Annotated in this window: 41 protein-coding genes and 13 pseudogenes; 27 read left to right on the top strand and 27 right to left on the bottom strand. The window is 64.1% G+C overall.

Going from position 1 to position 44,815, the window contains the following annotated elements:
• Window positions 1-219 precede the first annotated feature (219 nt).
• The 6 genes and pseudogenes from FA702_RS21570 to mobQ form a co-directional block, all read right to left on the bottom strand.
• Window positions 220-488: pseudogene (locus FA702_RS21570) on the bottom strand (DUF1971 domain-containing protein).
• Window positions 485-1,237: a DUF6118 family protein gene (locus FA702_RS21565; protein WP_255504929.1), complete on the bottom strand. Its 753-nt coding sequence runs from the start codon at window positions 1,235-1,237 to the stop codon at window positions 485-487. The pseudogene FA702_RS21570 and the gene FA702_RS21565 overlap by 4 nt, the downstream one beginning before the upstream one ends.
• A 195-nt stretch (window positions 1,238-1,432) precedes the next feature.
• Window positions 1,433-2,500 (bottom strand): hypothetical protein, encoded by a 1,068-nt coding sequence (locus FA702_RS23615; RefSeq protein WP_370385546.1) that lies wholly within the window; start codon window positions 2,498-2,500, stop codon window positions 1,433-1,435.
• 102 nt (window positions 2,501-2,602) lie between these two features.
• Entirely contained in the window at window positions 2,603-2,839 is a 237-nt protein-coding gene (locus tag FA702_RS23610) for a hypothetical protein (protein WP_370385547.1), read from the bottom strand.
• Window positions 2,778-3,050: pseudogene (locus FA702_RS23605) on the bottom strand (AAA family ATPase); the annotation flags it as partial. The pseudogene FA702_RS23605 and the gene FA702_RS23610, both read right to left, overlap by 62 nt.
• The gene (gene mobQ / locus FA702_RS23600) at window positions 3,019-4,317 is read right to left on the bottom strand and encodes a MobQ family relaxase (RefSeq protein ID WP_370385545.1); all 1,299 of its coding nucleotides are present in this window, start codon (window positions 4,315-4,317) and stop codon (window positions 3,019-3,021) included. The gene mobQ and the pseudogene FA702_RS23605, both read right to left, overlap by 32 nt.
• Before the next feature lie 224 nt (window positions 4,318-4,541).
• Between mobQ and FA702_RS21555 the strand changes: the two genes are divergently transcribed.
• From FA702_RS21555 to FA702_RS21525, 7 genes are all read left to right on the top strand, one after another.
• Complete coding sequence (locus FA702_RS21555; RefSeq protein WP_255504928.1) at window positions 4,542-4,922, top strand: GFA family protein; 381 nt, start codon at window positions 4,542-4,544, stop codon at window positions 4,920-4,922.
• The gene (locus FA702_RS21550; protein WP_136958130.1) at window positions 4,915-5,220 is read left to right on the top strand and encodes a conjugal transfer protein TraD; all 306 of its coding nucleotides are present in this window, start codon (window positions 4,915-4,917) and stop codon (window positions 5,218-5,220) included. The genes FA702_RS21555 and FA702_RS21550 overlap by 8 nt, the downstream gene beginning before the upstream one ends.
• A 37-nt stretch (window positions 5,221-5,257) precedes the next feature.
• Window positions 5,258-5,491, top strand: coding sequence for a conjugal transfer protein TraD (locus tag FA702_RS21545; RefSeq protein ID WP_136958151.1), 234 nt, complete (start codon window positions 5,258-5,260; stop codon window positions 5,489-5,491).
• Window positions 5,488-6,213, top strand: coding sequence for an SIMPL domain-containing protein (locus tag FA702_RS21540; protein ID WP_136958129.1), 726 nt, complete (start codon window positions 5,488-5,490; stop codon window positions 6,211-6,213). The genes FA702_RS21545 and FA702_RS21540 overlap by 4 nt, the downstream gene beginning before the upstream one ends.
• Window positions 6,214-6,227: 14 nt before the next feature.
• Complete coding sequence (locus tag FA702_RS21535) at window positions 6,228-6,533, top strand: hypothetical protein (RefSeq protein ID WP_136958128.1); 306 nt, start codon at window positions 6,228-6,230, stop codon at window positions 6,531-6,533.
• A 1-nt stretch (window position 6,534) separates the two neighbouring features.
• On the top strand, window positions 6,535-8,193 hold the full coding sequence (locus FA702_RS21530) for a type IV secretory system conjugative DNA transfer family protein (RefSeq protein WP_136958150.1): 1,659 nt from the start codon (window positions 6,535-6,537) through the stop codon (window positions 8,191-8,193).
• Between the two features lie 829 nt (window positions 8,194-9,022).
• Window positions 9,023-10,132 (top strand): replication initiator protein A, encoded by a 1,110-nt coding sequence (locus FA702_RS21525; RefSeq protein ID WP_136958149.1) that lies wholly within the window; start codon window positions 9,023-9,025, stop codon window positions 10,130-10,132.
• 59 nt (window positions 10,133-10,191) lie between these two features.
• Here the strand turns inward: FA702_RS21525 and FA702_RS21520 are convergent, their stop codons facing one another.
• From FA702_RS21520 to FA702_RS21510, 3 genes and pseudogenes are all read right to left on the bottom strand, one after another.
• A complete protein-coding gene (locus tag FA702_RS21520; protein WP_136958127.1) occupies window positions 10,192-10,509 on the bottom strand; it encodes a ribbon-helix-helix domain-containing protein in 318 nt (105 codons plus the stop codon).
• On the bottom strand, window positions 10,506-11,159 hold the full coding sequence (gene parA, locus FA702_RS21515) for a ParA family partition ATPase (RefSeq protein ID WP_136958148.1): 654 nt from the start codon (window positions 11,157-11,159) through the stop codon (window positions 10,506-10,508). The genes FA702_RS21520 and parA (FA702_RS21515) overlap by 4 nt, the downstream gene beginning before the upstream one ends.
• Before the next feature lie 126 nt (window positions 11,160-11,285).
• A pseudogene (locus FA702_RS21510) lies at window positions 11,286-11,926 on the bottom strand (transcription elongation protein SprT).
• A gap of 417 nt (window positions 11,927-12,343) precedes the next feature.
• Between FA702_RS21510 and FA702_RS21500 the strand changes: the two are divergent.
• The 5 genes and pseudogenes from FA702_RS21500 (at window position 12,344) to istB (FA702_RS21480) (ending at window position 15,736) form a co-directional block, all read left to right on the top strand.
• Window positions 12,344-12,625 carry a type II toxin-antitoxin system RelB/DinJ family antitoxin gene (locus FA702_RS21500; RefSeq protein WP_136958147.1) on the top strand — a complete coding sequence of 94 codons (282 nt, stop codon included), beginning with the start codon at window positions 12,344-12,346 and terminating at the stop codon, window positions 12,623-12,625.
• Entirely contained in the window at window positions 12,594-12,914 is a 321-nt protein-coding gene (locus tag FA702_RS21495; protein WP_044663647.1) for a type II toxin-antitoxin system YafQ family toxin, read from the top strand. The genes FA702_RS21500 and FA702_RS21495 overlap by 32 nt, the downstream gene beginning before the upstream one ends.
• 2 nt (window positions 12,915-12,916) lie before the next feature.
• Window positions 12,917-13,336, top strand: a pseudogene (locus FA702_RS21490) (histidine phosphatase family protein); the annotation flags it as partial.
• Between the two features lie 110 nt (window positions 13,337-13,446).
• Window positions 13,447-14,967, top strand: a complete 1,521-nt coding sequence (gene istA / locus FA702_RS21485) for an IS21-like element ISRsp3 family transposase (RefSeq protein WP_032490240.1) — start codon at window positions 13,447-13,449, stop codon at window positions 14,965-14,967.
• Window positions 14,957-15,736 (top strand): IS21-like element ISRsp3 family helper ATPase IstB, encoded by a 780-nt coding sequence (gene istB, locus FA702_RS21480; protein WP_006955904.1) that lies wholly within the window; start codon window positions 14,957-14,959, stop codon window positions 15,734-15,736. The genes istA (FA702_RS21485) and istB (FA702_RS21480) overlap by 11 nt, the downstream gene beginning before the upstream one ends.
• A gap of 346 nt (window positions 15,737-16,082) precedes the next feature.
• Here istB (FA702_RS21480) and FA702_RS21475 read toward each other — a convergent pair.
• The 3 genes from FA702_RS21475 to FA702_RS21465 all read right to left on the bottom strand — a co-directional run bounded on the left by FA702_RS21475 (window position 16,083) and on the right by FA702_RS21465 (window position 18,520).
• Window positions 16,083-16,834, bottom strand: a protein-coding gene (locus FA702_RS21475) for an IS5 family transposase (protein ID WP_136958146.1) whose coding sequence is annotated in 2 segments (ribosomal slippage) — window positions 16,083-16,504 and window positions 16,504-16,834 — 753 coding nt in all. Because the reading frame shifts where the segments join, the coding sequence is not laid out codon by codon here.
• A 505-nt stretch (window positions 16,835-17,339) separates the two neighbouring features.
• The gene (locus FA702_RS21470; RefSeq protein WP_136958145.1) at window positions 17,340-17,957 is read right to left on the bottom strand and encodes a hypothetical protein; all 618 of its coding nucleotides are present in this window, start codon (window positions 17,955-17,957) and stop codon (window positions 17,340-17,342) included.
• A complete protein-coding gene (locus FA702_RS21465; protein ID WP_255504927.1) occupies window positions 17,954-18,520 on the bottom strand; it encodes a recombinase family protein in 567 nt (188 codons plus the stop codon). The genes FA702_RS21470 and FA702_RS21465 overlap by 4 nt, the downstream gene beginning before the upstream one ends.
• Window positions 18,521-18,735: 215 nt before the next feature.
• On the opposite strand from FA702_RS21465, the gene FA702_RS21460 reads away from it, so the two are divergent.
• Together FA702_RS21460 and FA702_RS21455 are read left to right on the top strand one after the other, a co-directional pair.
• The gene (locus tag FA702_RS21460) at window positions 18,736-19,107 is read left to right on the top strand and encodes a PRC-barrel domain-containing protein (RefSeq protein ID WP_136958144.1); all 372 of its coding nucleotides are present in this window, start codon (window positions 18,736-18,738) and stop codon (window positions 19,105-19,107) included.
• A 78-nt stretch (window positions 19,108-19,185) separates the two neighbouring features.
• Entirely contained in the window at window positions 19,186-19,509 is a 324-nt protein-coding gene (locus FA702_RS21455; protein WP_136958143.1) for a hypothetical protein, read from the top strand.
• Between the two features lie 80 nt (window positions 19,510-19,589).
• Here the strand turns inward: FA702_RS21455 and FA702_RS21450 are convergent, their stop codons facing one another.
• The gene (locus tag FA702_RS21450; RefSeq protein ID WP_044663640.1) at window positions 19,590-20,036 is read right to left on the bottom strand and encodes a globin domain-containing protein; all 447 of its coding nucleotides are present in this window, start codon (window positions 20,034-20,036) and stop codon (window positions 19,590-19,592) included.
• Window positions 20,037-20,183: 147 nt separating this feature from the next.
• Window positions 20,184-20,786 carry a sensor histidine kinase gene (locus tag FA702_RS21445; RefSeq protein WP_136958142.1) on the bottom strand — a complete coding sequence of 201 codons (603 nt, stop codon included), beginning with the start codon at window positions 20,784-20,786 and terminating at the stop codon, window positions 20,184-20,186.
• Between the two features lie 141 nt (window positions 20,787-20,927).
• On the opposite strand from FA702_RS21445, the gene FA702_RS21440 reads away from it, so the two are divergent.
• Window positions 20,928-21,296, top strand: coding sequence for a response regulator (locus FA702_RS21440; RefSeq protein ID WP_136958141.1), 369 nt, complete (start codon window positions 20,928-20,930; stop codon window positions 21,294-21,296).
• Window positions 21,297-21,417: 121 nt separating this feature from the next.
• Here FA702_RS21440 and FA702_RS21435 read toward each other — a convergent pair whose 3' ends face one another.
• From FA702_RS21435 to traA, 9 genes are all read right to left on the bottom strand, one after another.
• The gene (locus tag FA702_RS21435; RefSeq protein WP_136958140.1) at window positions 21,418-21,618 is read right to left on the bottom strand and encodes a hypothetical protein; all 201 of its coding nucleotides are present in this window, start codon (window positions 21,616-21,618) and stop codon (window positions 21,418-21,420) included.
• 89 nt (window positions 21,619-21,707) lie between these two features.
• Entirely contained in the window at window positions 21,708-22,424 is a 717-nt protein-coding gene (locus FA702_RS21430) for a GGDEF domain-containing protein (RefSeq protein ID WP_255504931.1), read from the bottom strand.
• A gap of 507 nt (window positions 22,425-22,931) precedes the next feature.
• Complete coding sequence (locus FA702_RS21425) at window positions 22,932-23,564, bottom strand: RNA polymerase sigma factor (protein ID WP_136958139.1); 633 nt, start codon at window positions 23,562-23,564, stop codon at window positions 22,932-22,934.
• A 723-nt stretch (window positions 23,565-24,287) separates the two neighbouring features.
• Window positions 24,288-24,662, bottom strand: a complete 375-nt coding sequence (locus FA702_RS21415) for a VOC family protein (protein WP_136958137.1) — start codon at window positions 24,660-24,662, stop codon at window positions 24,288-24,290.
• Between the two features lie 137 nt (window positions 24,663-24,799).
• Window positions 24,800-25,084, bottom strand: a complete 285-nt coding sequence (locus tag FA702_RS21410) for a WGR domain-containing protein (protein ID WP_136958136.1) — start codon at window positions 25,082-25,084, stop codon at window positions 24,800-24,802.
• Window positions 25,085-25,761: 677 nt separating this feature from the next.
• Window positions 25,762-26,898: a serpin family protein gene (locus tag FA702_RS21405; RefSeq protein WP_136958135.1), complete on the bottom strand. Its 1,137-nt coding sequence runs from the start codon at window positions 26,896-26,898 to the stop codon at window positions 25,762-25,764.
• A 167-nt stretch (window positions 26,899-27,065) separates the two neighbouring features.
• Complete coding sequence (locus tag FA702_RS21400) at window positions 27,066-27,338, bottom strand: DUF1971 domain-containing protein (RefSeq protein ID WP_136958134.1); 273 nt, start codon at window positions 27,336-27,338, stop codon at window positions 27,066-27,068.
• A 130-nt stretch (window positions 27,339-27,468) separates the two neighbouring features.
• Window positions 27,469-28,233, bottom strand: coding sequence for a DUF6118 family protein (locus FA702_RS21395; protein ID WP_136958133.1), 765 nt, complete (start codon window positions 28,231-28,233; stop codon window positions 27,469-27,471).
• 9 nt (window positions 28,234-28,242) lie between these two features.
• The gene (gene traA, locus FA702_RS21390) at window positions 28,243-31,176 is read right to left on the bottom strand and encodes a Ti-type conjugative transfer relaxase TraA (RefSeq protein ID WP_136958132.1); all 2,934 of its coding nucleotides are present in this window, start codon (window positions 31,174-31,176) and stop codon (window positions 28,243-28,245) included.
• Between the two features lie 224 nt (window positions 31,177-31,400).
• Here traA and FA702_RS21385 point away from each other — a divergent pair, with 224 nt between their 5' ends.
• From FA702_RS21385 to FA702_RS21355, 7 genes and pseudogenes are all read left to right on the top strand, one after another.
• A complete protein-coding gene (locus FA702_RS21385) occupies window positions 31,401-31,781 on the top strand; it encodes a GFA family protein (RefSeq protein ID WP_255504928.1) in 381 nt (126 codons plus the stop codon).
• Window positions 31,774-32,079 (top strand): conjugal transfer protein TraD, encoded by a 306-nt coding sequence (locus FA702_RS21380; RefSeq protein ID WP_136958130.1) that lies wholly within the window; start codon window positions 31,774-31,776, stop codon window positions 32,077-32,079. Before FA702_RS21385 ends, FA702_RS21380 begins: the two co-directional genes overlap by 8 nt.
• Before the next feature lie 37 nt (window positions 32,080-32,116).
• Window positions 32,117-32,350 (top strand): conjugal transfer protein TraD, encoded by a 234-nt coding sequence (locus FA702_RS21375; protein ID WP_136958151.1) that lies wholly within the window; start codon window positions 32,117-32,119, stop codon window positions 32,348-32,350.
• Window positions 32,347-33,072, top strand: a complete 726-nt coding sequence (locus tag FA702_RS21370; RefSeq protein ID WP_136958129.1) for an SIMPL domain-containing protein — start codon at window positions 32,347-32,349, stop codon at window positions 33,070-33,072. Before FA702_RS21375 ends, FA702_RS21370 begins: the two co-directional genes overlap by 4 nt.
• A gap of 14 nt (window positions 33,073-33,086) precedes the next feature.
• On the top strand, window positions 33,087-33,392 hold the full coding sequence (locus tag FA702_RS21365) for a hypothetical protein (RefSeq protein WP_136958128.1): 306 nt from the start codon (window positions 33,087-33,089) through the stop codon (window positions 33,390-33,392).
• Window position 33,393: 1 nt separating this feature from the next.
• Window positions 33,394-35,051 (top strand): annotated as a pseudogene (locus FA702_RS21360) (type IV secretory system conjugative DNA transfer family protein).
• Between the two features lie 983 nt (window positions 35,052-36,034).
• Window positions 36,035-36,987 (top strand): annotated as a pseudogene (locus tag FA702_RS21355) (replication initiator protein A).
• A gap of 58 nt (window positions 36,988-37,045) precedes the next feature.
• Here the strand turns inward: FA702_RS21355 and FA702_RS21350 are convergent.
• The 3 genes and pseudogenes from FA702_RS21350 to FA702_RS21340 form a co-directional block, all read right to left on the bottom strand.
• Window positions 37,046-37,363, bottom strand: a complete 318-nt coding sequence (locus tag FA702_RS21350; protein ID WP_136958127.1) for a ribbon-helix-helix domain-containing protein — start codon at window positions 37,361-37,363, stop codon at window positions 37,046-37,048.
• Window positions 37,360-38,012, bottom strand: a pseudogene (parA, locus tag FA702_RS21345) (ParA family partition ATPase). The gene FA702_RS21350 and the pseudogene parA (FA702_RS21345) overlap by 4 nt, the downstream one beginning before the upstream one ends.
• 124 nt (window positions 38,013-38,136) lie before the next feature.
• Window positions 38,137-38,778, bottom strand: a pseudogene (locus tag FA702_RS21340) (transcription elongation protein SprT).
• A gap of 415 nt (window positions 38,779-39,193) precedes the next feature.
• On the opposite strand from FA702_RS21340, the pseudogene FA702_RS21330 reads away from it, so the two are divergent.
• The 5 genes and pseudogenes from FA702_RS21330 (at window position 39,194) to istB (FA702_RS21310) (ending at window position 42,576) form a co-directional block, all read left to right on the top strand.
• Window positions 39,194-39,473: pseudogene (locus FA702_RS21330) on the top strand (type II toxin-antitoxin system RelB/DinJ family antitoxin).
• Window positions 39,451-39,759, top strand: a pseudogene (locus tag FA702_RS21325) (type II toxin-antitoxin system YafQ family toxin); the annotation flags it as partial. The pseudogenes FA702_RS21330 and FA702_RS21325, both read left to right, overlap by 23 nt.
• 3 nt (window positions 39,760-39,762) lie before the next feature.
• Window positions 39,763-40,182, top strand: a pseudogene (locus FA702_RS21320) (histidine phosphatase family protein); the annotation flags it as partial.
• Window positions 40,183-40,292: 110 nt separating this feature from the next.
• A pseudogene (gene istA / locus FA702_RS21315) lies at window positions 40,293-41,810 on the top strand (IS21-like element ISRsp3 family transposase).
• Entirely contained in the window at window positions 41,800-42,576 is a 777-nt protein-coding gene (gene istB, locus FA702_RS21310; protein ID WP_255504930.1) for an IS21-like element helper ATPase IstB, read from the top strand. Before istA (FA702_RS21315) ends, istB (FA702_RS21310) begins: the two are co-directional and overlap by 11 nt.
• Before the next feature lie 344 nt (window positions 42,577-42,920).
• On the opposite strand, the pseudogene FA702_RS21305 reads toward istB (FA702_RS21310), so the two are convergent.
• Window positions 42,921-43,669, bottom strand: a pseudogene (locus tag FA702_RS21305) (IS5 family transposase).
• Window positions 43,670-44,815: the final 1,146 nt, after the last annotated feature.

Here is a 44,815-nt window from a genome sequence, read left to right as displayed (position 1 = left end):
TTGGCGTTTGCATCGGCCGCCGCTGCCAGGTGCGGGTAGACCTTGGAGGTCATTAACGCCGCGCCATAAGTCAGCCCCCAAGGCGTGACCTCGCCGCTTCGCTCCGACTGCCCGGAGGGAGGCGGCCGAAATTGGATGCCGGTTCGCGCGTCGCACAGCCACCAAGCGCGAGGATGGCAAGAAGCGGGAATGACAAGGCTGTTTTAGGCATGGCTCTCCCTAGAGGCTTGGCCGCTGATCGTAGAAATCGACCTGCATCCTCATGACTCCGAGCGGTTCGACGAAATGCGGTTGTTCGGGCAGGATCAGCGCTGGCCGATCGGGCGTGACAATCATTTCTGAAGCGGGTCGAGATAGGTCAGCCTCAAGCTCCCTTCGATCACCCGGATCACGCCCCACACGCCGGCCTTGGTGCGATGCTCGCTTCGCAGCGCGGCGGAAGCGTCGTTTCATCGAACACCGGTCGAGCGATAGGGAAGCGCGTTCATCTCATCCTCCATGCCGCGACCGCCACCACAATCGCCAGGGCCACGATCAACAGCCACGGCCAGACTGGACGCGAGGGCGGTCCATCGCACCGGCGTTCCAATCGCCATAGAGCCTTTTCACCTGCCCTGGTCATTGATCCTGCTTCTTCCCGCCTCAACGCTGCCCGACGCGCGCCGATCCTGATCGTGCATCGCACCGGCTCTCCTGCCCGGTTCGCGGCCTTCTGGCACCTTTCGATCGTTTCGCTGTTGGCGCTCATGATCCGGCTGCTCGACACCAGCCCGTTCCAGCTCGCCGGGAAATCCGTCGCCATCAAATGCGAGCCGCCTCCCACATCGGCATGTCGAGCATCCCCGCCGCCATGCGCTCGGGCCAGCGCCAGCTCGCCGGCGCGATCTCGCGCGCGACCATACCGGGCAGGAACGTCCACAGGAGCACGCCGATGAGGAACCCACCCAATCCGAAACCATAGCTCCCGGTCGCGCTGCTTCTCGGCCGCCCGCGCCGATCGCACGACGCCATGCAGCTCGCGTGCCTGCTGCTTCATCTCGTTCGTCGCGGTCGCGAGCGCGGCATGGTCGGCGCTGCGAACCTCTGTCGCCGCCCGCCCGATCTGCGCCGATATCTGCGCCGGCGTCATCGCCAGCGCCGGCGACTTCACGATCGCCCCCACAATCTGGTCGATCCGTCCGTTGATGCCGTCCAGCCCCTGGGCGATATGCCCCAGCGTCTCGGAATAGTCGGGCACGTCGATGCTGGCGCGCTCGGCGCCAACCCCTCTATGGCACGGCGCATCAATGCCTGCTCGCCACGCATCTGCTCGATCGTGGCGCTTAGCCGCTCGAATGCCTCCGCCGCGCCGCCGCTCTCTCCTGCTCCTCGTCCGCCATTCCCTCTCCTTACCGGCTTAACCCCCGATCGCGGCCGATTTCCAGCGAACGGGTCAATTCCTGCCCGATGCTGCGATCCCGACCCATTTCCAGCCCCAGCTCGGGCGCACGACGCCCGCAACATGGATTCGAGCTGGGGATCGCGGTGCAGGTACCGGCCAGGCTCTCCATCCTCTTGCCGGTGCGCTGCGCGGCCTCACGATCCCCGCTGCGTGCAAGGTCGGCCCGCTCGCGCGCCATGCCCTGCCAGCGCTCCACGAACCGATCGGCGCGAAGCTCGGGATTGGTGCGGACCTGGGCCTCTTGCGCCATCGCTCGTGCCGCGCCGCCGGCCTTGCCTCGGCCGCCTCGCGCACCAGCGCGGGATTGCGCTCGAACGCGGACGCCAAATCCTGGGCGGCATGGGGCCGCACCTGATCGAGCGCGTCGCCGGCCTTCGCCAGCGCCTGTTTCTGGTGCGGCAGCACCGGCAAGCCCTTCTCGCGCATCCGGTCCATATCGGCCTGCGCGCGCGCGTAGCGTTCGATCGCCCTGGCCTGGCTCGGCGCTGCCGATCCGGGCTCGGGGGTGGTGTTAATCGGACCCCCTTTTCCATCGCGCGCCAGCTCGGGCGAGGACGGTTTGGGCCTGAACCCGGCGAACATGCCCTTGGCCTTCGCCTGCACCTTGGCGACCATCTCACGCGCGCGTTCCGGGAACCGGATCTCGCGCCGCTCGGCGAACGCACGGGCCTGGGCCTGCTCATCACGGACGGCGGCATAGTCGCCCGCCATGTCCTTACCGCGGTCGCGCGACAGGGTGCGGGCGAGCTGCCGCTGATCGGCAAAGTCGTCACGGCCGTAATGGAGCTGCACGCCGTCGCGATGCCGCGACAGGCCGACATAGGCGCTGTGCCGGTCCATGCCGGGGGTCGCCAGCACATGCGCCTGATCGACCGTCACGCCCTGCGCCTTGTGGAACGTCGCCGCATAGCCGTGATCGACGTGCGAATAGTCCTTGGCCTCGAACGCGACGCGCTGGCCGCTGTCGAGCCGAACCTTCATGCCCTCGGCCGATACCTGCTCGATCGTCCCCAAGGTGCCGTTCTTCACCCCCAGCGACCGCTCGTTCCGCAGGAACATCAAGCGGTCGCCGGCGCGAAGTCGCGCGAGCCTCGCTCGGCCGCGAACCGCACATCCTCGCCCAAGTCGCCGGTCGCGCGAAGCGGCCCCGCGCCTCCTCGTTCAGCTCGCGGACCTCGGCGTTGGTGTGGGTGAGGATGACACGGGATTTGTCCGGCTCGGCCTGGCGCTGCCGATCCCAACCGTCCACCAGCTCGCCGCGCGCAGTCTCGCGCGTGTCGGCCGCATGGACCATGCCACGACCGTCATAGGCGTGGATCGCCTCGGCCGTCCGGCCTGTCGCCAGCGCTTCGTCGCGTCGCGCTGCCAATCCTCGCGCTGCCGCCGAATCTCGGTGATCTCGGCCGCGCCATGGCGCTCGGTGATCGACCGGAACGCCGCGCCTGCCTCGATCGGCCTGCAACTGCTCGGGGTCGCCCACCAGCACCACCTTCGCGCCGGCATCGCGGGCCTGGGACAGCACCCGCTCCATCTGGCGCGAGCCGATCATGCCCGCCTCGTCCACCACCAGCACGTCCCTAGGGCCTAGCTGCTCGCGCCCCTGCCCCATGCGTGCTCGAGACTGGCGATCGTCCTCGAGGCGATGCCGGAACACCCTCAAGATTTTCGGCGGCAATGCCCGACAGGGCCGCACCGCGCACGTTGTAGCCCTGCCCCTCCCAAGCCTCGCGCGCGACACCCAGCATGGCGGATTTGCCCGAACCGGCATAGCCGACGACAGACGCCAGTCCTTCTCTGCCGGTGATGTGGTCGAGCGCGTCGCGCTGCTCGGCCGATAGGGTGAGCCCCCTGCCTTCGGCCGATGCCAACGCGGCGTCACGCTGCCGATCGCTAACGCCATGCTCTACCCGGCTCGCCAGTTCGCCGGCGCTGCGCTCAAGCCGGTTCTCCACCGCGATCATCTCGCGCGACGTGAACCGCTCCTGATCGCGGCCATCCTTGCCGAGCGCCACCAGCTCGGGCGAGGACCGCACGGCGCTCATGGCTTGGTCGAACTGCTCCTTGCCGTCGCTGTGCCGGTGGACGAACATCGCCAGGTCGCGGGTGGTGAACGTCGCCTGTTGCCGCGTGATCGCATCCAATGCCACGCTGGGATTGGCGATGATCTTCTCGCCATTCTCGCGCGCGATACGAAGATGATCGTCGCCGCGTCGGTGAGCCTCGCCCTCAAGCTCGTGCCGTTTTCCCATCGGACCGATCTTGTGCTGGGGCTCCAGTTCGATCCCCTGCGCCTCATAGGAACGATGGTCGATCCGCCCCTCAAGGCCCAGCTCGGCCATGCGTTCGTTGACGTGGGCGGCCCATGCCTCGCGCCATTCCTTCAACAGCTCGGTGCCGTTCCAGTCGCGGTTCTTCTTGCCGAACCCCTCCGGCCCCACGTCGCGCATCGACAGCATGACATGCGCGTGCGGCTTCGGACTGCCGTCCTTCGCCTTGTCCCAATGCACGTTGAGGTCGGCCACCATCCCGCGCTCGACAAACTGTTTTTCGACAAAGTCGCGCGCGAGGCTAACACCCTGCTTTTCGCTCATCTCGCGCGGAATCGAGAACTCCACCTCACGGGCGAGCTGCGCGTCCTTGCGTTTCTCCCCGGCCTCCACCTCGTTCCACAGCGTTTCGCGATCGTTTAAACGCTCCGGCGCACCTTCGGGAGCCAAGATTTCCGAATGGACGACACCGGCCTTATTCGAAAAATCATGGTTCCGCCCAAGCCGCTCATCATACAGCTCGGATGCCGAACGATAGGCGGCGCTCGCAACGGCGCTCGATCCGCTCACACGGCTGATGACCTTGGCCGAGAAATGGTAGATCGCCATGACGGCCGCTATACTGCCTTCTCAAGCGCACGTCGGCAACGACGTATAAGCGCGCACTCACACTCTCTGCCGTTCGCGTGATTGACTTCGCCGCATTTCTTGGCTCGGGCGCTACCTTCCTGCCGCGATCCTGCTACTCTGCCGCTCCGGTTCATGGGCGCGAGGGCTGGCTAATGGATGGCAGCGAGCATCAAGAGCTTGAAGGCGGATGCCTCTGCGGGGCCATGCGCTATGTGCTGCACGCTCCGCCCCGCGTTCATTATTGCCACTGCTCAATGTGCCGGCGATCGACCGGCAGCGCCTTCGCCATTCTCGCCTGGGTGCGCTGGGACGATGTGGGCTGGATCGGTGACACGCAGATATCCTACCGCTCATCGCCGATCGCGGTCCGGTCGTTCTGCGGCGACTGCGGCTCGCCGCTCACGATCCATTACGACGAGGCGAGCGGCGTAGCGACAGAGGAAGTCGCCTTCCATGTCGGCACGCTCGATCATCCCGGGCGCGTCACACCGGCCTATCATTATGGCGTCGAGGGCCGCCTACCCTGGGCCGACTGTGGGGCCGGTCTGCCAGAACGAGAAACGGAGGAAAGCTGGGATGCGTAAGGTCCGCGATTACGATGCCGAGTTGAAGGCGCTGAACGACAAGGCCCGTGCATTGAAGGCGCGGAAGGTGGAACAGTTCGGCCAGCTTGTCGTCGCCACCGGAGCCGATGCGCTCGATGCCGAAATGCTTGCCGGCGCGCTGCTCGATGCGGTCGGGTCGAAAGACACCAGTGCGAAGGAGGCGTGGCGCGCGAAGGGCGCTGCCTTCTTTCAACGGCGCGGGCGCAAAGCTGGCGGCGCTGCTCAAGGCGAGGGCGATGGCGGAGCGGCGCAATCTGACGGCGAGGCGGCGCGCTGAATCGGCCCGCGCGCGCACCGACAACCGGAGCTGGGTCGTGCAACGCCGCGAACGCACCCGTCATCTGATCGAGCTGGGCGGGCTCGTCCAGAAAGCCGGCCTGGTCGAGCTGGTCGAGGACGATCGCGCGACGCTCTACGGCGCGCTGCTCGAACTCGCTGGGCGGGCGCGTGATGACGACGCCGGCGATGTGCTGGCGCTTTGGAAGCGGCGCGGCAAACGCGCGTTCGATGCGGAAGCGGAAGAAAATCAGACGGGAGGATCAGGATGAAGCAATTGTTGGTGGTATCGGGGCTGATCGCGCTTGCCGGCTGCACCCCCGGCGCGCCCGATCCGCGCGGTCTGGAAGAGAATGAAACCTTTCTCACCGTCACCGGATCGGGACGGGCCGAGGCTGCGCCCGACCAGGCGCTGTTCACCGCCGGCCTGTCGAGCATCGCCGCGACGGCTGAGGCCGCGAGCGCGCGCAATGCCGAAACGATGCAGCAGATTACCGCCGCGCTTGCCAAGCTCGACATTCCGGCGCGCGATATCCAGACGCGCAACCTGTCGGTGAACCGGATCACCTGGGGCGACAACCGGGGGAAATACGAAGCCGCCAACACCCTTGCCGTGCGCGTCCGCAACACCGATCGCGTCGGCCAGGCCATCGCGGCCGTGACGGCCGCCGGCGCTAATATCGTGTCTGGCCCCAACCTGTCGGTCGCCGACCCCGAAAAGGCGAACCTGGGGGCCTATGATCTTGCCTACAAGGCCGCGCGCGCCAAGGCAGACGCTTATGCGAAGGCCGCCGGGCTTCGCATCACACGCGTGCTTGCGATCCACGACGGCGGCCAAGGCGGCTACATGCCGCCAATGGCGGAGATGGACGCCCGCATGGTCGCCCCGCCCCCCGTCGTGGCACCGCAGATAGCACAAGCGCCCCCGGTGATGACTGGAACGAACGCCGGCATCGTGACGGTGCGGGTGGATTTCGCGCTGGACGCGGATTGAGGGAGGACAGCACCATGAGCAGGCGCAGGACTGGCGATGGGGAAAAGCGATCCTGGCAGCTTGTGATGACGGGCAATCTGCCCGACCCGCTCTCGCCTGAGCTGATCACTGACCTGACGCGCCTGCTTGATCTTCGCCCCGATCTGGCCTGCCTCGATCTCGAAACCGACGCCGGTGGCGTCCACGTCGCGCGCGACTGGTCCAGCGACAAGGTGGATGAGGTCGCGGCACTGGAACGCCGCATCGCCGCCGCGCCGGGTGTGCGCGGCCTGACGCTCCACCCTCGCAAGGCTCCCCCTCTCCCATGCAGAGCCGCCTGACATGGAGTGGCTGCACCAGCTCGGTCGCGCGATCCGCAACCTCGCCCGCATCGCCCGTCATAATCCGATATGGGCGATCACGGCGCTAACCCTCAGCCCCATCGCGCTCGTCCGCCATCTGCTGCGCGTCGCGATCCTGTTCCTGATCGTCGGCCTGGTCCTCGCCGGGGGAATGCAATTCCTCCTGCACTCGCTGCTCGGCTTGGCCCGGGATTCTCATCTTTACCAGATAGGCATGATGCTGACGTTCCTCGTCATCATCCTTGTCACGCTGCGCGCCCTCTTCCAGCCCCTCATCCTGCAATATGGCGGTCCTGCCAGCGACGCCACCCACGGTTCCGCCCGCTTTGCCACCGACCGCGAGACGCGGCCTCTCGCCCAAGGCAACGGCCTGCTGATCGGCCGCGACCCGAAATCGGGCAAGCTCCTGCGCTATGACGGCCCGGCCCATCTGCTGACGATGGCACCGACGCGCACCGGCAAAGGGGTGGGAACCATCATCCCCAACCTGCTCGACTATCCCGGCCCGGTCGTCTGCATCGACCCCAAGGGCGAAAATGCCCGCATCACCGCGCGCCACCACGCGAAGTTCGGCCCGGTCCATGTCCTCGATCCGTTCGGGGTGACGGGCATCGCCAGCGCCGCGTTCAACCCGCTCGATCGCATCGATGGGGCAAGCCTCGATCTCGCCGACGACTGCATGACGCTGGCCGACGCGCTGGTCTATGACGCACCCGGCGAAGCCGGCGAAGCGCATTGGAACGAGGAAGCCAAGGCGCTGATCTCGGGCCTAATACTGTCGATCGTCACAAGCGAGCCGGCCCCGACCCGCAATCTCGCCACGCTGCGCGACCGGCTCACCCTCGCGCCCGCCGCTTTCACCGCCCAGCTCGAAACGATGCAGGCGCAAGGCGGCCTCGCCGCCCGCGCTGCAAACCGCCACCTCGGCAAATCCGACCGCGAGGCGGCCGGCGTCCTCTCGGCCGCGCAGCGCCATACCCATTTCCTCGACAGCCCGCGCATGACGGCGGTGTTGGGGCACTCGGATTTTACCTTCGCCGATGTGAAAGCGCAGCCCACTACCGTCTATCTGGTACTGCCGCCCGATCGGCTCGCCACCTATTCCCGCTGGCTGCGCCTTATGCTCGCGCAAGGTCTGACCGATCTTGCGCGCGCGCCGGCCTCCCCTGCCCGCCCGGTGCTGTTCCTGCTCGATGAGTTCGCCGCCCTCGGCCATCTGGCCCCCGTCGAGCGCGCAATGGGCCTCATGGCCGGCTACGGCGTCCAGCTCTGGCCGATCCTGCAAGACGTTCACCAGCTCCGCGCGCTCTACGAGCGCCGCGCCGGCACCTTCCTGTCAAACGCCGGCGTCCTACAGGTGTTCGGCGTCAACGATCACGACAGCGCGAAACTCGTCTCCGATCTGCTCGGGCAGGAGACCGTCGTGTTCGAGACGATGAGCCGCGCGATCGACAGTGACGAAACCGGAATCTCGTTCGGCGCGCAGCATGTCGGCCGCCCGCTGCTCACGCCCGATGAGGTCCGCACCCTTCGGGACGATTTGCAGTTCCTGTTCCTCGCCGGGCAACGGCCGATCGTCGCCGGCAAGCTCGCCTATTATGCCGATCGCGAGTTCGCCGGGAAGTTCGATAAGGCGTGATTGGACCCGCCGCGTTAGCAGCCACGGCGGGTCCGGTCGCGATCGTGCCGTTGGGCCGATCCAATATAGCCGGTCTGGACCATCTGCGCGACAGGTGAATGGCAAGGATCGAGCTTGGGAAATCGGCCGCCTGGGAAGCCCGTAGAGCGCCTTGGGCGGTTCCGGCGCCCGAAACCCTGTCGAACGCCCGGAAAGGGGCTAGACGGGCCGGAAATCGCGCCTGTGGGGACGTTCCCGCCTTCCCTGCCCTCTCCGATCGGCGCCCCCCTATCCGCTTGGCTTTTCTGGAAAGCCATTTGCAACGGTGGGGCTAGGTTGTGTGTTGGCGATAGAGGCGCGACGGTTGCCATCATCCCCAAACAAACAAAGGCGTGCCGGCGAAGCCGGCTCATTATGGGGATGCCGGGTGGGAGGATCGCTTCAGCGATCCGGGGCGGCCGAAGGCCGCGAGCCGGCGGGGGCGAAGCCCCCAAGAGGCGGTGCTTTTCTTCCTTTTGACATGGCGGAAAGCGCAACGGCCTGAAGTTATCCACAGCCTCGCCTAGTGTTAAAATATGGGTTTAGTGATGTGTTACGGAAATCGCGCCTTCTCGGAAGCAATTGGAAATACGCGGTTTTTTGGGCCAAATTTGCCATGGGGTGAATCCGCTCTGACGAAAAAGCGAATCCAGAGTGACGAAAAGGCGAATCCACTATGACGATAGCGCCTGGCCTGCCTTGCCCCTCTCTCAAGCGTAATCGAAATGACGATAGCGCGGGGGTGAATCTGAAATGACGATAATCCCGCTTGCGTTAGTGAAATGACGATAGTAGGCCAAGCGTTAGTGAAATGACGATAGGCCCCGCCCCTTCCCTGTTTGACGCCCCGATCGTCGCGCCGGCCTCGGCCGTGGACGGCGACGATCGCACGCCGCTGCTGCCGGTGCGCCACCCCAACCAGGACTTGTTCATCTGCGACGTGCTGGACGCCATCCCCAAGGATGACATGGCCTCGATGGAGCACCCGGTGTTTTCGCTCTCGACCAAGCCCGACAACCGGACGCGACGCTATGAGCATAACGGCAACGTCATCGAGATTATCCCCTCGGGCAAGGGTCTGGCGACGATCCACGACAAGGACATATTGATCTACTGCATTTCGCAGCTCGTTGCGAAGATGAACCAGGGCGAGCAACCTAGCCGCACGGTGCGCCTGCAAGCCTATGACATGCTCGTCGCCACCAACCGGCAAACCAGCGGCGAAGGCTATCGGCTGATGGCCGACGCCCTCACCCGCTTGCGCGGGACCACGGTGCGGACCAACATTCAAACGGGCGGTATCGAGGAAACGCGGATTTTCGGCCTGATCGAAGAAGCCAAGATTACCCGCAAGACGTTCGACGGGCGGATGCTCGATCTCGAAATCACCCTGTCGGATTGGGTCTATCGCTCGGTCATCAGCAAGAACGTCCTGACGCTCCACCGGGACTATTTCCGGCTCCGCAAGCCGTTCGAGCGGCGCATGTATGAGCTGGCGCGCAAGCATTGCGGCGTGAAGGACGAATGGAAGATCGGCCTAGAGCTGCTGCAAAAGAAATGCGGCTCGAACAGCCCGCTCCGGGTATTCCGGGCCTTGGTCAAGAAGGTCTGCGAGCATGACGCGGACCACGGCCATTTCCCCGATTATGCCGTGACGATGGACGATGACGTAATCCTGTTCCGCAACCGCTCGGGCCTCAAGTCCAAGCCCGATCCGGTCGCCGTCGCCGACGATGCGCCCTATATCGACCCTGAAACCATGCACGACGCCAAGACGGCCGCGCCAGGTTATGACGTTTACGCGCTTTATGACGAATGGGTGTCGTGGTGGCACGACATGGGTAAGCCCGAACTGAAAAGCCCCCGCGCCGCCTTCCTCGGCTTCTGCAAGAAACGGCACGAACGCAAGCCGCTGCGCTGATTCCCGCCCTATGGCAAGCGGCCATGTTCACATGCCTGCATGTTTGCATGTGAACATGGTTACTTGCCTACAGGGCTTTCCCCCATCTTTCGCAGCCAGTCGTTGAACGCCTCGGCCATTGCGTCCTGCAAGCTCATGCCGTGCTTGCGAGCGGTCATGTGCATGGCGAAGGACATCTCCGGGCTGAAATAGCCCGTCATGGCCTTCTTGCCCTGACGGCTCGGCGCAACCGGGCTGCTGCTCGATCCGCTGCCGGTGCCCGTGCCAGAGCTGCGGGCGATCGGTGCGGCCGCCCTCCCCTCCGGCTCGGCCGTCGCCGGCGCTGGTGCTGCATCGCGATCCCGCAATGCAAGCAATGATCCTTTCCGGCTGCTCATGCGCTGGCCCTCCGCTTCTTCGATGCTTGCATGTTTACATGCCCGCATGTCCACTTGTAAAGCTGGCGCACCTCGTCGGCCGCCTTGCCGTTCGGCTCGATCTCCATCGCCGTCTTGCCTTCGGCCGCCGCATGGCGAAAGGCGGCACGATCGGCGATATGGTGCGGGCAGGCGTCCAGCCCATAATCCTGCACGAGCTGCGCGGCCTCGTCATACATGCGCGGCGCGGTCGGGCTTCCCGCCGTGAAGATCACGAACGCGGGCTTGCCGCGCATCTTCACAAGGCTGGCGGTCGTCTTGATCGCGGCCAGGTCGAACGCGCTGGGGCGGCAAGGGATCAGCACCAGGTCGGCCGCTTCGACGGCGGCGCTCGCCGCGCTGTCGGCATGGGGCGGGGTGTCGATCACGATGAACGCCGCGCCCTGGCCCGTCGCCTGCTCGATCTTGGCGGCAAGGCGAGGGGGTGCGCTGTCAATCACGACCGGGGGCGCATCCTGTCGCCATGCCGCCCACTGGCTCGCCGTCGCCTGTGGGTCGAGGTCGATCACAAGGGCGGTATGCCCGGAATCCTCGGCGGCTGCGGCCAGATGCAGGGCGAGGGTGGTCTTGCCCGCGCCGCCCTTCTGGCTAATGATCGCGATTGTTGGCATGTGAATATCCTTACATGACCGCATGTTTGCATGTGGCCATATTGGCTCGGTTCGGCTGCGTCAACGAAACCCCGAACTTGCGCGCAGCGTCAATGAAACCCCGAATTGCGGGGAGGGGAGGGCGGTCTAGCTATCCTCGCCGCCCTCATCCTCGCTGTCATCGTCCAGCGGTTCATGCTGCATCTGGCCGTGATCCTCGATCGGGCAAAGCGGCGCTCCGGCCTGCTCAAGCCATTTGCGCGCGGTCCTCACGGTATAGCCGCACGCCGCGCACTCGCATTTGAGCATCCGGGTTTTCTGCTTCTTGGGTGCGGTCGACTCTCCGTCCGTGTCGAGACGGGCATGGGGGAGGGGGCCAACATCGGCGAGGATCGGCGTGATGGCCGCAAGGAACGCCTCGCCGGGGGTGGTGGCGCGCATCGGCCCGACTAGGCCCAGCCCAAGGGCGACCCGTTTAACGCCTTCCCATGCCCTGCCGGGATGCCGACAGCGGCATGGACCAGCTCATGCGCGAGGATGGCCGCGATCTGCGCCGGCATCGCGTCGGGCGCGTGCGCCAGGTCCGGGCGGATGAAGATTTCAAAATGCCCGTCCGCGCTCAACCGATTATCCCAGCACTCGCCGATCGCCTTGCCCTTCGCGCCTCTGCTGGTGAAGCCGATCGCCACGCGCACGCGGTCGGGCAGGGGGGCGTCCAGCGCCTCGAACAGCGGAGTCATGCCCAACGCCACGGCATTGAGCCAGCTTTCGCGGGTTTGGTGGGTCATCGTCCTTACTCCCTTCAAATCGCCTGTCCGGCGATGGCCATGCCATCGGCCGGAACACGGACGCCCAAGAACGCCGGCGAGAGAGGGGGGCAGCGGGATTCGATGGGGGTGGAGCGGCCGCAGCGCAGCGAGGCACGGCCCCGTCTAATCCCGTTGCGGGGGAGAGGCGGCCGGAACCGCCTTTCCCCCTTCAAACAGGAGCGACGCCGGTGCACGCCGGCACCATGCAGCGAGATCCCGCTTGCGATCTCGCCCTCCGCCATGTGAGTCGTCACCTTGGGCCAAGACCGCTTGCGGGCTTGGGGAGCTTAGCGAGTAGGGCCACGGTGCCGCGCCAGCGGCAGGCGCATGTCCTCTGCCTGGATTGAAATTGTTGCTCAACTGAGCTACATTATCGGCTTGACCAAGGAGGTTCCAATGGCCGCTACCGCTTTCGTGCGCGCGCGCATCGACGAAGCAGTGAAGGATGAAGCTGCCGCCGTGCTGGCCGAGCTGGGGCTGACCGTCTCGGATGTGGTCCGCATGACCCTCACGCGGGTTGCCAAGGATCATGCGTTGCCGTTCGAGCTGAAGGTGCCGAACGCCGAGACGCGCGCCGCGATCGAGGCGTCCCGTGCGACGATGAAGGCCCGCCGCGCCCGTTTCACCGATGCCCAGGAAATGTTCGATGCCCTCGACCAAGAAGCCCGCCAGCAGTAAGCGGGCTTCGTTCCCAAGAGAGGCGTCCTACGAAAAAAGGTTCGTCAAGGATTGGGAGCGGCTGTCGCGCAGCGGGCGCTACAACATGAAACAGCTCAAGGAAGCGATGATGATGCTCATCGCCAACGACGCGCCGTTAGGCCCGGAATGGCTGGATCATCCGCTGAAAGGCGATTGGAGCGATCATCGCGAGTGCCATATCGGCGGCGATTTCCTCCTGATCTATACGATTGAGGGGAATCTGGTGAACTTCGTGCGCGCCGGCACTCACGCGGAGCTGTTTGAATAGCCATGCGCGTAATCTTCATCCGCCACGGCGAATCCACCGGCAACGCGGGCGTGCCCTGCAATGATCTCGCGACGATCGCGCTGACGGAGCGCGGCCACGAACAGGCAAGGGCGGTCGCGGCGAGTTGGACGCAAGCGCCCGCGCTCATCGTCACGTCGCCCTATACCCGCACCCGGCAGACGGCCGCGCCGACGATCGCGCGCTTTCCCGGCGTGCCGGTCGAAGTCTGGCCGATAGAGGAATTTACGTATCTGCAACCGGCGCGCTGGAACGGCACGCGCAGCGCGGAGCGGATGCCGCATCTCGAACGCTATTGGCGCGAGGCGGACCCGGACTATTGCGACGGGGAAGGGGCGGAGAGCTTCGCCACGCTGCTACGGCGCTGCGAGGCGGCGCTGACGCGCCTCGCTGCCATGCCTGCGTGTTGAGTTGCACTGAGAAGTGACCCGGGAGGGTTATAAGTTTTCACTGAGAATTGACCCATGTTTTCCTCGCCCCTGGCTGACAGTCAGGAGGCATCGGAGTGATCGACATGGACCTACTCAGTGTGATCCGCCGCTGGCATTTTCGGCAAGGCATCCCCATTCGCGAGATCCGGCGGCGGACTGGATTATCGCGCAACACGATCCGCAAATATCTGCGCGATGACGCGGTGGAGCCGACGTTCAAGGTTCCCAAACGGCCGAGCAAGCTTGATCAGTTTGCAGAAAAACTGACGACGTGGCTGCGGGTGGAATCTGGCAAGTCGCGCAAACAGAAGCGAACAGCCAAGCAGCTACATGCAGATCTGGTTAAGCTGGGCTACGAGGGATCATACAGCCGTGTTGCCGCCTTCGCCCGCTCGTGGAAGACCGAACGCCAATATGAAAAGCAAACCAGTGGGCGCGGCACATTCGTACCGCTGATCTTCCAGCCCGGTGAGGCCTTTCAGTTCGATTGGAGTGAAGATTACGCCCTTCTGAATGGCCGGCCTACCAAGCTGCAGGTGGCCCATACCAAGCTCTCCCACAGTCGGGCGTTCATCACGCGAGCCTATCTGCTGCAAACGCACGAGATGTTGTTCGACGCACTGACGCAGGCCTTCCGGGTGCTGGGCGGCGTGCCTCAGCGTGGAATATTCGACAATATGAAGACGGCTGTAGACCGGATCGGCCAGGGCAAAGTCCGACAGGTCAATGCGCGGTTCGCTGCCATGGCCAGCCACTACCTGTTCGAAACGGATTTTTGCAATCCGGCCTCAGGCTGGGAGAAAGGTCAGGTCGAGAAAAACGTTCAGGATGCGCGTCGACGGTTATGGCAGCCAATGCCCAACTTCCCAGATCTTGATGCCCTCAATGCCTGGTTGGAAGAGCGGTGCATCGCACAATGGGGAGAAATCCAGCATGGCGTCCTCCCCGGCACAGTTGCCGATGTGCACGCCGTTGAGATTATCAGCCTGATGCCGATGGGGCGGGCCTTCGATGGCTTTGTCGAACATACCAAGCGCGTGTCGCCGACCTGCCTGATCGCGTTCGAGCGCAATCGCTATAGCGTTCCTGCATCCTTTGCGAACCGGCCAGTGAGCCTGCGGGTCTATCCTGATCGGTTGGTCATCGCGGCCGAGGGGCAAATCTTGTGCGAGCACAACCGGATTATCGACCGTTCTCACCAGAAGCCGGGGCAGACGATCTATGACTGGCGGCACTATCTGGCAGTTGTTCAGCGCAAGCCTGGCGCTTTGCGCAATGGGGCGCCATTCCTCGAAATGCCCGAAGCCTTCCGGCAACTGCAGGGGCATCTGCTCAAGCGGCTCGGTGGTGACAGGGAGATGGTCGAAATCCTCGCCCTTGTTCTACAGCATAACGAACAGGCTGTGCTCAGCGCCGTCGAACTGGCCCTCGAAGCTGGGGTGCCGACCAAAACCCACATCCTCAATGTTCTGCACCGCCTGATCGATGGCAAGGCTCCACCGGCATCCCCAATCGATGCCCCGCAGGCCCTGCGCCTCGCCCAGGAGCCTGTTGCCGATGTCGAACGCTACGACACGCTGAGGGCGTTACGCCATGCGTCATGATCCGGCCAGCGCCGCTGTGGTTGTCATGCTACGTGGCCTCAAAATGTATGGCATGGCGCAAGCCGCTGGTGATCTGATCGAGCAGGGCGCGCCAGCCTTTGATGCTGCCGTTCCGATCCTCTCACAGCTTCTCAAGGCGGAGATGTCCGAGCGGGAGGTCAGGTCCATTGCTTACCAGATCAAGGCAGCCCGGTTCCCGGCCTACAAGGATCTGGCAGGCTTCGACTTTGCCGTCAGTGAGGTCAACGAGGCGCTCGTGCGTCAACTTCACCGTGGTGACTTTATGGATAGCGCCGACAACGTCGTACTGATCGGCGGACCAGGCACCGGCAAAAGCCACATCGCGACGGCTTTGGGCGTCCAGGCGGTTGAGCATCACCGCAAAAAGATCCGCTTCTTCTCCACCGTCGATCTGGTCAATGCGTTGGAGCAGGAAAAGGCCGCAAACAGAGCGGGCCAGTTGGCCGAGCGTCTGTTGCGCCTCGACCTCGTCATCCTTGATGAGCTGGGATATCTACCCTTCAGCCCTTCAGGCGGGGCCATGCTGTTCCATCTGCTCAGCAAACTCTATGAGCGGACCAGCGTTGTTATCACCACCAACCTGAGCTTCAGCGAGTGGTCCAGTATCTTTGGCGATGCCAAAATGACCACCGCCCTGCTGGATCGCCTCACGCATCATTGCCATATCCTTGAAACCGGCAATGACAGCTTCCGCTTCAGAGCCAGTTCCGCCGCCCCAAAATCCAGAAAGGACAAATCACCCGCTTGACCCTGCTCGTCGCAGGCAGCACATCATCCACGCCCACCCGGGTCACTTCTCAATGAAAATCCCGGGTCACTTCTCAGTGCAACTCAACAGCTGGTCTTCCACGACGTAAACGGTGCGACCATCTGGCGTAATCACGGTACGCACTAGGGGCCTCTTCGTGCCGGTAGCCCCAGGCTGCGCCGGCACGACATACACGGTGCGGCCATCTGGCGTGGTGACGACGCGCGCCTGATCCCTTGACGACTGCGCGGCCAGCAGTGAGGCCGCGCTGATCGCGAGCGAAGCTGCCACCGATGCGGCGATCAGTGATGCGGGCCGCGTGATGTTGATTAGGGGCTGTGGGGATTCACCGCGAGTTGATGACGGCGGCGGCCAGGTAGATCATTGCCTGGAAGCTGCGGTCGGTTTTGCAGGCCCGCATTGCGATGCGCTTGAACTCCTTCAGCTTGCAGAAGAAGTTCTCGATGAGGTGCCGCCACGTGTAGATGCTGGCGTCGATCTTGAGTTTCTGCGAACGGCCGGGGTGCTGCGAGACTACGATCCTGGCACCACGCTCGTTCAACTTGGCGACCAGTGCGTTGCTGTCGAACGCCTTGTCGGCGATCAGCCCGTCAAAGGCGATGTTCTCGATCAACGGCGGCACCTCGACGCTGTCGTGGCGCTGGCCCGGCATAAGCCGAAAGCGCACCAGATTGCCCAAGGCATCGGTGAGGGCCAGGATCTTGGTTGTCATGCCACCTTTGGAACGACCAATGGCCTGGCTCTGAGTCCCCCTTTTGCGCCCTGTCCGTGACGGTGGACCTTGACGATCGTGGCATCGACCATGGCGTATTCCAGGTCCGGCTCGTCCGACAACGCATCGAATATATGCCTGAAAACATCGGCTTCACGCCAATCGCGGAAGCGCCGGAACGCCGTACTCCAGTTGCCGAACCGTTCCGGCAGATCCCGCCACGGGCTGCCCGTCCGCACAATCCACAGCACCGCCTCCATGAACAACCGGTTGTTTCTCCCGCTTCGCCCAGGGTCCGTCGGCTTGCCAAGACAATGGGGTTCCATCTTCGCCCATTGGGCGTCCGTCAGTACATCGCGATCCATCCGCAGTGTGAATCACATCCGCTCCGGCTTGTGAATCCCCACAGGCCCTAAACGTCTCCTCATCGTGAGGGGCCTCTTTGAATATTCCTCAACCTGACGATTGCGTCGGTTTCACAGCCTTTCGACACATCCGCACCGGTCGCTTTCTTAATGTCTGAAAGACTCCATCCACGGCCCTCGTCGCGGAGAAATGCCGCTGACGCGCTGAAATGCTCACCGACGGCAATCCGTACGCCGGTCCTGCTATCGAGAATGGCGTCGCCTGTTCCTGTCAGGCGCACTGAAGGGTCGAAGATTGCAAGTGTTCGACCCGATCCGACGACGATGCAGTTTTCCCAAATGTGAAGCCCTCCTTCGAACCGGGCTTCGCCTCCAACCGTGCTTACTGGCGAAGCGGTCAAGAGCCGGGGCGGCAAGGGACTGACACTCGTAGCGCAGCCCTCAAGCCCCATCGCGGTTAAAAGCAAAAACGACAGGATGGGGTCATGCTGGCGCATTGATCGCCTCATGACAACACTGACAATCCGGTAGGCTCAGGCACCCAGCGTCCAGCTTGGCGGATAAGGCGGAATTGCATTCCCTCCGCTCCGAGATTCCCGAACACGGCGGTAGCCCAAAACGTCAGGACGCCTTTCCGATCGCGGGATTCGACCTTCACCGTGTAGAGGATCGCTTCGGCCCTGGTCGCGGTGACGGACGGCGTGACGCCATCCCTGCATTGGGAGGCGGGGAAAGCAGGCAAGCGCAGCAGCTCGGCCAATCGCCGGATCGTTCTTTCTGGAGCATCCTTCACAGCGCTATCGGTGAGGCCCTGCAGCCCGACACAAATTGCGCGCTTGCTTTCCCCCGGTCGCGCCCGGGCCACCGCCTCATCGAACATCACATCGATCTGCGCTTCGTCGAGGCCGCTAATGTCCGGATCGCCAGCAACAGCGATGGAACTCCCGTTCCCGTGATAATTGGGACCGGGCACCGGCGGGGGAGGGGGCGGCGGCAATTCCGACGAACTTGTTCGTTGGGGTGATCCTTCCGCCGCCGGTTTTTTCGCCGGACTGCATCCTGCCAGACTGATAGCCAGGCTGACGACGATCGCGGCACCAGGCCATTGCAGCTCCGTCATCATGGCCGCTCCTGTAGCCGCGAAATCGTCGCCTGGCTGACGTTGAACAGCGCCGCGACGGAGCGCTGCGTGTCGCCGGCGTCGAGCTTGCGCCGCGCCTCGGCCTGCTGGTGCGGGGTGAGGGCGCTCTTGCGGCCGAACTTGACCCCGCGCGCCTTGGCCTGGGCGCGGCCCGCGCTGGTGCGCTCGGCGATCCGCTGGCGCTCGTAGCTGGCCGCGACGCCTAGAACGGCAATCACAACCTCGGCGAGCTGCGAGGTCGTGTCCAGCATCGGCTCGGCGATCGAGCGGAAGCCGGCGCCGGCCTCCTTGACCGCGTGCAGGATGTTGAGCAGGTCGCGCGTGTTGCGGGCGAGGCGATCGGTCGCCGTCACCATCAGCACGTCGCCTGGATCGAGCGCGCCGATCGCGCGCTTGAGCTGGGGGCGCTCGGCCGACGCGCCGCTGATCTTCTCGCGGTAGATCTTCGTGCAGCCGGCCGCCTCAAGCTGGGCGAGCTGCTGGGCCAGGTCCTGGCCGTTGGTCGAGACGCGCGCATAGCCGTAAATCATCGCGCGATTCTGCATCAGATTTTTGCATCAGGGAAGGGCGCGGATTTTCTCGCTTTTCCGAGTGATGCAAAACTTGTGATTTTTGGATCAGAGCGCCCGCTAGTCATCTGGGGGATGCCGTCAAATTGAAGGCGCTCGCCCGCTCTATCGTTCTGCGCCACCCATTGCTCGATTTCGCCGGAAACCCATCAGGGCTGTGTCGTTCTCCTTAAACGAAAGGAGACTCCAAAATGGCAGACACCAACATCGCTACCGATGAAACCAACCGACTGATCGCCTCCAACAAGGTCGAGGGCACGGCGGTCTACGACCGCAATGGCAACCGGCTCGGCTCGGTTTACAACTTCATGGTCGATAAGCGCGCGGGCCGCGTCGAATATGCGGTCATGTCCTTTGGCGGCTTCCTCGGCATCGGCGAGGAATATCATCCGCTGCCTTGGGACCAGCTCACCTATGATACGAACCAGGGCGGCTATGTCGTCGATCTGACGAAGGAACGGCTCGAAGGCGCGCCGCGCTATCGGGCGGGCGAGGAACCCGCCTTCGATCGGGCCTATGGCGAGCAGGTCTATGGCTATTACGGCTCGACCTATCCCATCTGAGACGGAGGGACGGCGGGGAACCCGTCGTCCCTCCGCTTTCGTGATTATGAACGATGATGACGATCCCTCGGAGCTGCCGTGTCCGATTCCCCTCATCATGAAGCGCTGAAAACCTTGGGAGACGCCCTCAAAGCAGGGCCGAAGGCTCTCGCCCGCAGCACTGGCGCCGCAGGCCGGACGAACTTTGTGGATCGCCTCACGACGCTCGCGCACCAACTCGATGTTGGTGGTCACGGCGGGGCGAAAGAGGTGTATGAGGCAGCCTCGATCATCGCAAGGATGCAGCGGAACCAAGAAGACGCAAAAAGCGATGGTTGGTCAGTCGCCGACCATGAGGCCATTGCCGGCCTGAAAGGCATCGAGACCAAGCTTCTGAAACTCGCAAATGGCGTCGAACAATGAGCATCTTGGCTGGCCGCATTGGCCACCAGTTTTAGGACCGGCTTCTCACATCCTTTGGGAGGAGTAGTCCGCTGCGGCGATCATGCCGCCTCGGTCTGGTAGAGCTGCGCCTCACGGTTGATAAGGATATCGGCCAGGAACCAGTAGGCCTCCCCCCAGGCGTTCAGAATCTCATCGGTTGCCGCCTCGCCCAATATGTCGCGGATCGCCGGCAGCAGCGCATTGGCGACCGCAGGATAATGTTCGGGCTTGATATGGGTCTCGACATGGCGCGCGGCGATGCGCTCGATCGCGGGTTTCAGCACGTCGAGCTTATCGACGTTCTGCGCGAAGGCGAGGATCGCGGCCGCTAGCCGTTTAGGCTGCGCGCCGGATTCGTGCGCGGCCATGTCGAACAGCGCCTTGATCTCCGGATCGACGAACAAGCGCTGATACATGCGCGTAGTGATCTCCACGCCGTGCTGCTGGAGCGCAGGCGCCGTAGCTTTCACCAAAGCCATTGTTTCGGGGGAGAGCGGTTTGGACATACAGACGTGCTCCGGATTCAGACCCTGATAAAAGAGACGATCAAAGTGGCGAGAGGGATCCAGTGGGGCAAGAAGCGTGGGCCGGAGAGACAGGCATGTGCGATGAACCCAAGGCTTAGCGGCGGGGTATCCCGTATCCGGATTCGATCATAGCTCGACCGCAGCCAGAGGAGCGAGCAAGGTCCACACGACGCCCGAGGCGGGAAATTCCATCTCGGCATGGCCGCGCAAGCTGCGGCTTACGGCCGTGCATATCAGCCGCGATCCAAAGCCCCGCCGCTCGGGCTTGACGACCGGCGGGCCGCCACAGTCGGCCCATTGCATCCAAAGCTCGGCCTCGGTGCCCGACCCCAGCACTTTCCAGGTCAGCTCGATCGTGCCCGTTTCGTTGGACAGCGCACCATATTTTATCGCGTTCGTCGCCAGCTCGTGAAAGGCGAGGGTCAACGTCATCGCCGCCTTGGGGCCGATCGTCACCGTGGGGCCGTTGAGGCGAAGCCGCTCCGCGTAGAGGGTGAAATGGCCCAACGCGTTTTCTGCGAGCGCGGGCAGGGGCGCCGCCTGCCAGTTGTGAGATAGAAGCTGCTCGGTCGCGTTGCCCAGCGCCGCCAATCGCTCGTCAATGGTAGATCGGGCGTCTTCGATCGAATCGGCCGCCTGCAAGCTCTGGCTGACAAGGGATCGAACGATAGTGAGAATGTTCCTGAACCGATGCTCAAGCTCGCGAATCCGGGTTTCAGTATCGACCATAACTCTACGCGCCCCCTACCCGGCTACTTAGATCAATCGATCGCCTAAGACGAACATTTTGCACCTCCGCGTGGAGCACAGAGCCAGACGCCGCGTTGTTGCGCTGGTCGGTAGAACGGCTGCGTAAATGCTTGGTGCGACATGACTACACGAGACGGGATCAGCGGCCTTCGCGTGCTGGTTGTCGAAGATGATTATTGGGTCGCGGCCACGCTGGTTGAGATAATATCCGATGCCGGCGCGGAAGTCGTCGGCCCTGTCGATTGCGTGCGGGACGCCCTCGCGGCGCTGGACTCTTCGCCTCATGTCGCCAGCCTCGATGTGCAACTTGGCTCCGAAACCTCGTTTCCGATTGCGGACGAACTGGACCGGCGCGGCGTGCCCTTCATCTTCGCCACGGGCGCGGCCAGCATGATCCCGGCTGTCCACGCCTCGCGGCCGATCTGCCATAAGCCCGCCTCGGGCGAGTTTCTGATCAGCGCGCTCTGCCGCGCGCTCGATCCCGCATAGCTAGGCCGACGCGCCCCCTCGGGTCGCAAGGACTTTGGCCTGATGGGACAGGCCAAGGGACCAATGGACCATAGGGGCTCCTATTCCCGCTTCCGGCAGCAAGCATCGAGTGACTGCACAGTCATTCCTCAGGAGGGAACAGCCGCGCCTCAAGGGCAGCGGCTTCGGCGCGTTGCTGCTCGGGGGACTTGTCCTCGGCCGCGTCAAGTGCCGCTTGAAGGTGCACGGCGACATTGCCGCGCTCGTCGGCCTTGTCGAGCGAAGCCATCGCCCTCTTCATGAGGCTGATCGCAGTTGCGATCTCCTGTGCCCGCTCGTCCATGCGTCTCTCCTGCGAAGGGATGTGAACTGTAGCCAGACCACGAAAGCTCCACCCTTCGCTCGGATGAGCCTTGTCCGGCTGCTCGCCCGTTATGTGGTTCCCATCACCCGGAGCCTGGACGGAACAGGGGTGTCCCGGCCCCGGTCAATCGTTCCGCGGCCGATCTCCACGGCGTTTTTCCCGGCGCGCTTGACCGCGTACATGAGCTGATCGACCGCGTGCATCAACGAGGGTTCGTCACGCGGGGTATCAGGCTGAATCAGCAGCGCGCCCATGCTGCACGTCACCGGATAAGGCGTGCCGGCCAGAACCGATGACAGGCGCTTGTGGAGCAAACGGGCGAAATACACCCCTTCCTCGGCCGAATGGACGGGAAGCAAAAAGGCGAACTCGTCGCCGCCAATCCGCCCGAAATCATCCTCGTGCCGGATGATCTTCCGCGCGCCCTGTGCGAAGGTGCGCAGCACCTCGTCCCCGGCAACATGGCCGTGGCGGTTGTTGATGCCCTTGAAATCGTCGAGATCAAGGATCGCGAGCAGGAAGGATTGCCGGGCAGGCACCGCTGGATCGAGACGATGGATCACGCGCTCGCGGAACGTCTCCTTGTTGAGCGCATCGGTCATGCGGTCGCGCGCCGCCAGATGGTGCTCCCGGTCGAAGGACCGGCGAAAGCTGAGAATAATGGCGGCGACGAAAACATAGGTGACGGCGCGCACGGCCATCCTCGCCCCCAGCAGGGCGGGGGAAAGCCCTGGCAACTCGGCGAGATGCGGGACGACGGCGAGGACCGCCGCGACGATCGCCACCAGATAGCCGGCGCGGCTACCCAGCGCCCAGCAGGCGGCGCAGACGATCGGGATATAGAAGGGCGCGAGACCTATCCGGGGAAAATGTGCGTCCGCCAGCGCAAGCGCCGTGACGCTGAGGAGGATCGCGAACCAGGCGCGTTCGCGCGGCAGGGAATGAAGACGATCGGCGAGGCGGCCGACAGGCAGATGACTACTCACGCATGTCCTACTCGGTCAAAAGGTTCTCCAAGCTCATTCCCGCCCCAAGTGTTCCTGTGCAGCCGGCGGCACGCCCCATTTCGGAGACGTGCCGGCCACTGAACCGGGTGTTGGAAACCTGAAACACGTCAGGCGCGGACGCCTTTGGCCGGGTGGCTTGGACATGCGCGCCCGCCACCCGGTCGATGAAGCTCGACCGGCTCGTGTTTCAGGAGGTTTCCACGCCTCCACCCGCGTCTCCGCAGGTGCGCGCACGCTACCGGCAAACTGTTAAGAAAAGCAATAAGCCGACAGGCGCACCGGGGATCAGCCGATCTTGACGCCCCGCCAGTCGCGCTTTTTCCGCAGGTGGATGGGCCGCTTGACCGCTGGCGGAGGCGTATCGCGGTCGGTTCTGTCGGCCAGCAGCGGCGTCGATCGTTCCTCGATGAGGGCGCGCAGCCGAGTCCGCCCACGTGCGATGCGGCTCTTGAACGTGCCTGCGGCAATGCCGAGCTGCGCCGCTCCGTCCTCGATGGACACGCCTTGGCTCGCCAGCAGAACCGCCTCGCGTTGGTGGGGCGGGAGTTCGCCGAGCGCCCAATCCGTATCGCGCAGCCAGATGGCGAGGCTCTGGGTCTCATCCACCTTCAGCATCCGGTCGCGCGCATCCTCGGGCAAGTCCGCATGAAAGCGGGCGCGGCGGCGGCCGGTGAGGAAGCTGTTCTTCATCACGGTTCGAGCCCAGGCGGCAAGGCTTGTTCCGGCCGTAAAGCTGGCGCGCGCGGTCCAGCACCGAAGCATGGTGTCCTGCAAGAGATCGTCGGCGTCCGCGCCGCCTCCGGTCAGTCGCCGGGCATAGGCGCTAAGCGCGGCTGCCTGCTCAAGCAACGCGGCACCGAACTCATCATCGGGCATGGCGATCGGCAAAGGAACACGGGCAGGCGCAGCGGGCGGCATCTCATCTCCGGGCAGGGCTCTCCTGCCCGATATAGGGCACGCGAGCCGCCGATGTTGCCGGCCAGACCGCTTCAAGGCCCGCTTCGTCCCGTCACGATCGATCAGGGCTGCATCCGTGCTATAGGGCTCCCATATCGCAATCGGAGAGAGACGATGGAGCGTCTGTTCCCGCGCGCCTTGATAGCGTGCATTCGTGAAGCTCGGCCGCCGACACCGCAGGAGCTTGCATCAATGGCCGAAAAGATCTGGCGCGAGGCTTTCCCAGAACGCCCATTTCGACGCGAGCGCGCCATGACCATCGCTGCCGTAGCGCTCACAGGCGAACGCCCGACGTGCAAGGGTCCGCCGGCATCCTGTCCTGCTGAACCATTTTCAGCTAGAATGCGGAGCGCTACGGTCGGCCGATGGTCGTCAGGGCTGTCGTCCAGGAGAGGATGCGCCGCTTGAGCCGGCAACATGCTGGCCGTAGCACCGGCCAATTCCAAGCAGCCGACGTGACGGTGGCGGCTCAAACCTCGGTAGGCACCAGCTCGTAAAGGCACCCCGATCCGGGTTTCGGCCGTGCCGCGCCGCCGCAGGATCGTGGCGATATCGCGGTCGGCCGTCGCGCGATCGGCGAAGGCGTGCCGTTGGGCTTGGTCGTGTGCCCCGATTCGGCCCCAGCGGCGCATCCTTCTCTGTCGGTCGAACAGCAGCGCGCCAGCGGTTTCGATCGGCCGCGCGTTATTCGGAAGGGGCTCGGCCGAGTCCAAGTTCGTTGCCGTCGGGATCGTAATACATCACCTTGCGGACATTCTCAGCCGGGGTTTCCTCCTTGCTGAAACGGATGCCACGTTCGGCGATTTGCTCGATCTGCGCCTCAAGATCATCAAGCATGATCGTCTGCACCGAGCCGCCCGCACGATCGGGCTGAACGATGATATAGACCCATCGGTTCTGCGCGATCTCCCAAACCGCTTCGCGGTCGTTGGGGAAGAAGCTCGGCGGCGCGCCGAATAGTTGCTGATACCATTCGAGCGAGGACTTGAAGTCATTAACAGGAATGCCCGCGAATAAGTCCGTCCCCCGTCCGCCGAGTGCTTTCTTGTCGGTAGCCATGTCGCACCTTTCGCCGCTTCGGGAGACGCAGCTTTGCGCGTCCTCCGCTCTACAGCAACAATTATCGCGATACTCGATGCGGGCCGTAGCATTCGGCCGTTTCTTGAAGCGGCCAACGGTCTACTGACGGTGGCGGCTCAAACCTCGGTAGGCACCAGCTCATAAGGCACCCCGATCCGGGTTTCGGCCGTGCCGCGCCGCCGCAGGGTCGCGGCAATGTGGCGGTCGGCCGTCGCGCGATCGGCGAAGGCGTGCCGCTGGGCCTGGCCGTGTGAGCCGATCCGGCCCCAGCGGGTTTCCACAACGATCATACCGAAAAGATCGAGGCTCGCGGTGATGCTGTAGCGCCGGCGGATGTTGCGCGCCGGATCGAGCGCCACCAGCTCGATCGGCTCGGGCAAGGACAGGTTCGCGCCATTCATGGCGCGGAGCCTACAAAATAAGCCTCTCAAAGTCCGGCGACTTTCCTGAATCAATGGCACGCTGGTGATTCAGGCAATCGATGGTTCCTCGCATCGTTACCGTGTCTGCGTGAGTGCGCGACGCTTCTGGCGCTGTTCGAGCCAGGTGGTGAACGCCGATTGGGTGCAAACGTCCAAGGGTTCGTAGGTGCCCGGCGCAACGCGCCGAAACAGCATGGGGCCGGTCCGAACGGTGCTTCGGCCGAGAGAAACCTGGCAGCTATTCCCGGTCATGCCGCACCGGCCCCCTATGTTCATCACCGGACTGGTGCGGATGCTGATTGGTCCCGAGACGCGGCCCTTCGTGACGCTGATAACGCGCGCGGGGCGGCTCTGCTCGATCTTATGTCCGGGCCTGAACCACGGTCGCGCTCTTCCGTCCGACCCGCACCAGAAACTGCGCGGTGCCGTCACCGGTGCCCGCCCTATCTCCAACTCACCAACAAGATCGGCTTTGGCGAACGCCGCGCGTCCCGCTGCCTCAATGTTGTCGGGCAGGATGCATGAGCACGCCAGGGCGGGCGTGGACGCGCTTAGCGCCGCGCCGGCCAGGGCCGTGCCAATCGTTCGCGGTAGCGACACCATCATCATGCCGGAAGGCTATGCCCGCACGGCTGAACGGAGCATGGCCCTATTGCCTATGGAATTGCGGTGGGATCAGCGATGCGCCCGAAAAACAGCACCGCGCCGCTCTTTCGGTCTCGCACGGTGGCAAGGAAAGGACGATCAACCACCATCTCCGGAACGTCACGCTTAATCGGCGCGCTCACCACTTGGACGGTGACAGCCGTTGCGGCCGCAGCCTCGGTGCCCTCCTCATCGACACGCAGGAACGTGGCATGCGCCACGTCGTCGATCGCCAGGTGCATGCCGCTTGCGATCCCCGACAGGTCCGCGCGCGAACTGTCAAAAGCACTCGGCATTCCTGCGGCGATCAGTGCGGCCTTCACGCTTTCATCGAACCGCGCTTCGAAGCGCGGCAGAATGATCCGCACCTCGCGTTCCTGCTCCGCCGCCAGAGCGAAGCGATCGTTGCTCCCTTGCTCGCCGGCGAAGAAGTCGACGCCCCTCATGTCGCGCTCCCAGCGGCGCAGCGTCGCTGCATCGCGCGGCAGGAAGACCTCCATCACGAAGCGCCCATCGCTGCCATAGGGCAAGGCGATCGCCTGCCCTTCCCGGGTCTCGCGATAGTCGAACCGGCCGATCCGCTTCATCATCGTGATCGGGATGCGCGTGCCGTCGCCACGAGTGAAGGACCGCGTTTCCGTCTCCTCGAACGGCACCTGCCACTTCGCCTTGAAGTAAAGCGCGTTGGTTAGCACAGCGGCGGTGTCATCCCCGAAGCCGCTCGAAGAGACGATCTCCGAAATCCTGCCCTTCGTCTCGCGCGAGACCCAGCCATTGATCCGTGCGGCCGCTCCGGTGGGATCACCGGCATAATCGACCGTTTCCGGAGCCGCCCCGAAGCCGGAACGGGCCTCGGCGACATACTCGTTTCGGATCGGCAATCCCTTCGCCAGCCACAGCGCGTTCGCGATGCCGAGCGTGGTATCGGCATCGCCGGTGTCGGTGAGCTGGGCATTGTAGGACTTAATGAGCGCAGGGACGTTGCGGGCCGAATCCCAGCCAAGCACGCGCCCGATCTCCTCGCGCGTGCCGCCCCGCGCTCCAATGAAGGCAAGCCCAAGACCCTGAGAGAGGCTGACAGGGGAAATGAACAGGTTGGCGTTTGCATCGGCCGCCGCTGCCAGGTGCGGGTAGACCTTGGAGGTCATTAACGCCGCGCCATAAGTCAGCCCCCAAGGCGTGACCTCGCCGCTTCGCTCCGACTGCCCGGAGGGAGGCGGGCCGAAATTGGATGCCGGTTCGCGCGTCGCACAGCCACCAAGCGCGAGGATGGCAAGAAGCGGGAATGACAAGGCTGTTTTAGGCATGGCTCTCCCTAGAGGCTTGGCCGCTGATCGTAGAAATCGACCTGCATCCTCATGACTCCGAGCGGTTCGACGAAATGCGGTTGTTCGGGCAGGATCAGCGCTGGCCGATCGGGCGTGACAATCATTTCTGAAGCGGGGTCGAGATAGGTCAGCCTCAAGCTCCCTTCGATCACCCGGATCACGCCCCACACGCCGGCCTTGGTGCGATGCTCGCTTCGCAGCGCGGCGGGAAGCGTCGTTTCATCGAACACCGGCGTCGAGCGATAGGGAAGCGCGTTCATCTCATCCTCCATGCCGCGACCGCCACCACAATCGCCAGGGCCACGATCAACAGCCACGGCCAGACTGGACGCGAGGGCGGTCCATCGCACCGGCGTTCCCAATCGCCATAGAGCTTTTCACCTGCCCTGGTCATTGATCCTGCTTCCTTCCCGCCTCAACGCTGCCCGACGCTGCGCCGATCCTGATCGTGCATCGCACCGGCTCTCCTGCCCGGTTCGCGGCCTTCTGGCACCTTTCGATCGTTTCGCTGTTGGCGCTCATGATCCGGCTGCTCGACACCAGCCCGTTCCAGCTCGCCGGCGAATCCGTCGCCATCAAATGCGAGCCCGCCTCCCACATCGGCATGTCGAGCATCCCCGCCGCCATGCGCTCGGGCCAGCGCCAGCTCGCCGGCGCGATCTCGCGCGCGACCATACCGGGCAGGAACGTCCACAGGAGCACGCCGATGAGGAACCCACCCAATCCGAACCATAGCTCCCGGTCGCGCTGCTTCTCGGCCGCCCGCGCCGATCGCACGACGCCATGCAGCTCGCGTGCCTGCTGCTTCATCTCGTTCGTCGCGGTCGCGAGCGCGGCATGGTCGGCGCTGCGAACCTCTGTCGCCGCCCGCCCGATCTGCGCCGATATCTGCGCCGGCGTCATCGCCAGCGCCGGCGACTTCACGATCGCCCCCACAATCTGGTCGATCCGTCCGTTGATGCCGTCCAGCCCCTGGGCGATATGCCCCAGCGTCTCGGAATAGTCGGGCACGTCGATGCTGGCGCGCTCGGCCGCCAACCCCTCTATGGCACGGCGCATCAATGCCTGCTCGCCACGCATCTGCTCGATCGTGGCGCTTAGCCGCTCGAATGCCTCCGCCGCGCCGCCGCTCTCCTCCTGCTCCTCGTCCGCCATTCCCTCTCCTTACCGGCTTAACCCCCGATCGCGGCCGATTTCCAGCGAACGGGTCAATTCCTGCCCGATGCTGCGATCCCGACCCATTTCCAGCCCCAGCTCGGGCGCACGACGCCGCAACATGGATTCGAGCTGGGGATCGCGGTGCAGCGTACCGGCCAGGCTCTCCATCCTCTTGCCGGTGCGCTGCGCGGCCTCACGATCCCCGCTGCGTGCAAGGTCGGCCCGCTCGCGCGCCATGCCCTGCCAGCGCTCCACGAACCGATCGGCGCGAAGCTCGGGATTGGTGCGGACCTGGGCCTCTTGCGCCATCGCTCGTGCCGCGCCGCCGGCCTTGCCCTCGGCCGCCTCGCGCACCAGCGCGGGATTGCGCTCGAACGCGGACGCCAAATCCTGGGCGGCATGGGGCCGCACCTGATCGAGCGCGTCGCCGGCCTTCGCCAGCGCCTGTTTCTGGTGCGGCAGCACCGGCAAGCCCTTCTCGCGCATCCGGTCCATATCGGCCTGCGCGCGCGCGTAGCGTTCGATCGCCCTGGCCTGGCTCGGCGCTGCCGATCCGGGCTCGGGGGTGGTGTTAATCGGACCCCCTTTTCCATCGCGCGCCAGCTCGGGCGAGGACGGTTTGGGCCTGAACCCGGCGAACATGCCCTTGGCCTTCGCCTGCACCTTGGCGACCATCTCACGCGCGCGTTCCGGGAACCGGATCTCGCGCCGCTCGGCGAACGCACGGGCCTGGGCCTGCTCATCACGGACGGCGGCATAGTCGCCCGCCATGTCCTTACCGCGGTCGCGCGACAGGGTGCGGGCGAGCTGCCGCTGATCGGCAAAGTCGTCACGGCCGTAATGGAGCTGCACGCCGTCGCGATGCCGCGACAGGCCGACATAGGCGCTGTGCCGGTCCATGCCGGGGGTCGCCAGCACATGCGCCTGATCGACCGTCACGCCCTGCGCCTTGTGGAACGTCGCCGCATAGCCGTGATCGACGTGCGAATAGTCCTTGGCCTCGAACGCGACGCGCTGGCCGCTGTCGAGCCGAACCTTCATGCCCTCGGCCGATACCTGCTCGATCGTCCCCAAGGTGCCGTTCTTCACCCCCAGCGACCGCTCGTTCCGCAGGAACATCAAGCGGTCGCCGCGCGCGAAGTCGCGCGAGCCTCGCTCGGCCGCGAACCGCACATCCTCGCCCAAGTCGCCGGTCGCGCGAAGCCGGCCCCGCGCCTCCTCGTTCAGCTCGCGGACCTCGGCGTTGGTGTGGGTGAGGATGACACGGGATTTGTCCGGCTCGGCCTGGCGCTGCCGATCCCAACCGTCCACCAGCTCGCCGCGCGCAGTCTCGCGCGTGTCGGCCGCATGGACCATGCCACGACCGTCATAGGCGTGGATCGCCTCGGCCGTCCGGCCTGTCGCCAGCGCCTTCGTCGCGTCGCGCTGCCAATCCTCGCGCTGCCGCCGAATCTCGGTGATCTCGGCCGCGCCATGGCGCTCGGTGATCGACCGGAACGCCGCGCCTGCCTCGATCGCCTGCAACTGCTCGGGGTCGCCCACCAGCACCACCTTCGCGCCGGCATCGCGGGCCTGGGACAGCACCCGCTCCATCTGGCGCGAGCCGATCATGCCCGCCTCGTCCACCACCAGCACGTCCCTAGGGCCTAGCTGCTCGCGCCCCTGCCCCCATGCGTGCTCGAGACTGGCGATCGTCCTCGAGGCGATGCCGGAACCACCCTCAAGATTTTCGGCGGCAATGCCCGACAGGGCCGCACCGCGCACGTTGTAGCCCTGCCCCTCCCAAGCCTCGCGCGCGACACCCAGCATGGCGGATTTGCCCGAACCGGCATAGCCGACGACAGACGCCAGTCCTTCTCTGCCGGTGATGTGGTCGAGCGCGTCGCGCTGCTCGGCCGATAGGGTGAGCCCCCTGCCTTCGGCCGATGCCAACGCGGCGTCACGCTGCCGATCGCTAACGCCATGCTCTACCCGGCTCGCCAGTTCGCCGGCGCTGCGCTCAAGCCGGTTCTCCACCGCGATCATCTCGCGCGACGTGAACCGCTCCTGATCGCGGCCATCCTTGCCGAGCGCCACCAGCTCGGGCGAGGACCGCACGGCGCTCATGGCTTGGTCGAACTGCTCCTTGCCGTCGCTGTGCCGGTGGACGAACATCGCCAGGTCGCGGGTGGTGAACGTCGCCTGTTGCCGCGTGATCGCATCCAATGCCACGCTGGGATTGGCGATGATCTTCTCGCCATTCTCGCGCGCGATACGAAGATGATCGTCGCCGCGTCGGTGAGCCTCGCCCTCAAGCTCGTGCCGTTTTCCCATCGGACCGATCTTGTGCTGGGGCTCCAGTTCGATCCCCTGCGCCTCATAGGAACGATGGTCGATCCGCCCCTCAAGGCCCAGCTCGGCCATGCGTTCGTTGACGTGGGCGGCCCATGCCTCGCGCCATTCCTTCAACAGCTCGGTGCCGTTCCAGTCGCGGTTCTTCTTGCCGAACCCCTCCGGCCCCACGTCGCGCATCGACAGCATGACATGCGCGTGCGGCTTCGGACTGCCGTCCTTCGCCTTGTCCCAATGCACGTTGAGGTCGGCCACCATCCCGCGCTCGACAAACTGTTTTTCGACAAAGTCGCGCGCGAGGCTAACACCCTGCTTTTCGCTCATCTCGCGCGGAATCGAGAACTCCACCTCACGGGCGAGCTGCGCGTCCTTGCGTTTCTCCCCGGCCTCCACCTCGTTCCACAGCGTTTCGCGATCGTTTAAACGCTCCGGCGCACCTTCGGGAGCCAAGATTTCCGAATGGACGACACCGGCCTTATTCGAAAAATCATGGTTCCGCCCAAGCCGCTCATCATACAGCTCGGATGCCGAACGATAGGCGGCGCTCGCAACGGCGCTCGATCCGCTCACACGGCTGATGACCTTGGCCGAGAAATGGTAGATCGCCATGACGGCCGCTATACTGCCTTCTCAAGCGCACGTCGGCAACGACGTATAAGCGCGCACTCACACTCTCTGCCGTTCGCGTGATTGACTTCGCCGCATTTCTTGGCTCGGGCGCTACCTTCCTGCCGCGATCCTGCTACTCTGCCGCTCCGGTTCATGGGCGCGAGGGCTGGCTAATGGATGGCAGCGAGCATCAAGAGCTTGAAGGCGGATGCCTCTGCGGGGCCATGCGCTATGTGCTGCACGCTCCGCCCCGCGTTCATTATTGCCACTGCTCAATGTGCCGGCGATCGACCGGCAGCGCCTTCGCCATTCTCGCCTGGGTGCGCTGGGACGATGTGGGCTGGATCGGTGACACGCAGATATCCTACCGCTCATCGCCGATCGCGGTCCGGTCGTTCTGCGGCGACTGCGGCTCGCCGCTCACGATCCATTACGACGAGGCGAGCGGCGTAGCGACAGAGGAAGTCGCCTTCCATGTCGGCACGCTCGATCATCCCGGGCGCGTCACACCGGCCTATCATTATGGCGTCGAGGGCCGCCTACCCTGGGCCGACTGTGGGGCCGGTCTGCCAGAACGAGAAACGGAGGAAAGCTGGGATGCGTAAGGTCCGCGATTACGATGCCGAGTTGAAGGCGCTGAACGACAAGGCCCGTGCATTGAAGGCGCGGAAGGTGGAACAGTTCGGCCAGCTTGTCGTCGCCACCGGAGCCGATGCGCTCGATGCCGAAATGCTTGCCGGCGCGCTGCTCGATGCGGTCGGGTCGAAAGACACCAGTGCGAAGGAGGCGTGGCGCGCGAAGGGCGCTGCCTTCTTTCAACGGCGCGGGCGCAAAGCTGGCGGCGCTGCTCAAGGCGAGGGCGATGGCGGAGCGGCGCAATCTGACGGCGAGGCGGCGCGCTGAATCGGCCCGCGCGCGCACCGACAACCGGAGCTGGGTCGTGCAACGCCGCGAACGCACCCGTCATCTGATCGAGCTGGGCGGGCTCGTCCAGAAAGCCGGCCTGGTCGAGCTGGTCGAGGACGATCGCGCGACGCTCTACGGCGCGCTGCTCGAACTCGCTGGGCGGGCGCGTGATGACGACGCCGGCGATGTGCTGGCGCTTTGGAAGCGGCGCGGCAAACGCGCGTTCGATGCGGAAGCGGAAGAAAATCAGACGGGAGGATCAGGATGAAGCAATTGTTGGTGGTATCGGGGCTGATCGCGCTTGCCGGCTGCACCCCCGGCGCGCCCGATCCGCGCGGTCTGGAAGAGAATGAAACCTTTCTCACCGTCACCGGATCGGGACGGGCCGAGGCTGCGCCCGACCAGGCGCTGTTCACCGCCGGCCTGTCGAGCATCGCCGCGACGGCTGAGGCCGCGAGCGCGCGCAATGCCGAAACGATGCAGCAGATTACCGCCGCGCTTGCCAAGCTCGACATTCCGGCGCGCGATATCCAGACGCGCAACCTGTCGGTGAACCGGATCACCTGGGGCGACAACCGGGGGAAATACGAAGCCGCCAACACCCTTGCCGTGCGCGTCCGCAACACCGATCGCGTCGGCCAGGCCATCGCGGCCGTGACGGCCGCCGGCGCTAATATCGTGTCTGGCCCCAACCTGTCGGTCGCCGACCCCGAAAAGGCGAACCTGGGGGCCTATGATCTTGCCTACAAGGCCGCGCGCGCCAAGGCAGACGCTTATGCGAAGGCCGCCGGGCTTCGCATCACACGCGTGCTTGCGATCCACGACGGCGGCCAAGGCGGCTACATGCCGCCAATGGCGGAGATGGACGCCCGCATGGTCGCCCCGCCCCCCGTCGTGGCACCGCAGATAGCACAAGCGCCCCCGGTGATGACTGGAACGAACGCCGGCATCGTGACGGTGCGGGTGGATTTCGCGCTGGACGCGGATTGAGGGAGGACAGCACCATGAGCAGGCGCAGGACTGGCGATGGGGAAAAGCGATCCTGGCAGCTTGTGATGACGGGCAATCTGCCCGACCCGCTCTCGCCTGAGCTGATCACTGACCTGACGCGCCTGCTTGATCTTCGCCCCGATCTGGCCTGCCTCGATCTCGAAACCGACGCCGGTGGCGTCCACGTCGCGCGCGACTGGTCCAGCGACAAGGTGGATGAGGTCGCGGCACTGGAACGCCGCATCGCCGCCGCGCCGGGTGTGCGCGGCCTGACGCTCCACCCTCGCAAGGCTCCCCCTCTCCCATGCAGAGCCGCCTGACATGGAGTGGCTGCACCAGCTCGGTCGCGCGATCCGCAACCTCGCCCGCATCGCCCGTCATAATCCGATATGGGCGATCACGGCGCTAACCCTCAGCCCCATCGCGCTCGTCCGCCATCTGCTGCGCGTCGCGATCCTGTTCCTGATCGTCGGCCTGGTCCTCGCCGGGGGAATGCAATTCCTCCTGCACTCGCTGCTCGGCTTGGCCCGGGATTCTCATCTTTACCAGATAGGCATGATGCTGACGTTCCTCGTCATCATCCTTGTCACGCTGCGCGCCCTCTTCCAGCCCCTCATCCTGCAATATGGCGGTCCTGCCAGCGACGCCACCCACGGTTCCGCCCGCTTTGCCACCGACCGCGAGACGCGGCCTCTCGCCCAAGGCAACGGCCTGCTGATCGGCCGCGACCCGAAATCGGGCAAGCTGCTGCGCTATGCCGGTCCCGCCCACCTGCTGACGATCGCGCCGACGCGCACCGGCAAGGGTGTGGGCACGATCATTCCCAACCTGCTCGACTATCCCGGCCCGGTCGTCTGCATCGACCCCAAGGGCGAAAATGCCCGCATCACCGCGCGCCACCACGCGAAGTTCGGCCCGGTCCATGTCCTCGATCCGTTCGGGGTGACGGGCATCGCCAGCGCCGCGTTCAACCCGCTCGATCGCATCGATGGGGCAAGCCTCGATCTCGCCGACGACTGCATGACGCTGGCCGACGCGCTGGTCTATGACGCACCCGGCGAAGCCGGCGAGGCGCATTGGAACGAGGAAGCCAAGGCGCTGATCTCGGGCCTAATACTGTCGATCGTCACAAGCGAGCCGGCCCCGACCCGCAATCTCGCCACGCTGCGCGACCGGCTCACCCTCGCGCCCGCCGCTTTCACCGCCCAGCTCGAAACGATGCAGGCGCAAGGCGGCCTCGCCGCCCGCGCCGCCAACCGGCACCTCGGCAAATCCGATCGTGAAGCTGCCGGCGTGCTGTCGGCCGCGCAGCGCCATACCCATTTTCTCGACAGCCCACGCATGACGGCGGTGTTGGGGCACTCGGATTTTACCTTCGCCGATGTGAAAGCGCAGCCCACTACCGTCTATCTGGTACTGCCGCCCGATCGGCTCGCCACCTATGCCCGCTGGCTGCGCCTTATGCTCGCGCAAGGTCTGACCGATCTTGCGCGCGCGCCGGCCTCCCCTGCCCGCCCGGTGCTGTTCCTGCTCGACGAGTTCGCCGCCCTCGGCCGCCTCGAACCCGTCGAACGCGCTATGGCCTCATGGCAGGCTACGGCATCCAGCTCTGGCCGATCCTACAGGACGTTCACCAGCTCCGCGCGCTCTACGAGCGCCGCGCCGGCACCTTCCTGTCCAACGCCGGCGTGTTGCAGGTGTTTGGGGTCAACGATCACGACAGCGCGAAACTCGTCTCCGATCTGCTCGGCCAGGAGACCGTCGTGTTCGAGACGATGAGCCGCGCGATCGACAGTGACGAAACCGGAATCTCGTTCGGCGCGCAGCATGTCGGCCGCCCGCTGCTCACGCCCGATGAGGTCCGCACCCTTCGGGACGATTTGCAGTTCCTGTTCCTCGCGGGGCAACGGCCGATCGTCGCCGCCAAGCTGCGCTATTATGCCGATCGCGAGTTCGCCGGGAAGTTCGATAAGGCGTGATTGGACCCGCCGCGTTAGCAGCCACGGCGGGTCCGGTCGCGATCGTGCCGTTGGGCCGATCCAATATAGCCGGTCTGGACCATCTGCGCGACAGGTGAATGGCAAGGATCGAGCTTGGGAAATCGGCCGCCTGGGAAGCCCGTAGAGCGCCTTGGGCGGTTCCGGCGCCCGAAACCCTGTCGAACGCCCGGAAAGGGGCTAGACGGGCCGGAAATCGCGCCTGTGGGGACGTTCCCGCCTTCCCTGCCCTCTCCGATCGGCGCCCCCCTATCCGCTTGGCTTTTCTGGAAAGCCATTTGCAACGGTGGGGCTAGGTTGTGTGTTGGCGATAGAGGCGCGACGGTTGCCATCATCCCCAAACAAACAAAGGCGTGCCGGCGAAGCCGGCTCATTATGGGGATGCCGGGTGGGAGGATCGCTTCAGCGATCCGGGGCGGCCGAAGGCCGCGAGCCGGCGGGGCGAAGCCCCCAAGAGGCGGTGCTTTTCTTCCTTTTGACATGGCGGAAAGCGCAACGGCCTGAAGTTATCCACAGCCTCGCCTAGTGTTAAAATATGGGTTTAGTGATGTGTTACGGAAATCGCGCCTTCTCGGAAGCAATTGGAAATACGCGGTTTTTTGGGCCAAATTTGCCATGGGGTGAATCCGCTCTGACGAAAAAGCGAATCCAGAGTGACGAAAAGGCGAATCCACTATGACGATAGCGCCTGGCCTGCCTTGCCCCTCTCTCAAGCGTAATCGAAATGACGATAGCGCGGGGGTGAATCTGAAATGACGATAATCCCGCTTGCGTTAGTGAAATGACGATAGTAGGCCAAGCGTTAGTGAAATGACGATAGGCCCCGCCCTTCCCTGTTTGACGCCCCGATCGTCGCGCCGGCCTCGGCCGTGGACGGCGACGATCGCACGCCGCTGCTGCCGGTGCGCCACCCCAACCAGGACTTGTTCATCTGCGACGTGCTGGACGCCATCCCCAAGGATGACATGGCCTCGATGGAGCACCCGGTGTTTTCGCTCTCGACCAAGCCCGACAACCGGACGCGACGCTATGAGCATAACGGCAACGTCATCGAGATTATCCCCTCGGGCAAGGGTCTGGCGACGATCCACGACAAGGACATATTGATCTACTGCATTTCGCAGCTCGTTGCGAAGATGAACCAGGGCGAGCAACCTAGCCGCACGGTGCGCCTGCAAGCCTATGACATGCTCGTCGCCACCAACCGGCAAACCAGCGGCGAAGGCTATCGGCTGATGGCCGACGCCCTCACCCGCTTGCGCGGGACCACGGTGCGGACCAACATTCAAACGGGCGGTATCGAGGAAACGCGGATTTTCGGCCTGATCGAAGAAGCCAAGATTACCCGCAAGACGTTCGACGGGCGGATGCTCGATCTCGAAATCACCCTGTCGGATTGGGTCTATCGCTCGGTCATCAGCAAGAACGTCCTGACGCTCCACCGGACTATTTCCGGCTCCGCAAGCCGTTCGAGCGGCGCATGTATGAGCTGGCGCGCAAGCATTGCGGCGTGAAGGACGAATGGAAGATCGGCCTAGAGCTGCTGCAAAAGAAATGCGGCTCGAACAGCCCGCTCCGGGTATTCCGGGCCTTGGTCAAGAAGGTCTGCGAGCATGACGCGGACCACGGCCATTTCCCCGATTATGCCGTGACGATGGACGATGACGTAATCCTGTTCCGCAACCGCTCGGGCCTCAAGTCCAAGCCCGATCCGGTCGCCGTCGCCGACGATGCGCCCTATATCGACCCTGAAACCATGCACGACGCCAAGACGGCCGCGCCAGGTTATGACGTTTACGCGCTTTATGACGAATGGGTGTCGTGGTGGCACGACATGGGTAAGCCCGAACTGAAAAGCCCCCGCGCCGCCTTCCTCGGCTTCTGCAAGAAACGGCACGAACGCAAGCCGCTGCGCTGATTCCCGCCTATGGCAAGCGGCCATGTTCACATGCCTGCATGTTTGCATGTGAACATGGTTACTTGCCTACAGGGCTTTCCCCCATCTTTCGCAGCCAGTCGTTGAACGCCTCGGCCATTGCGTCCTGCAAGCTCATGCCGTGCTTGCGAGCGGTCATGTGCATGGCGAAGGACATCTCCGGGCTGAAATAGCCCGTCATGGCCTTCTTGCCCTGACGGCTCGGCGCAACCGGGCTGCTGCTCGATCCGCTGCCGGTGCCCGTGCCAGAGCTGCGGGCGATCGGTGCGGCCGCCCTCCCCTCCGGCTCGGCCGTCGCCGGCGCTGGTGCTGCATCGCGATCCCGCAATGCAAGCAATGATCCTTTCCGGCTGCTCATGCGCTGGCCCTCCGCTTCTTCGATGCTTGCATGTTTACATGCCGCATGTCCACTTGTAAAGCTGGCGCACCTCGTCGGCCGCCTTGCCGTTCGGCTCGATCTCCATCGCCGTCTTGCCTTCGGCCGCCGCATGGCGAAAGGCGGCACGATCGGCGATATGGTGCGGGCAGGCGTCCAGCCCATAATCCTGCACGAGCTGCGCGGCCTCGTCATACATGCGCGGCGCGGTCGGGCTTCCCGCCGTGAAGATCACGAACGCGGGCTTGCCGCGCATCTTCACAAGGCTGGCGGTCGTCTTGATCGCGGCCAGGTCGAACGCGCTGGGGCGGCAAGGGATCAGCACCAGGTCGGCCGCTTCGACGGCGGCGCTCGCCGCGCTGTCGGCATGGGGCGGGGTGTCGATCACGATGAACGCCGCGCCCTGGCCCGTCGCCTGCTCGATCTTGGCGGCAAGGCGAGGGGGTGCGCTGTCAATCACGACCGGGGGCGCATCCTGTCGCCATGCCGCCCACTGGCTCGCCGTCGCCTGTGGGTCGAGGTCGATCACAAGGGCGGTATGCCCGGAATCCTCGGCGGCTGCGGCCAGATGCAGGGCGAGGGTGGTCTTGCCCGCGCCGCCCTTCTGGCTAATGATCGCGATTGTTGGCATGTGAATATCCTTACATGACCGCATGTTTGCATGTGGCCATATTGGCTCGGTTCGGCTGCGTCAACGAAACCCCGAACTTGCGCGCAGCGTCAATGAAACCCCGAATTGCGGGAGGGAGGGCGGTCTAGCTATCCTCGCCGCCCTCATCCTCGCTGTCATCGTCCAGCGGTTCATGCTGCATCTGGCCGTGATCCTCGATCGGGCAAAGCGGCGCTCCGGCCTGCTCAAGCCATTTGCGCGCGGTCCCTCACGGTATAGCCGCACGCCGCGCACTCGCATTTGAGCATCCGGGTTTTCTGCTTCTTGGGTGCGGTCGACTCTCCGTCCCGTGTCGAGACGGGCATGGGGGGGGGCCAACATCGGCGAGGATCGGCGTGATGGCCGCAAGGAACGCCTCGCCGGGGGTGGTGGCGCGCATCGGCCCGACTAGGCCCAGCCCAAGGGCGACCCGTTTAACGCCTTCCCATGCCCTGCCGGGATGCCGACAGCGGCATGGACCAGCTCATGCGCGAGGATGGCCGCGATCTGCGCCGGCATCGGCGTCGGGCGCGTGCGCCAGGTCCGGGCGGATGAAGATTTCAAAATGCCCGTCCGCGCTCAACCGATTATCCCAGCACTCGCCGATCGCCTTGCCCTTCGCGCCTCTGCTGGTGAAGCCGATCGCCACGCGCACGCGGTCGGGCAGGGGGGCGTCCAGCGCCTCGAACAGCGGAGTCATGCCCAACGCCACGGCATTGAGCCAGCTTTCGCGGGTTTGGTGGGTCATCGTCCTTACTCCCTTCAAATCGCCTGTCCGGCGATGGCCATGCCATCGGCCGGAACACGGACGCCCAAGAACGCCGGCGAGAGAGGGGGCAGCGGGATTCGATGGGGGTGGAGCGGCCGCAGCGCAGCGAGGCACGGCCCCGTCTAATCCCGTTGCGGGGGAGAGGCGGCCGGAACCGCCTTTCCCCTTCAAACAGGAGCGACGCCGGTGCACGCCGGCACCATGCAGCGAGATCCCGCTTGCGATCTCGCCCTCCGCCATGTGAGTCGTCACCTTGGGCCAAGACCGCTTGCGGGCTTGGGGAGCTTAGCGAGTAGGGCCACGGTGCCGCGCCAGCGGCAGGCGCATGTCCTCTGCCTGGATTGAAATTGTTGCTCAACTGAGCTACATTATCGGCTTGACCAAGGAGGTTCCAATGGCCGCTACCGCTTTCGTGCGCGCGCGCATCGACGAAGCAGTGAAGGATGAAGCTGCCGCCGTGCTGGCCGAGCTGGGGCTGACCGTCTCGGATGTGGTCCGCATGACCCTCACGCGGGTTGCCAAGGATCATGCGTTGCCGTTCGAGCTGAAGGTGCCGAACGCCGAGACGCGCGCCGCGATCGAGGCGTCCCGTGCGACGATGAAGGCCCGCCGCGCCCGTTTCACCGATGCCCAGGAAATGTTCGATGCCCGACCAAGAAGCCCGCCAGCAGTAAGCGGGCTTCGTTCCCAAGAGAGGCGTCCTACGAAAAAAGGTTCGTCAAGGATTGGGAGCGGCTGTCGCGCAGCGGGCGCTACAACATGAAACAGCTCAAGGAAGCGATGATGATGCTCATCGCCAACGACGCGCCGTTAGGCCCGGAATGGCTGGATCATCCGCTGAAAGGCGATTGGAGCGATCATCGCGAGTGCCATATCGGCGGCGATTTCCTCCTGATCTATACGATTGAGGGGAATCTGGTGAACTTCGTGCGCGCCGGCACTCACGCGGAGCTGTTTGAAGCCATGCGCGTAATCTTCATCCGCCACGGCGAATCCACCGGCAACGCGGGCGTGCCCTGCAATGATCTCGCGACGATCGCGCTGACGGAGCGCGGCCACGAACAGGCAAGGGCGGTCGCGGCGAGTTGGACGCAAGCGCCCGCGCTCATCGTCACGTCGCCCTATACCCGCACCCGGCAGACGGCCGCGCCGACGATCGCGCGCTTTCCCGGCGTGCCGGTCGAAGTCTGGCCGATAGAGGAATTTACGTATCTGCAACCGGCGCGCTGGAACGGCACGCGCAGCGCGGAGCGGATGCCGCATCTCGAACGCTATTGGCGCGAGGCGGACCCGGACTATTGCGACGGGGAAGGGGCGGAGAGCTTCGCCACGCTGCTACGGCGCTGCGAGGCGGCGCTGACGCGCCTCGCTGCCATGCCTGCGTGTTGAGTTGCACTGAGAAGTGACCCGGGAGGGTTATAAGTTTTCACTGAGAATTGACCCATGTTTTCCTCGCCCCTGGCTGACAGTCAGGAGGCATCGGAGTGATCGACATGGACCTACTCAGTGTGATCCGCCGCTGGCATTTTCGGCAAGGCATCCCCATTCGCGAGATCCGGCGGCGGACTGGATTATCGCGCAACACGATCCGCAAATATCTGCGCGATGACGCGGTGGAGCCGACGTTCAAGGTTCCAAACGGCCGAGCAAGCTTGATCAGTTTGCAGAAAAACTGACGACGTGGCTGCGGGTGGAATCTGGCAAGTCGCGCAAACAGAAGCGAACAGCCAAGCAGCTACATGCAGATCTGGTTAAGCTGGGCTACGAGGGATCATACAGCCGTGTTGCCGCCTTCGCCCGCTCGTGGAAGACCGAACGCCATATGAAAAAGCAAACCAGTGGGCGCGGCACATTCGTACCGCTGATTTCCAGCCCGGTGAGGCCTTTCAGTTCGATTGGAGTGAAGATTACGCCCTTCTGAATGGCCGGCCTACCAAGCTGCAGGTGGCCCATACCAAGCTCTCCCACAGTCGGGCGTTCATCACGCGAGCCTATCTGCTGCAAACGCACGAGATGTTGTTCGACGCACTGACGCAGGCCTTCCGGGTGCTGGGCGGCGTGCCTCAGCGTGGAATATTCGACAATATGAAGACGGCTGTAGACCGGATCGGCCAGGGCAAAGTCCGACAGGTCAATGCGCGGTTCGCTGCCATGGCCAGCCACTACCTGTTCGAAACGGATTTTTGCAATCCGGCCTCAGGCTGGGAGAAAGGTCAGGTCGAGAAAAACGTTCAGGATGCGCGTCGACGGTTATGGCAGCCAATGCCCAACTTCCCAGATCTTGATGCCCTCAATGCCTGGTTGGAAGAGCGGTGCATCGCACAATGGGGAGAAATCCAGCATGGCGTCCTCCCCGGCACAGTTGCCGATGTGCACGCCGTTGAGATTATCAGCCTGATGCCGATGGGGCGGGCCTTCGATGGCTTTGTCGAACATACCAAGCGCGTGTCGCCGACCTGCCTGATCGCGTTCGAGCGCAATCGCTATAGCGTTCCTGCATCCTTTGCGAACCGGCCAGTGAGCCTGCGGGTCTATCCTGATCGGTTGGTCATCGCGGCCGAGGGGCAAATCTTGTGCGAGCACAACCGGATTATCGACCGTTCTCACCAGAAGCCGGGGCAGACGATCTATGACTGGCGGCACTATCTGCAGTTGTTCAGCGCAAGCCTGGCGCTTTGCGCAATGGGGCGCCATTCCTCGAAATGCCCGAAGCCTTCCGGCAACTGCAGGGGCATCTGCTCAAGCGGCTCGGTGGTGACAGGGAGATGGTCGAAATCCTCGCCCTTGTTCTACAGCATAACGAACAGGCTGTGCTCAGCGCCGTCGAACTGGCCCTCGAAGCTGGGGTGCCGACCAAAACCCACATCCTCAATGTTCTGCACCGCCTGATCGATGGCAAGGCTCCACCGGCATCCCCAATCGATGCCCCGCAGGCCCTGCGCCTCGCCCAGGAGCCTGTTGCCGATGTCGAACGCTACGACACGCTGAGGGCGTTACGCCATGCGTCATGATCCGGCCAGCGCCGCTGTGGTTGTCATGCTACGTGGCCTCAAAATGTATGGCATGGCGCAAGCCGCTGGTGATCTGATCGAGCAGGGCGCGCGCCAGCCTTTGATGCTGCCGTTCCGATCTCTCACAGCTTCTCAAGGCGGAGATGTCCGAGCGGGAGGTCAGGTCCATTGCTTACCAGATCAAGGCAGCCCGGTTCCCTACAAGGATCTGGCAGGCTTCGACTTTGCCGTCAGTGAGGTCAACGAGGCGCTCGTGCGTCAACTTCACCGTGGTGACTTTATGGATAGCGCCGACAACGTCGTACTGATCGGCGGACCAGGCACCGGCAAAAGCCACATCGCGACGGCTTTGGGCGTCCAGGCGGTTGAGCATCACCGCAAAAAGATCCGCTTCTTCTCCACCGTCGATCTGGTCAATGCGTTGGAGCAGGAAAAGGCCGCAAACAGAGCGGGCCAGTTGGCCGAGCGTCTGTTGCGCCTCGACCTCGTCATCCTTGATGAGCTGGGATATCTACCCTTCAGCCCTTCAGGCGGGGCCATGCTGTTCCATCTGCTCAGCAAACTCTATGAGCGGACCAGCGTTGTTATCACCACCAACCTGAGCTTCAGCGAGTGGTCCAGTATCTTTGGCGATGCCAAAATGACCACCGCCCTGCTGGATCGCCTCACGCATCATTGCCATATCCTTGAAACCGGCAATGACAGCTTCCGCTTCAGAGCCAGTTCCGCCGCCCCAAAATCCAGAAAGGACAAATCACCCGCTTGACCCTGCTCGTCGCAGGCAGCACATCCACGCCCACCCGGGTCACTTCTCTCAATGAAAATCCCGGGTCACTTCTCAGTGCAACTCAACAGCTGGTCTTCCACGACGTAAACGGTGCGACCATCTGGCGTAATCACGGTACGCACTAGGGGCCTCTTCGTGCCGGTAGCCCCAGGCTGCGCCGGCACGACATACACGGTGCGGCCATCTGGCGTGGTGACGACGCGCGCCTGATCCCTTGACGACTGCGCGCCAGCAGTGAGGCCGCGCTGATCGCGAGCGAAGCTGCCACCGATGCGGCGATCAGTGATGCGGGCCGCGTGATGTTGATTAGGGGCTGTGGGGATTCACCGCGAGTTGATGACGGCGGCGGCCAGGTAGATCATTGCCTGGAAGCTGCGGTCGGTTTTGCAGGCCCGCATTGCGATGCGCTTGAACTCCTTCAGCTTGCAGAAGAAGTTCTCGATGAGGTGCCGCCACGTGTAGATGCTGGCGTCGATCTTGAGTTTCTGCGAACGGCCGGGGTGCTAGACTACGATCCTGGCACCACGCTCGTTCAACTTGGCGACCAGTGCGTTGCTGTCGAACGCCTTGTCGGCGATCAGCCCGTCAAAGGCGATGTTCTCGATCAACGGCGGCACCTCGACGCTGTCGTGGCGCTGGCCCGGCATAAGCCGAAAGCGCACCAGATTGCCCAAGGCATCGGTGAGGGCCAGGATCTTGGTTGTCATGCCACCTTTGGAACGACCAATGGCCTGGCTCTGAGTCCCCCTTTTGCGCCCTGTCCGTGACGGTGGACCTTGACGATCGTGGCATCGACCATGGCGTATTCCAGGTCCGGCTCGTCCGACAACGCATCGAATATATGCCTGAAAACATCGGCTTCACGCCAATCGCGAAGCGCCGGAACGCCGTACTCCAGTTGCCGAACCGTTCCGGCAGATCCCGCCACGGGCTGCCCGTCCGCACAATCCACAGCACCGCCTCCATGAACAACCGGTTGTTTCTCCCCGCTTCGCCCAGGGTCCGTCGGCTTGCCAAGACAATGGGGTTCCATCTTCGCCCATTGGGCGTCCGTCAGTACATCGCGATCCATCCGCAGTGTGAATCACATCCTCCGGCTTGTGAATCCCCACAGGCCCTAAACGTCTCCTCATCGTGAGGGCCTCTTTGAATATTCCTCAACCTGACGATTGCGTCGGTTTCACAGCCTTTCGACACATCCGCACCGGTCGCTTTCTTAATGTCTGAAAGACTCCATCCACGGCCCTCGTCGCGGAGAAATGCCGCTGACGCGCTGAAATGCTCACCGACGGCAATCCGTACGCCGGTCCTGCTATCGAGAATGGCGTCGCCTGTTCCTGTCAGGCGCACTGAAGGGTCGAAGATTGCAAGTGTTCGACCCGATCCGACGACGATGCAGTTTTCCCAAATGTGAAGCCCTCCTTCGAACCGGGCTTCGCCTCCAACCGTGCTTACTGGCGAAGCGGTCAAGAGCCGGGGCGCAAGGACTGACACTCGTAGCGCAGCCCTCAAGCCCCATCGCGGTTAAAAGCAAAAACGACAGGATGGGATGCTGGCGCATTGATCGCCTCATGACAACACTGACAATCCGGTAGGCTCAGGCACCCAGCGTCCAGCTTGGCGGATAAGGCGGAATTGCATTCCCTCCGCTCCGAGATTCCCGAACACGGCGGTAGCCCAAACGTCAGGACGCCTTTCCGATCGCGGGATTCGACCTTCACCGTGTAGAGGATCGCTTCGGCCCTGGTCGCGGTGACGGACGGCGTGACGCCATCCCTGCATTGGGAGGCGGGGAAAGCAGGCAAGCGCAGCAGCTCGGCCAATCGCCGGATCGTTCTTTCTGGAGCATCCTTCACAGCGCTATCGGTGAGGCCCTGCAGCCCGACACAAATTGCGCGCTTGCTTTCCCCCGGTCGCGCCCGGGCCACCGCCTCATCGAACATCACATCGATCTGCGCTTCGTCGAGGCCGCTAATGTCCGGATCGCCAGCAACAGCGATGGAACTCCCGTTCCCGTGATAATTGGGACCGGGCACCGGCGGGGAGGGGCGGCGGCAATTCCGACGAACTTGTTCGTTGGGGTGATCCTTCCGCCGCCGGTTTTTTCGCCGGACTGCATCCTGCCAGACTGATAGCCAGGCTGACGACGATCGCGGCACCAGGCCATTGCAGCTCCGTCATCATGGCCGCTCCTGTAGCCGCGAAATCGTCGCCTGGC

The organism is Novosphingobium sp. EMRT-2 (genome assembly GCF_005145025.1).
Classification (GTDB): domain Bacteria; phylum Pseudomonadota; class Alphaproteobacteria; order Sphingomonadales; family Sphingomonadaceae; genus Novosphingobium.
This window is presented reverse-complemented; position numbering and strand designations above follow the sequence as displayed.

Excerpts from the sequence above, each read along its gene's own strand:
- FA702_RS23615 (WP_370385546.1), bottom strand. The coding sequence starts at position 2,500 with ATGTTCCTGCGGAACGAGCGGTCGCTGGGGGTGAAGAACGGCACCTTG.
- mobQ (WP_370385545.1), bottom strand. The coding sequence starts at position 4,317 with ATGGCGATCTACCATTTCTCGGCCAAGGTCATCAGCCGTGTGAGCGGA.
- FA702_RS21555 (WP_255504928.1), top strand. The coding sequence starts at position 4,542 with ATGCGCTATGTGCTGCACGCTCCGCCCCGCGTTCATTATTGCCACTGC.
- FA702_RS21550 (WP_136958130.1), top strand. The coding sequence starts at position 4,915 with ATGCGTAAGGTCCGCGATTACGATGCCGAGTTGAAGGCGCTGAACGAC.
- FA702_RS21540 (WP_136958129.1), top strand. The coding sequence starts at position 5,488 with ATGAAGCAATTGTTGGTGGTATCGGGGCTGATCGCGCTTGCCGGCTGC.
- FA702_RS21535 (WP_136958128.1), top strand. The coding sequence starts at position 6,228 with ATGAGCAGGCGCAGGACTGGCGATGGGGAAAAGCGATCCTGGCAGCTT.
- FA702_RS21530 (WP_136958150.1), top strand. The coding sequence starts at position 6,535 with ATGGAGTGGCTGCACCAGCTCGGTCGCGCGATCCGCAACCTCGCCCGC.
- FA702_RS21525 (WP_136958149.1), top strand. The coding sequence starts at position 9,023 with ATGACGATAGGCCCCGCCCCTTCCCTGTTTGACGCCCCGATCGTCGCG.
- FA702_RS21520 (WP_136958127.1), bottom strand. The coding sequence starts at position 10,509 with ATGAGCAGCCGGAAAGGATCATTGCTTGCATTGCGGGATCGCGATGCA.
- parA (WP_136958148.1), bottom strand. The coding sequence starts at position 11,159 with ATGCCAACAATCGCGATCATTAGCCAGAAGGGCGGCGCGGGCAAGACC.
- FA702_RS21500 (WP_136958147.1), top strand. The coding sequence starts at position 12,344 with ATGGCCGCTACCGCTTTCGTGCGCGCGCGCATCGACGAAGCAGTGAAG.
- FA702_RS21495 (WP_044663647.1), top strand. The coding sequence starts at position 12,594 with ATGCCCTCGACCAAGAAGCCCGCCAGCAGTAAGCGGGCTTCGTTCCCA.
- istA (WP_032490240.1), top strand. The coding sequence starts at position 13,447 with ATGGACCTACTCAGTGTGATCCGCCGCTGGCATTTTCGGCAAGGCATC.
- istB (WP_006955904.1), top strand. The coding sequence starts at position 14,957 with ATGCGTCATGATCCGGCCAGCGCCGCTGTGGTTGTCATGCTACGTGGC.
- FA702_RS21470 (WP_136958145.1), bottom strand. The coding sequence starts at position 17,957 with ATGATGACGGAGCTGCAATGGCCTGGTGCCGCGATCGTCGTCAGCCTG.
- FA702_RS21465 (WP_255504927.1), bottom strand. The coding sequence starts at position 18,520 with ATGCAGAATCGCGCGATGATTTACGGCTATGCGCGCGTCTCGACCAAC.
- FA702_RS21460 (WP_136958144.1), top strand. The coding sequence starts at position 18,736 with ATGGCAGACACCAACATCGCTACCGATGAAACCAACCGACTGATCGCC.
- FA702_RS21450 (WP_044663640.1), bottom strand. The coding sequence starts at position 20,036 with ATGTCCAAACCGCTCTCCCCCGAAACAATGGCTTTGGTGAAAGCTACG.
- FA702_RS21445 (WP_136958142.1), bottom strand. The coding sequence starts at position 20,786 with ATGGTCGATACTGAAACCCGGATTCGCGAGCTTGAGCATCGGTTCAGG.
- FA702_RS21440 (WP_136958141.1), top strand. The coding sequence starts at position 20,928 with ATGACTACACGAGACGGGATCAGCGGCCTTCGCGTGCTGGTTGTCGAA.
- FA702_RS21435 (WP_136958140.1), bottom strand. The coding sequence starts at position 21,618 with ATGGACGAGCGGGCACAGGAGATCGCAACTGCGATCAGCCTCATGAAG.
- FA702_RS21425 (WP_136958139.1), bottom strand. The coding sequence starts at position 23,564 with ATGCCGCCCGCTGCGCCTGCCCGTGTTCCTTTGCCGATCGCCATGCCC.
- FA702_RS21415 (WP_136958137.1), bottom strand. The coding sequence starts at position 24,662 with ATGGCTACCGACAAGAAAGCACTCGGCGGACGGGGGACGGACTTATTC.
- FA702_RS21410 (WP_136958136.1), bottom strand. The coding sequence starts at position 25,084 with ATGAATGGCGCGAACCTGTCCTTGCCCGAGCCGATCGAGCTGGTGGCG.
- FA702_RS21405 (WP_136958135.1), bottom strand. The coding sequence starts at position 26,898 with ATGACCTCCAAGGTCTACCCGCACCTGGCAGCGGCGGCCGATGCAAAC.
- FA702_RS21400 (WP_136958134.1), bottom strand. The coding sequence starts at position 27,338 with ATGAACGCGCTTCCCTATCGCTCGACGCCGGTGTTCGATGAAACGACG.
- FA702_RS21395 (WP_136958133.1), bottom strand. The coding sequence starts at position 28,233 with ATGGCGGACGAGGAGCAGGAGGAGAGCGGCGGCGCGGCGGAGGCATTC.
- traA (WP_136958132.1), bottom strand. The coding sequence starts at position 31,176 with ATGGCGATCTACCATTTCTCGGCCAAGGTCATCAGCCGTGTGAGCGGA.
- FA702_RS21385 (WP_255504928.1), top strand. The coding sequence starts at position 31,401 with ATGCGCTATGTGCTGCACGCTCCGCCCCGCGTTCATTATTGCCACTGC.
- FA702_RS21380 (WP_136958130.1), top strand. The coding sequence starts at position 31,774 with ATGCGTAAGGTCCGCGATTACGATGCCGAGTTGAAGGCGCTGAACGAC.
- FA702_RS21370 (WP_136958129.1), top strand. The coding sequence starts at position 32,347 with ATGAAGCAATTGTTGGTGGTATCGGGGCTGATCGCGCTTGCCGGCTGC.
- FA702_RS21365 (WP_136958128.1), top strand. The coding sequence starts at position 33,087 with ATGAGCAGGCGCAGGACTGGCGATGGGGAAAAGCGATCCTGGCAGCTT.
- FA702_RS21350 (WP_136958127.1), bottom strand. The coding sequence starts at position 37,363 with ATGAGCAGCCGGAAAGGATCATTGCTTGCATTGCGGGATCGCGATGCA.
- istB (WP_255504930.1), top strand. The coding sequence starts at position 41,800 with ATGCGTCATGATCCGGCCAGCGCCGCTGTGGTTGTCATGCTACGTGGC.